The 51,270-nt window shown below is 65.9% G+C and carries 48 protein-coding genes, 1 tRNA gene and 1 pseudogene; 33 read left to right on the top strand and 17 right to left on the bottom strand.

What is annotated here, in order from left to right; all coding sequences use genetic code 11:
• A partial coding sequence (locus G5A07_RS15080) for an MFS transporter (RefSeq protein ID WP_191863532.1) occupies window positions 1–792 on the top strand: 792 nt, incomplete at its 5' end.
• Window positions 793–808: 16 nt separating this feature from the next.
• Here G5A07_RS15080 and G5A07_RS15075 read toward each other — a convergent pair.
• Window positions 809–1,288 (bottom strand): MerR family transcriptional regulator, encoded by a 480-nt coding sequence (locus tag G5A07_RS15075; RefSeq protein WP_191863531.1) that lies wholly within the window; start codon window positions 1,286–1,288, stop codon window positions 809–811.
• 89 nt (window positions 1,289–1,377) lie between these two features.
• On the opposite strand from G5A07_RS15075, the gene G5A07_RS15070 reads away from it, so the two are divergent.
• From G5A07_RS15070 to G5A07_RS15045, 6 genes are all read left to right on the top strand, one after another.
• Entirely contained in the window at window positions 1,378–2,616 is a 1,239-nt protein-coding gene (locus G5A07_RS15070; protein WP_049413021.1) for an NADH:flavin oxidoreductase/NADH oxidase family protein, read from the top strand.
• A 93-nt stretch (window positions 2,617–2,709) separates the two neighbouring features.
• Window positions 2,710–3,186, top strand: a complete 477-nt coding sequence (locus G5A07_RS15065) for a hypothetical protein (protein WP_019338173.1) — start codon at window positions 2,710–2,712, stop codon at window positions 3,184–3,186.
• A gap of 103 nt (window positions 3,187–3,289) precedes the next feature.
• A complete protein-coding gene (locus G5A07_RS15060; protein WP_049413019.1) occupies window positions 3,290–3,559 on the top strand; it encodes a hypothetical protein in 270 nt (89 codons plus the stop codon).
• A gap of 125 nt (window positions 3,560–3,684) precedes the next feature.
• The gene (locus tag G5A07_RS15055; protein WP_049413018.1) at window positions 3,685–3,930 is read left to right on the top strand and encodes a hypothetical protein; all 246 of its coding nucleotides are present in this window, start codon (window positions 3,685–3,687) and stop codon (window positions 3,928–3,930) included.
• 29 nt (window positions 3,931–3,959) lie between these two features.
• Window positions 3,960–4,277, top strand: coding sequence for a hypothetical protein (locus tag G5A07_RS15050; protein ID WP_239683722.1), 318 nt, complete (start codon window positions 3,960–3,962; stop codon window positions 4,275–4,277).
• A 181-nt stretch (window positions 4,278–4,458) separates the two neighbouring features.
• Window positions 4,459–6,162, top strand: a complete 1,704-nt coding sequence (locus G5A07_RS15045; RefSeq protein ID WP_191863530.1) for a PAS domain-containing sensor histidine kinase — start codon at window positions 4,459–4,461, stop codon at window positions 6,160–6,162.
• An 8-nt stretch (window positions 6,163–6,170) separates the two neighbouring features.
• Here G5A07_RS15045 and G5A07_RS15040 read toward each other — a convergent pair whose 3' ends face one another.
• Window positions 6,171–7,694, bottom strand: coding sequence for an FAD-dependent monooxygenase (locus G5A07_RS15040; RefSeq protein ID WP_191863529.1), 1,524 nt, complete (start codon window positions 7,692–7,694; stop codon window positions 6,171–6,173).
• 82 nt (window positions 7,695–7,776) lie between these two features.
• Between G5A07_RS15040 and G5A07_RS15035 the strand changes: the two genes are divergently transcribed.
• Together G5A07_RS15035 and G5A07_RS15030 are read left to right on the top strand one after the other, a co-directional pair.
• Window positions 7,777–8,421 carry a TetR/AcrR family transcriptional regulator gene (locus G5A07_RS15035; protein WP_191863528.1) on the top strand — a complete coding sequence of 215 codons (645 nt, stop codon included), beginning with the start codon at window positions 7,777–7,779 and terminating at the stop codon, window positions 8,419–8,421.
• A gap of 74 nt (window positions 8,422–8,495) precedes the next feature.
• A complete protein-coding gene (locus G5A07_RS15030) occupies window positions 8,496–10,637 on the top strand; it encodes a TonB-dependent receptor (protein ID WP_191863527.1) in 2,142 nt (713 codons plus the stop codon).
• Window positions 10,638–10,695: 58 nt separating this feature from the next.
• Here G5A07_RS15030 and G5A07_RS15025 read toward each other — a convergent pair whose 3' ends face one another.
• Complete coding sequence (locus G5A07_RS15025; protein WP_191863526.1) at window positions 10,696–10,977, bottom strand: hypothetical protein; 282 nt, start codon at window positions 10,975–10,977, stop codon at window positions 10,696–10,698.
• A 211-nt stretch (window positions 10,978–11,188) separates the two neighbouring features.
• Here G5A07_RS15025 and G5A07_RS15020 point away from each other — a divergent pair, with 211 nt between their 5' ends.
• The 8 genes from G5A07_RS15020 to G5A07_RS14985 all read left to right on the top strand — a co-directional run bounded on the left by G5A07_RS15020 (window position 11,189) and on the right by G5A07_RS14985 (window position 18,446).
• Window positions 11,189–11,863 (top strand): response regulator transcription factor, encoded by a 675-nt coding sequence (locus tag G5A07_RS15020; RefSeq protein WP_043398654.1) that lies wholly within the window; start codon window positions 11,189–11,191, stop codon window positions 11,861–11,863.
• Window positions 11,863–13,212: a HAMP domain-containing sensor histidine kinase gene (locus G5A07_RS15015; RefSeq protein WP_191863525.1), complete on the top strand. Its 1,350-nt coding sequence runs from the start codon at window positions 11,863–11,865 to the stop codon at window positions 13,210–13,212. Before G5A07_RS15020 ends, G5A07_RS15015 begins: the two co-directional genes overlap by 1 nt.
• A 323-nt stretch (window positions 13,213–13,535) precedes the next feature.
• Window positions 13,536–13,952, top strand: a complete 417-nt coding sequence (locus tag G5A07_RS15010) for a hypothetical protein (RefSeq protein WP_049436684.1) — start codon at window positions 13,536–13,538, stop codon at window positions 13,950–13,952.
• 135 nt (window positions 13,953–14,087) lie between these two features.
• Entirely contained in the window at window positions 14,088–15,278 is a 1,191-nt protein-coding gene (locus G5A07_RS15005) for an efflux RND transporter periplasmic adaptor subunit (RefSeq protein ID WP_191863524.1), read from the top strand.
• Window positions 15,275–17,239: a MacB family efflux pump subunit gene (locus G5A07_RS15000; RefSeq protein ID WP_191863523.1), complete on the top strand. Its 1,965-nt coding sequence runs from the start codon at window positions 15,275–15,277 to the stop codon at window positions 17,237–17,239. The genes G5A07_RS15005 and G5A07_RS15000 overlap by 4 nt, the downstream gene beginning before the upstream one ends.
• Window positions 17,240–17,329: 90 nt before the next feature.
• Window positions 17,330–17,728 (top strand): hypothetical protein, encoded by a 399-nt coding sequence (locus tag G5A07_RS14995; protein WP_053443254.1) that lies wholly within the window; start codon window positions 17,330–17,332, stop codon window positions 17,726–17,728.
• A 27-nt stretch (window positions 17,729–17,755) separates the two neighbouring features.
• The gene (locus G5A07_RS14990) at window positions 17,756–18,133 is read left to right on the top strand and encodes an EF-hand domain-containing protein (RefSeq protein WP_191863522.1); all 378 of its coding nucleotides are present in this window, start codon (window positions 17,756–17,758) and stop codon (window positions 18,131–18,133) included.
• A 115-nt stretch (window positions 18,134–18,248) separates the two neighbouring features.
• Window positions 18,249–18,446 carry a hypothetical protein gene (locus G5A07_RS14985; protein WP_010484799.1) on the top strand — a complete coding sequence of 66 codons (198 nt, stop codon included), beginning with the start codon at window positions 18,249–18,251 and terminating at the stop codon, window positions 18,444–18,446.
• A 90-nt stretch (window positions 18,447–18,536) separates the two neighbouring features.
• Here the strand turns inward: G5A07_RS14985 and G5A07_RS14980 are convergent, their stop codons facing one another.
• Window positions 18,537–18,875 (bottom strand): winged helix-turn-helix transcriptional regulator, encoded by a 339-nt coding sequence (locus G5A07_RS14980; protein ID WP_099559578.1) that lies wholly within the window; start codon window positions 18,873–18,875, stop codon window positions 18,537–18,539.
• A gap of 102 nt (window positions 18,876–18,977) precedes the next feature.
• Here G5A07_RS14980 and G5A07_RS14975 point away from each other — a divergent pair, with 102 nt between their 5' ends.
• Window positions 18,978–19,967, top strand: coding sequence for an MDR family oxidoreductase (locus tag G5A07_RS14975; protein ID WP_109813642.1), 990 nt, complete (start codon window positions 18,978–18,980; stop codon window positions 19,965–19,967).
• Between the two features lie 68 nt (window positions 19,968–20,035).
• On the opposite strand, the gene G5A07_RS14970 is transcribed toward G5A07_RS14975, so the two are convergent.
• On the bottom strand, window positions 20,036–20,770 hold the full coding sequence (locus G5A07_RS14970; RefSeq protein WP_228354636.1) for a hypothetical protein: 735 nt from the start codon (window positions 20,768–20,770) through the stop codon (window positions 20,036–20,038).
• 179 nt (window positions 20,771–20,949) lie between these two features.
• Here G5A07_RS14970 and G5A07_RS14965 point away from each other — a divergent pair, with 179 nt between their 5' ends.
• Window positions 20,950–23,703: a UvrD-helicase domain-containing protein gene (locus G5A07_RS14965; protein ID WP_191863533.1), complete on the top strand. Its 2,754-nt coding sequence runs from the start codon at window positions 20,950–20,952 to the stop codon at window positions 23,701–23,703.
• A 637-nt stretch (window positions 23,704–24,340) separates the two neighbouring features.
• On the opposite strand, the gene G5A07_RS14960 is transcribed toward G5A07_RS14965, so the two are convergent.
• A tRNA-Ser gene (locus tag G5A07_RS14960) sits at window positions 24,341–24,430 on the bottom strand.
• A gap of 124 nt (window positions 24,431–24,554) precedes the next feature.
• Here G5A07_RS14960 and G5A07_RS14955 point away from each other — a divergent pair.
• Window positions 24,555–25,625 carry a DUF4241 domain-containing protein gene (locus G5A07_RS14955; protein WP_191863521.1) on the top strand — a complete coding sequence of 357 codons (1,071 nt, stop codon included), beginning with the start codon at window positions 24,555–24,557 and terminating at the stop codon, window positions 25,623–25,625.
• Window positions 25,626–25,706: 81 nt separating this feature from the next.
• On the opposite strand, the gene G5A07_RS14950 is transcribed toward G5A07_RS14955, so the two are convergent.
• Complete coding sequence (locus G5A07_RS14950; RefSeq protein WP_005410175.1) at window positions 25,707–26,699, bottom strand: LysR family transcriptional regulator; 993 nt, start codon at window positions 26,697–26,699, stop codon at window positions 25,707–25,709.
• A gap of 127 nt (window positions 26,700–26,826) precedes the next feature.
• On the opposite strand from G5A07_RS14950, the gene G5A07_RS14945 reads away from it, so the two are divergent.
• Both G5A07_RS14945 and G5A07_RS14940 read left to right on the top strand, forming a co-directional pair.
• Window positions 26,827–27,414 carry an NAD(P)H-dependent oxidoreductase gene (locus tag G5A07_RS14945; RefSeq protein ID WP_010480565.1) on the top strand — a complete coding sequence of 196 codons (588 nt, stop codon included), beginning with the start codon at window positions 26,827–26,829 and terminating at the stop codon, window positions 27,412–27,414.
• A gap of 218 nt (window positions 27,415–27,632) precedes the next feature.
• Complete coding sequence (locus G5A07_RS14940; protein ID WP_191863520.1) at window positions 27,633–27,983, top strand: ligand-binding protein SH3; 351 nt, start codon at window positions 27,633–27,635, stop codon at window positions 27,981–27,983.
• Between the two features lie 140 nt (window positions 27,984–28,123).
• Here G5A07_RS14940 and serS read toward each other — a convergent pair whose 3' ends face one another.
• Window positions 28,124–29,404, bottom strand: a complete 1,281-nt coding sequence (gene serS / locus G5A07_RS14935) for a serine--tRNA ligase (protein ID WP_010480564.1) — start codon at window positions 29,402–29,404, stop codon at window positions 28,124–28,126.
• A 113-nt stretch (window positions 29,405–29,517) separates the two neighbouring features.
• Here serS and G5A07_RS14930 point away from each other — a divergent pair, with 113 nt between their 5' ends.
• Together G5A07_RS14930 and G5A07_RS14925 are read left to right on the top strand one after the other, a co-directional pair.
• Complete coding sequence (locus G5A07_RS14930; protein WP_191863519.1) at window positions 29,518–30,156, top strand: energy transducer TonB; 639 nt, start codon at window positions 29,518–29,520, stop codon at window positions 30,154–30,156.
• A gap of 119 nt (window positions 30,157–30,275) precedes the next feature.
• Window positions 30,276–30,848, top strand: coding sequence for an energy transducer TonB (locus tag G5A07_RS14925; protein WP_049482538.1), 573 nt, complete (start codon window positions 30,276–30,278; stop codon window positions 30,846–30,848).
• Between the two features lie 176 nt (window positions 30,849–31,024).
• Here the strand turns inward: G5A07_RS14925 and aroA are convergent, their stop codons facing one another.
• The 4 genes from aroA to G5A07_RS14905 form a co-directional block, all read right to left on the bottom strand.
• Complete coding sequence (gene aroA / locus G5A07_RS14920) at window positions 31,025–32,332, bottom strand: 3-phosphoshikimate 1-carboxyvinyltransferase (protein ID WP_191863518.1); 1,308 nt, start codon at window positions 32,330–32,332, stop codon at window positions 31,025–31,027.
• A gap of 76 nt (window positions 32,333–32,408) precedes the next feature.
• Window positions 32,409–33,614, bottom strand: a complete 1,206-nt coding sequence (gene pheA / locus G5A07_RS14915) for a prephenate dehydratase (protein ID WP_057503311.1) — start codon at window positions 33,612–33,614, stop codon at window positions 32,409–32,411.
• Between the two features lie 51 nt (window positions 33,615–33,665).
• A complete protein-coding gene (gene serC / locus G5A07_RS14910; RefSeq protein ID WP_019337284.1) occupies window positions 33,666–34,751 on the bottom strand; it encodes a 3-phosphoserine/phosphohydroxythreonine transaminase in 1,086 nt (361 codons plus the stop codon).
• Window positions 34,752–35,004: 253 nt separating this feature from the next.
• Entirely contained in the window at window positions 35,005–35,811 is an 807-nt protein-coding gene (locus G5A07_RS14905; RefSeq protein ID WP_010480552.1) for an FHA domain-containing protein, read from the bottom strand.
• Window positions 35,812–35,936: 125 nt separating this feature from the next.
• Between G5A07_RS14905 and G5A07_RS14900 the strand changes: the two genes are divergently transcribed.
• The 3 genes from G5A07_RS14900 to G5A07_RS14890 all read left to right on the top strand — a co-directional run bounded on the left by G5A07_RS14900 (window position 35,937) and on the right by G5A07_RS14890 (window position 38,033).
• On the top strand, window positions 35,937–36,212 hold the full coding sequence (locus G5A07_RS14900) for a polyhydroxyalkanoic acid system family protein (protein WP_049455440.1): 276 nt from the start codon (window positions 35,937–35,939) through the stop codon (window positions 36,210–36,212).
• Window positions 36,213–36,293: 81 nt separating this feature from the next.
• Window positions 36,294–36,785: a phasin family protein gene (locus tag G5A07_RS14895; protein ID WP_010480542.1), complete on the top strand. Its 492-nt coding sequence runs from the start codon at window positions 36,294–36,296 to the stop codon at window positions 36,783–36,785.
• A 237-nt stretch (window positions 36,786–37,022) separates the two neighbouring features.
• Complete coding sequence (locus G5A07_RS14890) at window positions 37,023–38,033, top strand: restriction endonuclease (protein WP_043398570.1); 1,011 nt, start codon at window positions 37,023–37,025, stop codon at window positions 38,031–38,033.
• 101 nt (window positions 38,034–38,134) lie between these two features.
• Here G5A07_RS14890 and hutC read toward each other — a convergent pair whose 3' ends face one another.
• Together hutC and G5A07_RS14880 are read right to left on the bottom strand one after the other, a co-directional pair.
• Window positions 38,135–38,863: a histidine utilization repressor gene (gene hutC, locus G5A07_RS14885; protein WP_049455443.1), complete on the bottom strand. Its 729-nt coding sequence runs from the start codon at window positions 38,861–38,863 to the stop codon at window positions 38,135–38,137.
• Between the two features lie 27 nt (window positions 38,864–38,890).
• The gene (locus G5A07_RS14880) at window positions 38,891–40,261 is read right to left on the bottom strand and encodes a formimidoylglutamate deiminase (protein WP_191863517.1); all 1,371 of its coding nucleotides are present in this window, start codon (window positions 40,259–40,261) and stop codon (window positions 38,891–38,893) included.
• A 67-nt stretch (window positions 40,262–40,328) separates the two neighbouring features.
• Between G5A07_RS14880 and hutI the strand changes: the two genes are divergently transcribed.
• Genes hutI through hutU form a run of 4 tightly spaced genes read left to right on the top strand, consistent with a single transcriptional unit; the run spans window position 40,329 to window position 45,605 of the window.
• Entirely contained in the window at window positions 40,329–41,552 is a 1,224-nt protein-coding gene (hutI, locus tag G5A07_RS14875) for an imidazolonepropionase (protein ID WP_191863516.1), read from the top strand.
• Window positions 41,549–43,090: a histidine ammonia-lyase gene (gene hutH / locus G5A07_RS14870; protein WP_191863515.1), complete on the top strand. Its 1,542-nt coding sequence runs from the start codon at window positions 41,549–41,551 to the stop codon at window positions 43,088–43,090. Before hutI ends, hutH begins: the two co-directional genes overlap by 4 nt.
• On the top strand, window positions 43,087–43,941 hold the full coding sequence (hutG, locus tag G5A07_RS14865) for an N-formylglutamate deformylase (RefSeq protein WP_019337290.1): 855 nt from the start codon (window positions 43,087–43,089) through the stop codon (window positions 43,939–43,941). The genes hutH and hutG overlap by 4 nt, the downstream gene beginning before the upstream one ends.
• A complete protein-coding gene (gene hutU / locus G5A07_RS14860) occupies window positions 43,938–45,605 on the top strand; it encodes a urocanate hydratase (protein WP_010480532.1) in 1,668 nt (555 codons plus the stop codon). Before hutG ends, hutU begins: the two co-directional genes overlap by 4 nt.
• Window positions 45,606–45,751: 146 nt before the next feature.
• Here the strand turns inward: hutU and G5A07_RS14855 are convergent, their stop codons facing one another.
• Complete coding sequence (locus G5A07_RS14855) at window positions 45,752–46,420, bottom strand: GAD-like domain-containing protein (protein WP_049455447.1); 669 nt, start codon at window positions 46,418–46,420, stop codon at window positions 45,752–45,754.
• A gap of 190 nt (window positions 46,421–46,610) precedes the next feature.
• Between G5A07_RS14855 and G5A07_RS14850 the strand changes: the two genes are divergently transcribed.
• Window positions 46,611–48,047 (top strand): serine hydrolase domain-containing protein, encoded by a 1,437-nt coding sequence (locus G5A07_RS14850; RefSeq protein ID WP_191863514.1) that lies wholly within the window; start codon window positions 46,611–46,613, stop codon window positions 48,045–48,047.
• Between the two features lie 192 nt (window positions 48,048–48,239).
• A complete protein-coding gene (locus tag G5A07_RS14845; RefSeq protein ID WP_191863513.1) occupies window positions 48,240–50,351 on the top strand; it encodes a TonB-dependent receptor in 2,112 nt (703 codons plus the stop codon).
• Between the two features lie 46 nt (window positions 50,352–50,397).
• Here G5A07_RS14845 and G5A07_RS14840 read toward each other — a convergent pair whose 3' ends face one another.
• Entirely contained in the window at window positions 50,398–50,916 is a 519-nt protein-coding gene (locus G5A07_RS14840) for a hypothetical protein (RefSeq protein ID WP_191863512.1), read from the bottom strand.
• A 13-nt stretch (window positions 50,917–50,929) separates the two neighbouring features.
• Window positions 50,930–51,270, bottom strand: a pseudogene (locus G5A07_RS22250) (hypothetical protein); the annotation flags it as partial.

Here is a 51,270-nt window from a genome sequence, read left to right as displayed (position 1 = left end):
GGCCAGGCGATGTCGCGCGTGTTGCTGGGCCTGTCGATCGCGATCCTGGTCGGCAATCCGCTGACCACCTGGCTGGGCCAGCAGCTGAGCTGGCGCACCGCCTTTGCCCTGGTCAGCGTGCTGGCCATCGCCACCGTGGCGATGATCGCGCGCTTCCTGCTGCCGGACCCGGACGAGGTTCGTACCTCGCCGATGCGCGAACTGCGCGCCTTCAACACCACCCAGGTGTGGCTGGCGCTGGCGATCGGCGCCGTTGGCTTCGCCGGCATGTTCTGTGTGTTCACTTACCTGGCGCCGACCCTGGTGCAGGTCACCGGCGTGGCCGAATCGTGGATGCCGCTGGCGGTGGGCGTGTTCGGCATCGGCGCGATCATCGGCAACATCGCCGGTGGCTGGCTGGTCGACAAGTTCCACTTCAAGGCCGCCGCCGTGGTGCTGCTGTGGTCGATCGTGATGCTGCTGCTGTATCCGCTGGCCGCGCAGTCGGTGTGGACCATCGGTCCGATGATCATCACCGTCGGCACCATGGGCGCGCTGGCCGCAGTATTGCAGACGCGCCTGATGGACGTGGCCGGCGAAGCACAGACCCTGGCCGCCGCCTCCAACCATGCCGCCTTCAATACCGCCAATGCGCTCGGGCCGTGGCTGGGCGGCATGGCGATCAGTGCCGGCTTCAGCCCGGCCAGCACCGGCTATGTCGGTGCCGCCACTGCCATCGGCGGCCTGCTGCTGTGGTGCGTGGCGGTGATGCTGGACAGGAAGCGCAAGACAGCCGGCGTGGGCAGTCACTGACCTTCGCGCCGGATCGTCAGCTGCTGCCCGCGCGGCGGCGGCGATCCGGCCGCAGCAACGCCGTATCGCCGGCCGCAAGTGTCGGGCGCGCCAGCTCACCGCGCTTGACGCGCTCCAGCACCCGCCGCGAGTTGGCCGCGCAGTCGATGCCCTCCGGCCGCGCCTGGATGTCCTCGATCAGGGCCAGCAGGTGCGCCCGGCTCTGTGCCAGCCGCAACTGCAGCGCCTCGATGTCGGCCACCTTCTGCTGCAGCATCGTGATCAATGCGTCGTGCTGCCACTGGCCCATGTCCGGTGGCAGCAAGGCGCGTATCTCCTCCAGGCTGAAGCCGGCGCGCTGCGCACCGGTAATCAGCTCCAGCAGCAGCACCGCCTGCTCCGGGTAGTCGCGGTAGCCGTTGGCCTGCCGCTGGACCACCAGCAACCCGGCCTCTTCGTAGAAGCGGATGCGCGACGCTGCCAGACCCGTGCGCCGGGCCAGCTCACCGATCTTCATCTGCCTGAATCCTCGACATCGGAACCTGTTGACCTTCAATCAAACTTGAAGGTTAGCGTAGCGCCATTCCCCTGTCCTGGAGCTGTCCGATGTCGCTGTTCTCGCCCCTGGCACTACCCTCCGGTGCCGTCATCCGCAACCGCATCGCCAAGGCGGCGATGGAGGAAAACATGGCCGATGCCGACCACGCCCCCTCCGAAGCGCTGCTGCAGTTGTACCAGCGCTGGGCCGACGGCGGCGCCGGACTGATCATCACCGGCAACGTGATGGTCGATGGGCGCGCCATGACCGGGCCGGGCGGCGTGGTACTGGAAGACGATCGTCACCTCGACCGCTTCACCGCCTGGGCGGACACTGCCCGCTCGCGGGGGGCGCAGATGTGGATGCAGATCAATCACCCGGGGCGGCAGATGCCGGCCGCACTCGGCCAACCCGCGCTCGCGCCGTCAGCCGTTGCTTTGCAGATGGGCGCGCTGTCCAAGCAGTTCGCACCGCCGAAGGCGATGACCGAGGACGACATCGACGCGGTGATCGCGCGCTTCATCCGCAGTGCCGAGCTGGCTGAGCGCGCCGGTTTCAGCGGGGTGGAGATCCATGCTGCGCACGGCTACCTGCTCAGCCAGTTCCTGTCGCCGCTGTCGAACCAACGCAATGACCGCTGGGGCGGCAGCCTGCACAACCGCGCGCGCCTGCTGCTGGAGATCGTGCAGGGGGTGCGCGCGGCCGTGGCGCCCACCTTCGTGGTGGCGGTGAAGCTCAACTCCGCCGACTTCCAGCGGGGCGGCTTCTCGCCCGAGGACGCGCGCGCCGTGGTGGAGATGCTGGCGCCCCTCGGCGTGGATCTGGTCGAACTGTCCGGCGGCAGCTATGAAGCACCGGCCATGACCGGCGCCGCACGCGACGAACGCAGCGTGGCCCGCGAAGCGTACTTCCTCGAATTCGCACGCGAGATCGCCACGGTGGCAACGATGCCGCTGATGGTCACCGGCGGCATCCGCCGCCGCGAAGTGGCAGAACAGGTGTTGGCCAGCGGCGTGGCCATGGTCGGCATCGCCACCGCGCTGGCGATCGAGCCGGATCTGCCGCAGCACTGGCAGCAGGGCCGCGACCCGGTGCCGACACTGCGCAACATCAACTGGCGCAGCAAGCCGCTGGCGGCCAGCGCGCACATGGCCGCAGTGAAGTATCAGCTGGGCCGGTTGAGCCGGCACCGCCCCACCGCGCCCGGTATCTCACCGGCCTGGGCACTGCTGCTGGCACAGGCGGACGTAAAGTGTCGGACCCGCCGCTACCGGCGCTGGATCGGCGCCCGCGTCATCGCACATTGAGCCGCGCGGACTTCTCATCACCGCAGCGATGCTCCACCATCTGCAGGATCGGCGGCACTCCGCCGCCGGTCGCAACTTGGAGATGGAAGCCACGTGGCAGCAGGATCGACCAGGAACCGCGAGAAGCTGCTCGACGACCTGCTCTCGCTGGGCCGCAACTGGGCACTTGCCATCGCCATCGCCGGTGCCGGCGCGGCCGTCCACTACAACGAATCGGTCTACGAGGCCGGGCTCTGGCGTGGCCTGCTGCCCCCCCTCTGCTTCCTGGTCGCGATCATCTGGATCGTGCTCAGCATCATCCGCTTCGACCTGACCCTCCAGCAGCACTTCGAGCGCAAGCGCACGCGCTGGCTCAGCCGCCTGCTCTACGTGGTGCTGCTCGGTACCGGTATCACCGCCGTGTTCTTCGTGACCGAACTGGCGTCCAACAACCACATCGCAAGAATGTGCGACGCCGTGGCCAACGAACCGGCCAGCCGGATCCACAGGTCCGCCGAGTGCCAGCGCCTGTATCAGCATCGGGCGGCCTACCGGCAACGGCTGGAGTCGGCCGAGGGCGAGTTCGACTGAAGCCTGCGCCGGCTTCGCATCGCGTGCGCGAAAAACACATGGCGTGGATATGCCGTCGGGCACAGTGGCTGCGCCTCCCTTGCAGCGAACGAACGCCGCCGACATGCACCACCCACCCGCCCCTGCCCGTCACGATGCCATCGCCCTTCAGGCCGGTGTACTCGGCAGTGTGTTGGGCGTGACGCTGTTCAAGGCGATCGCACTGTCCGCACTGGCGAGTGGATCCTTGATGGTGATCGGGCTGTGGCTGCTGGCCTGCGCGCTGCTGGCTGCCTGGGCACTGGCCGCCTGCCTGGCCTGCCTTGCGCTGAGCCGGCGCGTATTCGTGCTGATGCTGGCGCTGAGCATGGTGCTGATGATCTGCGTCGCCTGACAGCAGCAGGCGCCGGACTATCGCGCATCTGTTATAGAATAACAAGTGCGGTTGGTCGGATTGTGCGTGCCCGGGGTCACGGATTTGAATTCCATGGCCAACCCGGCACCACCCGAGACCTCCCCATGACCCTGCAGCCCCTGCTTCGCGCCTCCCTCACCGCCGTTGCCCTGGCCTCGCTCAGCGCCTGTGCCACCTATGACGACAGCAACATGCATCAGGCCTGCCAGGAATCACCGCATCTGAAGGACCTGCCGCCCGAAGTGGCTGCCCGCGAGAGCCGCTGCAACAAGGGCATGGAAGTGTGGTCGAGCGAGCGCAAGGGCAGTGACAGGCCGATCGACCTGAGCGGCAGGAAGAAGGATCTCTGAGCCGCCTGGCATCTTGATCGTTCCGATGCATGCGGATGACCAGCCCGTCACGATCAGAAGGGCAGGATAAGGCCTCCCCCACCGCGACGACTTTCCCGATGCCGGCCACTGGTCACCCTGTCATCCATGCCTTTGAAGCTGTGTTCGACCTGTCTGGCGGAGTGGAGCGCATTACGGCGCTCACTGTCATCTGCCGGCATTGTTCTGAAACCCGCTCGGCCAGCGAAGACAACTTGGTCCAGCTGCCGGGCGGTGCCTTGTTCCGCTGCGATGGATGCGGCAGTCATCAGGCGGTGAGCCATGCGCGGGTTGCCGATTGGCAGGTGAATTCGCTTCTGGGTGTCTGAGGCTGGAATACGACGGTGCCATGACGCAGGCTGTTGGCGCAGGGATGATGGTGAAGTCAGAGGCCGCCCCGTGAGCCACCTCGTCGGCCCGAAGGGCCGATGACGGCCAGGGCGCAGGACCTGTGCAGAGCGCAATGACATCACCTCGGCTAAGCTGCGGCACCTTTCTTCGCGCACGGCCATGCATCCCTTCCCCCTTCCTGTCTCGGCACCCGATCAACTCGCCTACCGGCTGCTGCAGGACAGCGACTGGGCCCGTTCCGCCGACGCCGCCAACGCTACTCCCGAACTTCGCGCTCTGCTGGCGATGATCCTGGATTGTCCGGAGCCGCTGTGGATCGCATGGGGCCGCGACAACAAGGCGTTCTTCTTCAACGATGCCTACCTGCCGATGCTGGGCGGCAAGCTGCACGGCGCCATGGGCAGCCGATTGGAAGACGTCTGGGCGGACGTCTGGGCCGACGTCGTCGATGCTGTCAACGACGCCTTCGGCGGCACGAGCCGCAGTTTCAAGAACATGCCGTTGATGATGGACCGTGATGGCACGTTGCGCGAGACATTCTGGACGTTCTCCTACTCGCCGCTGCGTGCCGGTTGCGGAGGCGTGGCCGGCATCATCTGCGTCGTCAGCGAGCAGACCGAACGGGTGATCGAGCGCGACCGGCACACGCGCCAGGTAGCGGCCATCACCGAGCAGGCACGCGAGGCCCACCTTGAACTGGTACGCGCCCGCGAACAGCTGCGGCAGTCGCAGAAGCTGGAGGCCATCGGCCAGCTGACCGGCGGCGTTGCACACGACTTCAACAATCTGCTGCAGGTCATCACCGGCTCCGTGGACATGCTGCTGCATACCTGGCCAGCCGGAGATGCGCGCCTGCGCTATGTACAGGCCATCGAAACCGCCGCTGATCGCGCCACTCGCCTGACCGCCCAGCTTCTGGCGTTCTCGCGTAGACAGAGCCTGTCGCCGCAGGTGTTCGACCTTTGCGAGAGCGTGCGCGCGCTTTCAGACATCATCACCACAGTACTGGGTGCGCGCATCTCCGTATCAGTAAACCTGCCCGACGCCCCGTTGCCGGTACTGCTAGACCGGACCCAGCTCGACACCGCACTGATCAACATCGCGGTGAACGCGCGCGACGCCATTGACGGCCACGGCAAGGTGACGATCGATGTGGAACAGCTGACATCGGTGCCTTCCGTGCGGTTCGCGGCGCCGATGAAAGGCAACTTCGCTGCGATCAGCGTCAGCGACACCGGTGCCGGTATCGATCCGTCCGTGGTGGACCGGATCTTCGAGCCATTCTTCACCACCAAGGGAGTGGGCGCGGGCACCGGGCTTGGCCTCAGCCAGGTGTTCGGCTTCGTCAAGCAGTCCGAGGGCGAAGTGGACGTACAGAGCCAGGCCGGTGTCGGTACGCGCTTCACGTTGTATCTGCCGCTGGCGCAGGAAAACGCCACCATCGAGCTGCCGACCACGCAACAGGGGCTGCTGCATGGCCACGGATTGTGCGTACTGGTGGTGGAAGACAACGTGGATGTGGCCGAGTTTGCAGTCGGGGCGCTGCGCGAGCTTGAGTACAACGTCGTACTCGCGCGCAATGCCGACGAGGCACTGGCGGAGCTCGAGCGCGACGCTGCGCGTTTCCACGTGGTGTTCAGCGACGTGGTCATGCCCGGGACCAATGGGCTGGATCTCGCCCGCACCATCCGCAGCCGCCTGCCCGATCTTCCGATCATTCTCACCAGTGGCTACAGCGAACTGCTGGCCCGCGATCCAGGCCACGGTTTCACGCTGCTGCGCAAGCCCTACTCACTGAAGCAGCTGGCCTCCGTGATGACCGAGGCCAGCCGTCGCTCGCAGACGATGGTGACTGCGCTTTAGCCGGCAGATCACCGCGTCGGACCGGTCCAGGAAGCAAGCGCCGAATCAAGGCCGGGCATATCTCCTCCTATGCCGCAGGTCCAGGCAACGACGCCATCCGGGCGCACCAGCACCGCCCCCAGACCCGATGCCACATCTCCAGTATCTGCGGCGCAGGCGATGGAAGGCTGCCAGCGTTGGCCATGCTGCGGCGGCGAAGACGCCGGGTCGAAAACAAGCAGCGCCCCCTGCCCCGCTCTCAGCAGTTCGCCCAGGCGGCGGCCATCGGCCAACCGGAAGTCCGGCGCGCTCCTGCCGACCAGCGGGTGCTCTCCGCCAAGTTCCAGCTGCTGCGAAACACCCCAGATCCGCTCGGCCAGATACGTGGCCCCATCGCGGGTGCAGGCCAGGTCGGCCATGATCGCTGCCAGCGCGCGCGAGCCGGCCCCGGGACGCATCAGCGCAACCTGCGCGCGCGACCAGTCCAGCACCTTGGTGCCCACCGGATGGCGCTCAGACTGATAGCTGTCCAGCAGCGCCTCATCAGCCTTGCCCCCCACTACGGCGGCCAGCTTCCAACCGAGGTTCATCGCATCGCCGATGCCAAGGTTCAGCCCCTGGCCGCCCAACGGTGAATGCATGTGCGCGGCATCACCTGCCAACAGCACACGGCCGCTGCGATAGGCCGTCGCTTGGCGCGCAGCATCGGTCCATGTCGTGGCCAGGTGCAATGCAGTGATCGTTGCCTCGCGGCCAGACACCCGCCGCAGCAACGCTTGCGCGGAGTGCCGGTCCAGTGGCGTGCGATGGCCCGCGCCACCGTCGAAATCGGCCAGCGCCAGCAGGCCTGGCGGGTTGAAATTGCACATCCCGTGATCGGTGAACTGTCGGCCCGGTGTGAGTACACACCCATCTGCCAGTTCGACCAGCAGCGTGTAACCGGTGAACTCCGGCCCGGTTCCAGCAAAGATGAAGCCCGATTGCTTGCGTACCGTGCTGCGGGCCCCATCACAACCGACCAGCCAGCGGCCGTGGACCCTGCCGGAGCCGATGTGCACGGCAACCTGCGCCTCGTGCGCATCCACCGCCTGTACCGCACGCCCGCGTTCGATGCGCACGCCCAGCGCAATCGCACGTTCGGCCAATACCGTTTCCAGGGCCTGCAGCTCCACCGCCATCTGAGTGCCCACTGGCGTCGGCAGGCGCCAGCTCCAGCGCGTGCGGTCGACGTCGTCCAACGCAAACGGAATGCCGGCGAAGTGGCCCCCCAGCGCCCGCGGTTGCGCCAGCCAATGGGCGGCGCCTAGCGGCGGCGCGCCCTTGTCGGGCTTGAGCACCTGAGTCGCGACGACCGCGTCCAACAGGCCACGCCGATCCAGTGCCTCCAGCGTGGGGACGTTCAGGCCGCGCAGCCCGAATGGCAGGCGCTTCAACGGCGAATCAGCAGACCCGGCCTGTTCCAGCACCAGTACCGAACACCCGGCATGGGCCAGTTCGCAGGACAGGAACAAGCCAACCGGGCCAGCACCGGCAATGACGACGTCGTACAGCATGGAGATTCCTTGTGAGCGCCGGGTCGGCGCTGTGGCGGGAAAAATGTTACACTCGGTGTACGTTTTTACACGTGAACCACCCATGACCCCGCTTCCTGGCCGTCGCCAGCAACGCAAAGCCGAGACCCGACAAGCGATTTCCGACGTCGCCACCGAGCTGATCATCCGGCGGGGCTTCGAGGCCGTCTCCATGTCCGAGATCGCCGAAGCCGCGGGCGTCTCACGCAAGACGGTCTTCAACTACTTCGCCAGCAAGGAAGACCTGGTGTTCGATCGCGATGAGGAGGCGCGCACGCTGCTGCGCGAGGGCATGATGGCGCGCAGCGGAATGACCCCGCTGATGGCCTTCCAGTCACTCGTGCGCGAGTTGCTGGAGGCGGGCCATCCACTGCTGCGCATCAATGCCGGTGCTGCCGCCTTCTGGGGCACCGTGGCGGAGAGCCCGGTACTGGTCGCGCACGCGCGACGGCTGCAGGCGCAGTTGACTGACGATCTGGCGCAATTGATGGCCAACGCTGTCGGCCGGCCCGGACATGACGCCGAAGCGCGATTGGGCGCGGCCATGCTGCTGGCGTCGATGGTGGCGGCCTATGAGAAAGGACTGGCAAGCCAACTGCAGGGCGAGGACCCGCGCGAGGCCATGCTGCAGCTGATCGTGCGCGGCGCCACCGGGGTACTGGTGGCCTTGGCGGGCACCCCATATACGGACCCCGGCGCGCGTCCATAGCGCATTCGGGGGATAGGTTTCGACGCGTTGCAAATGCTAATCTTTCTCATTTGCAGACACATAGCCCCTCCCCAATGCCCCTTCGCACACCCCTGCAACGCACCCTGTACCTGGCACTGACCCTGCCCTTGGCACCGCTTGCCCATGCTGCCGAGTCCTCTACTGCCGCGCCCAAGGACCTGGACAAGGTCGAGGTTCGCGGACGTGCACAGGCGCTGTACCGGGTGGACGATGCTGCGGTCGGCACCCGCACGGATACACCGCTGGAGCTGGTCCCACAGTCGATCCAGGTCATCCCGCGTGAACTGATCGACGACCAGGCGGCGCGTCAGGTAACCGATCTCTATCGCAGCATCAGCGGCATCAGCTATTTCAGCTATGCCGGGGTGACCCTGCGCGGCTTCCGCCAGGAGAACGTGCTGTATGACGGTCTGCGCGGCGACCCGTATGCAGGATTCTCGGTGCCGCAGTTGTTCAACATCGAGCGCGTGGAAGTGCTGAAGGGACCGGCAGGCGCGCTTTATGGCGGGGGTGATGCGGGCGGTGTCATCAACTACGTGACCCGCAAGCCCAAAGCCGCTGCCGAGCGCCGCATCGAGGTCCAGCTGGGCGACAAGGACTTCCGTGCCGGATCGATCGAGGGTACCGGGCCGTTGAATGCCGCCGGCAGCGTCCGCTATCGCGCCGGGCTCTATGCCGACAATGAAAAGGGCGTGCGCTGGAACACCGACAGCGAGAGCGTGATCGGCGATGCCTCGCTGGCCTTCGACGTCGGACAGACCGGCGAACTGGTGCTGCAGTTCACCGACATCACCCAGAACCTTGGCGGCAACCGTCTGCGCGGCGTGCCGGTCAACGATGCAGGCACGTTCCTGACCGACCGCCGCTGGAACCACAACGAGGCCAGCGACTTTCTCGACATGCGCGCCAAGGTGGCGCTGGCGCAGTACCGCTTCGCGCCGCTCGACACGCTGGACCTGGACTTCGCCGCCCGCTGGTTCAGCAACAACGAGCACCAGATGTACCACGAGCCGATGGGCCTGCTCGATCGTGACCGCGATGGCGTGGCCGAATGGATGACCCGCCAGCTGCGCAACCAGATCCGCGATAACGACGCATTCACTGCCAACGGCAATGCAGTCTGGCGGGTGACCACCGGCGCGGTGGAGCACAAGGTGCTGTTCGGCGCCGATGTATACCGGCTGGATGCGGACTTCACCGCACAGACCGCGAACAGCGCTGACCTTGCGCGTGGCGCCGGGCCGGTGCGCGGCATCGACCTGTTCAATCCCGTGTACGGCGCCAGTACCTGGCACGACTACAACCTGGCGGCCCTGCCCTGGCGCAGCACGTCCACCCGCAGCAAGCGCTATGGCGGCTACCTGCAGGACGAACTGGCACTGGGCACACGCTGGCATGTGCTGGCCGGACTGCGCTGGGATGGCTTCAAGGATGAGGACCGCATGGGTGGCAGCAGCGTGGATGGCAATGATCTCAGCTGGCGGCTGGGTAGCACGTTCACCGTGCGCGAGGGCCTGAATGTCTACGCCAACGTCGCAAGTGGTTTCGTGCCGCAGAGTGCCGCCAACCAGAACCCGGCCGCTGGCGGACCGTTCGATGCCGAACGCAGCAAACAGTGGGAAGTGGGCATGAAGTCCCTGCTGGCCGACCGTGTGACCTTGAACATGGCGGCCTACCGGATCGACCGCAGCAACATCGTGCAGGCCACCGGCGAGGTGATTGGTGGTGTGAACCAGTTGGCCCCGCTGGGCCTGGTACGCAGTACCGGCATGGAGCTGGACCTTCTGGCCGACCTCACCGAGCGCTGGGTGCTGAACCTGACCTACGCCTACAACGATGCGCGGGTGAAGGACGCCGGGCCGAATGGCATCACCAACGCCTCCGGCGACCGATTCGCCAATGCGCCGCGCAACAAGCTGGGATTGTGGACGCGTTATGACCTGCCGGCGATCAACTCCGCCATCGGCTTTGGCGCCGATCACGTCGGCGAACGCGTCAGCCTGGATGGGCAGACAGTCAAGGCCTACACCGTGTTCGACGTGAGCTGGAAGACCACGTGGAGACAGTGGCAGTTCCAGGCCAACGTCAAGAACCTGTTCGACAAGGTGTACGCGGCCAGTGGCTTCATCGAACGCAACGGGCATTTCCCCGGCGAGCCACGACGGGTGTATGTGCAGGCGGCCTACAGCTTCTGAGGCAGGGCTGCGAACAATGATGACAGGGGGAGGTGGCTACCCACCTCCCCTCCCGGCATCAGTGCGAGCAGGCCACAAGCATCGAGCGGGTGGCCATCTGGGTGGAGGTGAAGCCGTTCTTGTTGCCCACCGCGATGGCATTGCCTTCGTCGCCATCCTTGCTGAAGACCACATAGCCACCTGGGCACATCTGCCCGGCCTTTTCGTAGCAACCACTCCAGGAGCTGGAGCCGCTGCAGTCGATGGAGACACCGCGCCGGCCATCGGGGGTAACGGTCATCCTGGCGGTGGTACAGCCACTCAGCGCGGCCACGAACAACAACGGAACGAACAACTTCATGGGTACTCCAGGGGGCTGGGGATCAGCGGAAGAGCGCCAAGGCTGGAGTGCCCGGATTGCGCGAACCTTGCGCCCATGCGGTCTTTCCCGCGTCATTACAGCCTTGCGGGACATCGGGAAGGCACGCCATGTTCACGCAATGTTCCTGTAATACGGTGCCGGCGCGTGCCGAACCGCCCCGCCACGCCCCCTTCCTGCGCAAGCCCTGCCGATGCACATCCTGCTGATCGAAGACGAAGCCGAACTGGCCGCTACCCTGAAGTCCGCCCTGCAGCGCGAGCGCTACGTGGTGGACCTGGCCAACACGCTGGCGCTGGCCCGCGAAGCGGCCCTGTGCGGATCGCACGACCTGGTATTGCTGGACCGCACCCTGCCCGACGGCGACGGACTGGGATTGATTTCGCTGTTGCGTGAGCGCAACCCCGGGGTGCCGATCATCGTGCTGAGCGCGCTGGGGCAGCTGCCGGACCGCATCGCCGGCCTGGATGAGGGCGCGGACGACTATCTGGCCAAGCCCTTCGCACTCGAAGAGCTGTTCGCCCGCATCCGCGCTGCCGGGCGCCGGCCGAGCGGCATGCAGGTGGAACTGGTGAGCATCGGCCGGTTGGTGTTCGATCCGGCATCGGGCGAGGCCAGCGTGGGCGGGCAACGGCTGGAGCTGCCGCGCCGTGAGATACGTGTATTGGCCACGTTGGCCCGGCGGCTGGGCCGCACCGTACTGCGCGAGTCGATTGAGATGGCAGTGTATGGATTCGATGACGGCATCCATTCCAACACGCTCGATTCGCATGTCTCGCGCCTTCGCCGCAAGCTGGCCGATGCCGATGCAGGAGTAGAGATACACGCCATCCGCGGCGTCGGCTATCTGATGCGGGAAGCCAAGTAATGGCGCGTCGTCCATCGCTGAAGCGCCCGTTGATCGTCAAAACGCTGATCTATCAGCTGCTGGCGTTGCTGGTGGCGTTCTTCGCGCTGCTGATGGTGCTGATACGTGCCGACAGCGGTGGCTACTACACCATCCAGACCTTCGCGCCGGTGGCTGCCGACGCGGTGCACCGCGACCGCAATGGCGAACTGTACGTGCAGAACACGCCGGAACTGGCCGAACTGCTGAAGATCGTTCCCGGTGCATGGTTCATCGCCGAGGATGAGCACGGCCACCACGTAACGTTCGGGCCTGTGCCGCCGGCCTATGCCTCGCTGGTAGGCGCACTGGATGGCATCCCCTTTGGCGACCTGCGCGGACGGGATCGCAGCGATGGCCTGGCCGTCGTGGTCCGCCAGCACAGCGGGCCGGCCGGCAAGCTGACCATCATGGCCCATGGCGAAACCGATACGCTGACCTGGCAGATGGCGCTGGCGGCACACATCATCACCCTGCCGATCTTCCTGCTGCTGGGCCTGGCCACCATCGTCCTGACACCGATCATCGTGAGACGGGCCCTGGCCGGGGTGGAGCGCATCGCCCAGGAAGCCCGCAACATCTCCGCCAGCCGCCGCGGTGTCCGCCTGACAGAAACCGCTGTGCCTGTGGAGATCGCTCCGTTGGTGACGGCGGTGAATGAAGCACTGGAGCGGCTGGACGAGGGGCACGAACGGCAACGCCGCTTCATCGCCGCCGCCGCGCATGAGCTGCGCACGCCCATTGCGATTCTGAGGGTAAAGGTCGATGCGGCCGACGACGCCACCTCGCGCAGCCTGGCCGTGGAAGTGGCGCGGCTGGCGACGCTGGCAGAGCAGCTGCTGGATCTGCACCGCATGGACGAAGACGGGCCTAAGGAAACCATCAACCTGGCGCGGGTGGCCAAACGGGTGGCCGCCGATCTGGCGCCGCTGTTGATCCAGTCGGACAAGACCGTAGCCGTGGCGGTGGAATCACATTTCCCGGTGCTCGGCGAGACCGGCGCAGTGGAGCGGGTAATTTCCAACCTGGTACTGAATGCTGCCGAACATGGTGGACGCCAGATCATCGTGCGCGTTCAAGGCAGCTGCCTGGAGGTCGAGGACGACGGCCCCGGCATACCGGTCGACCAGCGCGAACGGGTTTTCGAACCCTTCCAGCGGTTGCGGCCGCGGCAGACAGGTGCGGGCCTGGGGCTGAACCTGGTGCGCCAGGTGATCGACCGCCACGGCGGCCACGTCACGATTCTGGATGCCCCTGGCGGTGGTGCATTGATCCGTGTCGAGTTTCCATTGCATCCGGGCGTGACCAGCACGCCACCGCTGGAGCACTGAACACATCGCATGCACCTGTGTAACTGGCGCCTGTCCATGCGTGGCCAGGAGCGAGGACAGGCAAGGTTGCGGCAATGTTCGCTGGACAGCATCGGGATGTGGCACCTGCCGTGCCACCGCGTTCCTATCTGACAGGAAACCTGCATGTGACCCAGGGAGCTCCCCCACCGTCCCCTTCCGCACGCACTGTGCCACCGCGGAATTCGCCGGGACTTACGGCTGCCGCATGGAATCGCCGCCCACACAATGCCCGCGCGCCCGGCCTGCAACATTGGCCGCTTTGGCTGCGGACAGTACCCGATATCGAGCGCGCTGGTGTGTTGATGCGACTGTTCGGCGCGTTGTTTCTGCTGCTGCCCGGCCTTGCGCTGGTGGCTTCAACGTATCGGCACGCGAGCACCGCGGCGGCGGCGGCCGTGTTCCTGTTCGTTGCCGTGCATGCCGCGCTGCACGGGCTGGCGGCATGGCGGGCGGCAACCCCGCACCCAACGCCACCGCTGCTGCGCGCCCTGGACGGCCATGCCGCTGGGATAATGATTGCCAGTGCGCTGCTGATCACCATCGGTGCAGGAATGGCGAAGCTGCATGCTTCGACCTTCCTCTGGTTGTTGGCCGGTGCTGCGATTCAACTCTGCACTGCGCGCATCGCAGGTCACCGGCTGCGAAATGCACTGCTGGTTCTCGGTAGCGCCCTGCAGTTCATCGCCGTGGCACTGCTCGCTCTTCATGCCGCGCGCTGACACAACGATCGCCCCGCAAGGTTCGCGCAACCCAGCGCATCGAGACTCGACGGCCAACCACGTCTGCCCCGACAGACGTGTGTCTCTTCTGTCGCAAGGACCCCCGATGACCTGTCTCTTCTGGTTGCTGAGCCGATGAGCACCGTACCCCGCAAGCGCCGCCGTGCGCTCATCGTCGCTGCCGGCCTGCTGTGCTGCGCGCTGACTCTGTTCGCGTGGTTGCGGCCCGCACCACCTCCGCACCCGCAGGTTGCACCGGTCGCTCGCGGCAGCATCGAACAGGTGGTGGAGGCCACTGGCACGCTGAAGCCCTCGCAACTGGTAAGCGTGGGTGCACAGGTCTCCGGACGCATCGATACCCTGCATGTAAAGCTGGGCGACAAAGTGAAAGCCGGCGATCCCATCGCCGACATCGACTCGCGTACTCAACGCAATGCATTGCTCAGCGCGCAGGCCGCACAACGCACCGCGCGTGCCAACCGCGATGCGCTGGCCACCGACCTGCGCCAGTTCGAGCTGACACTGCATCGGCAGCAGCGACTGGCGGCCTCGCAACTGGTGGCCCGCGCCGACTTCGATACAGCCAAGGCCAAGGTCGATGCCACCCGTGAACAGGTCGCTGCGCTGGACGGTGAAGTGGCGCGCCGACAGACCGACGTCGATGTTGCTCAGACCAATCTGGAGTACACCCGCATCACCGCCCCCACCGACGGAACCGTACTGGCCGTGGTCGCGCGCCAGGGGCAGACCGTGAATGCGGTGCAGAGCGCCCCCACCATCGTGATGCTGGGCAACCAGGACGTGATGACGGTGTACGCCGAGATCTCCGAGGCCGACGTCGTACACACGTCTGTTGGCCAGGAAGCATTCTTCACCGTTCTTGGTGATGCCGGCCGCCGCTACAGCAGCACGTTGCGGGATATCGCGCCAGCGCCGGAATCGATCACCAACGAAGACAGCTCCAGCCTTGCTGCACCGGCAGTGTCGGGTGGCAGCCGCACGGCCATGTACTACAACGGCCAGTTCGACGTGGATAACGCCGATGGCCGCCTGCGCAGCTACATGACCGCGCAGGTCCGCATCGTGCTGGGCCGCGCCAACAACGTACTGACCATTCCCTCGGCCGCATTGGGTGCGCGCGCCGCCGATGGCAGTTACAGCGTGCAGGTACGTGGTGCCGACGGCCGCGCCAGCACGCGGCGCGTCACTACCGGGCTGGATGATCAGATCCAGGTGGAAGTACGCACCGGGCTGAAGGAAGGCGAACAGGTCGTGCTGGCGCAGGCCGACGCCGAAGCCACCAGCGCACCCACGCAGTCCAGATGAGCACGACCACGACCGAGCCGCTGCTGCGCGTTCGCGGCGTACGCCGCGAGTTTGCCGCAGGCGAGCAGACATTGGTGGTACTCGACGGCATCGACCTGGATATTCACGCAGGTGAACTGGTGGCCATCGTAGGCCAGTCCGGTTCGGGCAAGTCCACGCTGATGAACATCCTGGGCTGCCTGGATCGCCCTTCCGCCGGTGTCTATCAGATCTGCGGGCGCGAGACCGCGCAGATGTCGCCGGATGAACTGGCCGAACTACGCCGCGAACACTTCGGCTTCATCTTCCAGCGCTACCACCTGCTGACCGATCTGACTGCACTGAGCAATGTGGAAGTGCCTGCGATCTACGCCGGCATGCCTGCCGATGCACGCCATGCGCGTGCGGCCACGCTGTTGTCGCGGCTTGGCCTGGGCGAGCGCATGCAGCATCTTCCTGGTGAGCTGTCGGGTGGCCAGCAGCAACGCGTTTCGATTGCGCGTGCCCTGATGAATGGTGGCGCGGTGATCTTCGCCGACGAACCTACAGGTGCGTTGGACACGCATTCCGGCAAAGAGGTGATGAAGATCCTTGGCGAGCTGCACGCCGAGGTCCATACCGTTGTGCTGGTTACGCATGACATGGCCGTGGCCGAGCATGCGCAGCGCATCATCGAAATCCGCGATGGGCGGATTGTGGATGATCGCGCCACCGGTACTGGTCTGTCAGCGGGCGTGGCGACGCCAGCCGTGACCCAGCCTGTGGGCAACAGCGGCTGGCGGGTCTGGCGGGACCGTTTCGCTGAAGCCTTCCGCATGGCATTGCGCGCGATGAACGCCCACCGCATGCGCACCTTCCTGACCATGCTCGGGATCATCATCGGCATTGCATCGGTCGTAGCGGTGGTGGCACTGGGTACCGGCGCACGGCAGGCCATCCTGTCCAACATCTCCTCGTTGGGTACCAATACCATCGAAATCTATCCCGGATCGGGCTTTGGCGACCTCCATTCCGCGCGGGTGGAAACACTCACTCCCGGCGACAGCGTGGCCCTTGCCCGGCAGCCATTCGTGGACAGCGCTACCCCCGGTGTTGCCACCAGCGGCACTGCACTGCGCGGCAACCGTTCGGCCAGCGTGCAGGTGCAGGGCGTCAGCGAGCAGTATTTCCGCGTGCATGGCCTGAAGCTGGGCGAAGGCGCATTCTTCGGCCCACCGGGTGTGAGCGGCTACCAGCAGGTCGTGGTGATCGACGCCAATACCCGCGCTCGCTTCTTCGCTGCCGCGGACAATCCCATCGGCCAGACCCTGCTGCTGGGCAACGTGCCTGTGCGTATTGTAGCCGTGGTGAAGAAAGATGCCGGTGCTGCCGGCGATGCGTCACTGCTGCGGGTATGGCTGCCTTACACCACCGCCATGGCACGCATGCTGGGGCAGAGCCACGTGTCCAGCATCACCGTACGCGTTTCCGATGCGATCAGCATGGAAGCGGCCGAGCAGGCCATCGGACGATTGCTGACGCGGCGTCATGGCAGCACCGACTTCTACATGAGCAACAACGCGCGGATCCGTGAATCCATCGAACAGACCACCAGCATCCTGACCATGATGATCAGCTCCATCGCAGCCATCGCATTGGTGGTCGGCGGGATCGGCGTAATGAACATCATGCTGGTGTCGGTGACCGAGCGCACCCGCGAGATCGGCGTGCGCATGGCGGTGGGCGCGCGCCGCAGCGACATCCTGCAGCAGTTCCTGATCGAATCGGTGCTGGTCTGCCTGCTCGGTGGTGTACTCGGCATCGGCGTGGCGCTTGCGTTGGGCGCGGCTCTGGAGCTGGCCGATGCGGGCTTCAGCCTGGTGTTCTCCGTCAACTCGATTCTGGCCGCCTTCGCCTGTTCCAGCCTGATCGGCGTTGGCTTCGGATTCCTGCCGGCACAACGTGCCGCACGGCTCGATCCGGTGGAGGCACTGGTCCAATAGCCAATGCATCTAGCTGTATTGACAGCAGGTTCGCGCAATGTCCGCAGTGTGTACTACGGCTACCGAGAATGTCCGCACAGGAGCTGGACGATGTTTCTTAGAACAGGAAAGCCCGCACTGCTGCTGGTAGCTGCCGCGCAGCTACTGGTGTTGATGCCCTACTCCAGCGACGCCCACGCACAGCGTGGCGATCGCTACAGCCCACACTGGAGCCAGGACTACCGTGATCGGGAGCGCGACGCATGGGAGCGGCGCGAACGTGAGCGGAATCGTGAGCGGGAACGCGAGCGCCGGCACGACGCCAAAGCCACCGGCGTGGTAGTGGGCGTGGTGGGTGCAGCGGTGGTGGCCGGCGTGATTGCCGCTGCTGCCAAGCGCGAACGCGAAGTCCGCGAGCGCGCCGACTACTGCATGAACCGCTACGGCAACTACGACCGCCGCAACGATACCTATCGCGGCACCGACGGCTACACCTATCCCTGCCGCTGATTGACCCTCAACAAGGACAAACACCCCATGACCAGAACTGCTCTGTTGATTGCCCTGTACGCTGCCCCATTACTGGCCGAGGCCGCACCGGCCGACCCGAAACAGGCCTACATCGATTCCACGTTCACCGCGATGGATACCAACAAGGATGGACGCGTCGACAAGTCCGAGTACGCAGATTTTCAGCACGGCCGTTTCAACAAGCAGGCCGATTCAATCAACGCCGCATTTACCGCGATGGACAAGAACAAAGATGGAAGGATCAGCAAGGAGGAAGCCGTCGTGGTGCCGGAGATCGCGAAGTACTTTACGGGCCTGGACACCGATGGTGATGGCTATCTGTCACTGAAGGAAATGCAACAAGCCATGGTGGCCGCTCAGACTGCAGACGCGCCAACAAAGTAAATCCAGGGCGGGGCGCTGAAGATGGATGCCCATCCGGACGCGGTGCGGATTGAACACACCCTCTTCCCACGTTAGCCTCCGAGGTGCCCATGGAGGGCTATCAACGGAGTGAAGCATGAAGATTGGATTCAAGCTGTCTGTTGCTATTGCGGCTGCTGCACTGACCCTGGGAATCGGCAGTGCCTCCGCGCAGTCCCGCTGTACCCCGTGCTACACCGCCTACGAGGCTTGTCTGGCGGCGGGCAATGGCGAGAACGTCTGCTACCCGGCGTTTGCCCGTTGCCTGCGGAACAGCGGCTGCACCATCCCGTAAGTCACGCATTGCCGTGATGTGTGCCGCCCCCCCCCTTTTTGGGGGCTGGCACTGGTGCGCGCCACATTCCATGCGCGGCTGACAATCAGCTCAGGGCGAACGCTTGAAACCACGATAGGCTTCACCCCACTCGCGCATGGCCAGCAGCACCGGCACCAGCGTGCGCCCGAACTCGGAAAGCTCGTATTCCACCTTCGGCGGCACTTCCGGGTACACGTGGCGGATCACCACCCCGTCGGCTTCCAGTTCCCGCAGCTGGCTGGTCAGCATGGATTGGGTAGCGTTGGGCACACGCCGCGTGAGCTCCATGAAACGCCGCTTGCCTGTCATCAGGTGGAACAGAATGATCGGCTTCCACACGCCGCCCATGACCGACAGCGTGACTTCCACCGCGCAACCGCTCTTGCCGTCCCAACGCTTGCTACGCATGCATACTCCGGAAAACCATAGTACCTACGGAAAATCATCGTTCTTGTTGCGATAGTGGTGCGAGCCTAGCATGGGTTCATCCATTGAACGTGAGACCGCACCATGAGTTTCAAGGCACTGCTGACCCGCAAGACCAACGACGGCGTTTCCACGGAGCTGGTCGATTTCGATGAAGCCAACCTGATGGATGGCGACGTGCTGGTGCAGGTCGAGTACTCCACGCTGAACTACAAGGACGCGCTGGCCCTCACCGGCGCGCGCCCGGTGATCCGGACGTTCCCGTTGATCCCTGGCATCGACCTGGCTGGCGTGGTGCTGGACTCCAGCAGCGTCGACTTCAAACCCGGCGACCGCGTTGTGCTCAATGGCTGGGATCTCAGCATGGGCCACCACGGCGGCCTCGCCCAGCGCGCCCGTGTTCGCGGCGAATGGCTCAACAGGATTCCCGGCAACCTGAGCACCCGCGACGCCATGGCCATCGGCACCGCCGGCTACACCGCGATGCTGTGCGTGCTGGCACTGGAAGATGCCGGCGTGACGCCCGATAGGGGCGACGTGCTGGTAACGGGGGCCAACGGTGGCGTCGGCTCGATCGCGGTGGCGATCCTTTCAAAGCTGGGCTATCGCGTGGTGGCCGCCACCGGGCGCCCGGAACACGCCGAGTATCTGCACAGCCTGGGCGCCGCCGAGATCATCGACCGCGCGCAGCTTTCAGAACCGCGCGAGCGACCGGTGAGTGCCGAGCGCTGGGCCGGCGTGGTCGATGTGGCAGGCGGCCCTACCCTCGTCAACGCCCTTGCCGAGACGAAGTACCGCGGCGCAGTGGCCGCGTGCGGGCTGGCGCAGAGTGATGAGCTGCATGGCTCGGTGCTGCCCTTCATTCTCCGCAACGTGACGCTTGCCGGCGTGGATTCGGTGAATGCGCCGCAGGCCGTTCGCCAGCGTGCGTGGGACCGGCTTGCCACCGACCTGGACCCGCAGAAGCTCGAAAGCACCGTGCAGCTGATTGGGCTTGCCGAAGTGCTGGACGTCTACGACCAGATCATTCCGGGCAAGGTGCGTGGGCGGATTGTGGTGGATGTGAATGCCTGACGGCAGGCAGTCCCGCGGTGGCACGCTGCCGCCGCGGGGCCGATGCCGTGCTCTGCGTCTATGCAGCGCTATTCTGAAACTTCAATCGGCAGCTTGCATTCGCTGCGGAATTTCCCCGCTTTCCGGTCCAGTTCAGCACGTAGCTTCGGAATCTTCGCCAGCTTGCCGCGCATCGTCGCGATGGGCAGCACGCCCTTGGCGTAACTTTCCGTCACACCCAGAGCGTTAGGCGCACCGCGGATGTGCCACACCAGTTTTTCCAAGCCCGTACCGTAAGCCAGCAGCGTATCCAAAGACAGAAAAGCCCTTCCGCCGAGGTTTCCGTTTCGGAGGCGATTCCAGTCCATACTGCCCGTCAGGCTGGTGGAGTAGACCGAAAACTGCTTGTTCGGATCTTCCGACCGATACAGGTGTATCCAGGTGTGTCCGGGATCCTTCGGCTCCTGGCCGATTTCCTTGGCGTCAAAACGGAAATCCATGACCACTACAACCTCGGCCTCTGGAACAACCTTCTGGCGCGTCGCGTCTTGTGGCCAGTAGTAATTCAGGGTCCAGCTGCTGGCCATGCCAGTGCCGAATGGCGTGCTGTTTGACGTCCATTCGTAGGTGTCGCGCGATGCCGTGGCACCCGTTGCTGCGTCCACCTCTCGGGACACACTCCATGTTCCATCCGCCTCTTCAGTCCAGAAGCCACAGAACAGTGATGGGGTGGGCGATTGCGCCGCCGCAGGCAGTGCTGCCAAAGACAGTACAACAGCCAGAAGGCAGTTGCGGCCAGATGTAGAGAACATTCCTGCAGGCATTGGATTCCTTCCCGGGGCGCCATCCACGCAGTGGTCGCAGCCATCCGCTACGGCATGGCGACAGCCTAACCCACTCCGACCGCACGGCAACAGTCACGCGCCTGATCAAGCCCCCTTATCATGGGGCTGTAAGGGCGCTTTACGCCCAGTGACGTACGCAAGGCAGTATCTTGATGTCTATGGAATGGCGCCCCTCGGGCTGGGGCCAGCGTGTGACCCGCTCGCCGGACTGGCGGCTGCGGCTGGATGGCGAGCATGTCGAGCTTCTGATTGAAGGCCGGCAGTACCGCCAACACGTCGATGATGACCAGCGTGTGCGGGTTCTTCCGGGCCTGTTCTGGGCCAGGGTTGCGCTGCAGAGCGAGGACGGCGAAACGCTGTCCGTGGACGGCCTGCCCAACGGCCAGGCTTCCCGCCTCGCGGGTGCTGTCCAGCAGGTGCTCTTCGCGCGCACCACACGCGGGCGCAAGGCGCTCTTCGAGGACATTCTGGAGCAGATCCAATCGTGGCTGGCCGAGGCCGACGCCCTCACTGACCGGGGCACCGCCGGCCGCCGCTGGATCACCCACGAACAGCAGCATATCCTGCTGGCCGAGCGCCCCACCCTGCCCTTGTCGCCGGCCGAGCTGGAACGGCTGTTCCTCGATGAGGATGTGCACGACGACCTGCACTCCCATAGCCATCGTGCCGCATTGGATGCCCTGCACGACTGGCAGCTGGATTGGCCCGCCGTATGGGGGGACGCCAATGCGACCATGGCGACGCGGGAGCTGGTGCTGGCTAAGGACTTCCTGGACCGGGTCGAGAGCAAGCCGCTGACCGAGGAACAGGCCCGCGCCGTCATCTGCTTCGACAACCGGGTCCAGGTCGTGGCCGCGGCCGGCTCAGGCAAGACCTCCACGATGGTCGCCAAGGCCGCTTATGCCATTGACCGCGGCTTTGTCGAACCCGAACGCATCGTGATGCTCGCCTTCAACAAGGATGCCACCAGAGAGCTTGAAGAGCGCGCACAGCGTTCCTTCAACCGATTAGGCATGGGCGACATCACGATTGAGGTACGGACCTTCCATGCACTCGGCCTGGCCATCATCGCCAAAGCCACGGGGCGCAAGCCCGATATCCCGGAATGGGCCATTGACGCCACGCTGGGCTTCAACAAGCTGGCCGAACTGGTGGACGACCTGAAGGATCGCTCGACCCACTTCCGCACCCAATGGGACATGTTCCGCCTGGTGTTCGGGCGCGACCTGCCACCATTCGGCGCGGAAATGGAGGCCGACGGCTACGACCGCGATGGCATGCCCTACATCCGCACCCTGCAGGGTGAGCGGGTGAAGAGCTTGGAAGAGTGCGTGATCGCCGACTGGCTCTTTTACAACGGCGTGACGTACGACTACGAGCGGCGCTACAAATTCGATACGGCGACCGACACCCATCGCCAGTATCGTCCGGACTTCTATTACCCGGACGCCGGGCTGTATCACGAGCACTTTGCGCTGGATGCCAATGGCCAGCCGCCGACGCACTTCGCCCACTACGCTGAAGGTATGCACTGGAAGCGCCAGCAGCATGCAGCGCGCGGCACCGCGCTGGTCGAGACGACATCGTTCGGCCTGCGCAGTGGACATGCCCTGCAGGATCTTGCGGAGCGACTTGGCGCGTCTGATGTCGAACTCGACCCGAACCCTGACCGCGAGTTGCCCGATCAGGGCGCCAAGCCGATGCCGGATGCAGACCTGATCGGCTTGATGCGCACCTTCATTGCCCACGCCAAGAGCAACTGTCTGACGCTGGACGATATGGCCGCGCGCCTGCGGCAGATGCCCGAAGATCAGTTCAAGGAACGGCATCGACGCTTCCTGGAGATCGCCAGCCCTGTTTTCCAGGCCTGGGACAACGCACTGGCTGACGAGCACGGCATCGATTTCGAAGACATGCTCAACATGGCGGCCGGGCTGCTGGAACAGGGCAGCTACGAATCGCCCTACGAGCTGGTGATGGCCGATGAGTTCCAGGACGCTTCGCGCGCCCGCGCCCGGCTCTGCCGTGCATTGGTCAGCCGCCCCGGCCGCTCTCTGTTTGCGGTGGGCGATGACTGGCAGTCGATCAATCGCTTCGCCGGTGCCGACGTTTCAGTGATGACCGGATTCCGCGAGTGGATGGGCCATGGCCAGGTGCTGAAACTGGAGCAGACGTTCCGCTGCCCTCAGGTGCTGTGTGATGTTTCCAGCCGCTTCATCAGCCGCAACCCCGCGCAGATCGTCAAGCAGGTTCGCTCCGCTGCACCGGCAATGGGCCCGGTGCTGCAGGCGTTCCAGATGAATCGGCGTGAGGAGGTGCAGGATGGCGTTCGCCAGTACCTCACCAAGCTGCATCAGCAATTGTTGTCCGGGGCGGTGCCACAAGGGCGCGATGGACGCGTGACGGTGTTCATCCTGGGGCGCTACCGCGCCGATCGCAGCGCGATGCCTTCGGATTGGAAGACAGCCTTTGGCAGCACGATGGACGTAGAGTTCCTCACGGTCCATCGATCGAAGGGACGCGAGGCGGACTACGTGATTCTGCCGGGCATGATCAACCGCAGCTTCCCGAGCCTGCGCGCCGATGACCCGGTCCTTTCGCTGGCAATGCCGGATGGGGATACCTATCCGCTGAGCGAAGAGCGGCGGTTGTTCTATGTCGCGCTGACGCGTGCGCGACGCTCGGTGGCCATGTTCACCCTACAGGGGAAGCACTCGCCGTTCCTGGATGAGCTGGTGAAGGACGGGGCAGTGGAAGTAACCGCGATTTCAGGCGCGGCCATCAATGAAGAGCGCTGCCCGGTGTGCAAGGTGGGCGTGTTTGTGGACCGCAATGGGCCGCATGGGGCGTTCCGGTCGTGCTCCAGTTACCCGTTGTGCCACAGCAAGCCGAGAGGTGGGCGTCGGGGATGACTGCATCCCGCCCCCTTTCAGCACGCACCCGCCCGCCTGCATCAGAGGGCACTTCTACGCCATGGCGTCTCCGGAAAAGAAAAAGCCCCGGTTGGACCGAGGCTTTCGTCTGGATGGTGGCAAGACTGCGGGCATCGTAAAGGCCCTGCAAATCCCCACGATGTTTTCTTACGGGATAATGCAACCGTTCGCACGCATGCATTGCGTATAGTTTCGGATGCAGATGCTCACGTCTGTGCCTGACGCCTCACACGCCCTGTACTGGACCTCGCAGACGGTACAAGGGCCGGGGGCTTTCGCCGTGGCGCTACTGATTCCAAAGGTCAACGCACAGGCCGCAATAGCAACAGAAAGCTTGAATCCAATCTTCATGCCATAACTCCGTTGATCGCCCTCCTTGGGCATGCGCAGCCTAGTGCGGGTGACTTGTACATTCAAATTGACCGGCAGAAGTCTCTGCGCCTGTGTATCAGAACCGCTTACGGTTCTTGATTTTCCTCTGTCCTATCGGAGTCCCGATCAAAGGAAGGCATCCGTTTGTCCGTTCACTTGCCCTTGTGGGCGGATGGGTGGATGAATGGCAGCCAGGGCCGTAGAAACGAAAAAGCCCCTGTTTCCAGGGGCTCTTTGAAACAACTGGCGGAGAGAGTGGGATTCGAACCCACGGAAGGTTTGACCCTTCGCCGGTTTTCAAGACCGGTGCCTTAAACCGCTCGGCCATCTCTCCAATCGGGTCCCGGTCGCCCGGGCAGCGGCGTATTCTCGCACGTGAAGGGCATTTGCCCAAGACCACCCTTGCTCCCGCCCTTCGCATCCGGCACGGTGGGGCCTTCACTGCAATCGGAGCCCCCATGGCCCACCTCGACCTGGCCAACCTGCGCACTACCCTGCTGGACGACACCCAGCTGGCCGCTGTGGCCCTGCACCGCACCTTCGCCGGGCACCTGCCGGTCAGCAGCGGGCACGTGGTGGTCTGCGATCCGCTGGTGCAGGCCGAGGCGCCGGCGCTGGCCGACTACACCGCCCCGCTGGGGCGGCATCCGGTCGAGATCATCGTGCACAGCGGCCGCCCGGCGCTGGCCGTGGTCTGGTTCAAGCCCCGCGAAGCCCTCACTGCGTCTGCCCTGCACTGGCAGATGGCGCGCTGGACCACGCAGGACCTGACCGGACTGGATGAGGACAGCTTCATCGGCTACCCGGTCGACGCCGGCATCGGCTGCTTCATGGATACCGACACCCAGCAGGCACTGCTGGCCCTGATCGAACGGGCCGATGGCGACGAAGGCGGCGAGTGGTCGGATGCGCTGATCGACCATGATGGCCTGGAAGAAGGCACCGAATACCGCCCCTGGGGCGAGGACTCACCGCATGGCCTGGTCGTATTCACCAGCGGCTGGGGCGACGGCGTTTACCCCAGCTACTGGGCGCTGGATACGTCCGGCATTCCAGTCGCTCTGGTCACCGATTTCCTGTGCATCCAGGGCGGAGACGGGCGCGACGAGCGCGAGATCGCCGACCAGGCCTATCGCGACAGCCTTCCACCCGAAGAGGCTGAAGCGCTGGCACGGCTTGTAGCGGCGGTGGAACGCGATGATGCGAACGCACTGCGCGACCTGCTGAAGGATGCGCCACAGCGCGCCAACCAGATCGAGCCTGGTTGCGGCGGCACCGCCGTGTTCGAGGCGATCCGTCTGGACCGTCCAGAGGCATTGCGGGTACTCCTGCAGGGCGGCGCGTTGCCGGCAATGCCCGAGCGGCTGCACATGAGCAAGGTGACCAGCTACCTGGACTATGCGCGCTTCCTGAAGAAGCCACGCAGCGCGGAGCTGATGGCGGTGCTGGAAGCACCGGTCATGGCCGAGCCCACACCGGCCGCACCGCCCCAGCGCAGCTTCTGGGACCGGTTGTTCGGGCGGAAGTGACCGGGGCCGGAAAGCAGCAACGCCGGGCATGGCCCGGCGCTACCGTTTCACAGATTGGCGGTGCAGTTGCGGGCAGGTGCCTCAGCCCGCATCCACTGCCAACGCGCCCAGCGCACTGGCCTTGATCCGCTCCTTGGCCTTTTCACAGGCGCCACCGCAATCCAGGCGCGAGGCCTCCAGCTGCGGCGGCAGGTGCTCGGCCAGGAAGTCGATGAACACGCGCACTGCCGGCAGCAGGCCGCGACGCGAGGCGAACACGGCATGGCACACGCCCTGCGGCAGCGACCAGTCCGGCAGCACCACTTCCAGTTCGCCGTTACGCACCGCATCGGCGCACACAGTCTCCGGCAGCATGGTGATGCCGAAGCCATCCTTCACCATGCTCTGCAGCAGCGGGAAATCGAAGCCGGCCACGCGTGGCTGCAGGTCGACCCGGCGCACTTCGCCTTCCGGCCCGTGCAGTTCCCAGCGCTGGCGCGCTTCGTCTTCGCTGATGCTGAGGGTGACGTGCTGGGTCAGCTCTTCCGGGTCCTTCGGGCGGCCAGCGCGGTCCAGGTACTTCGGGCTGGCCACCAGCAGTTCCTGCACCTGTCCGAAGCTGCGCATCACCAGGCTGCCGTCGTCGTCCAGGCGCGAACGCACGCGCAGGGCCACGTCATAGCCTTCATTGATGATGTCCACGCGGCGGTTGCTGATGTTCAGCTGCAGGCGCACCTTCGGGTACTGCTCAAGGAACTTGGGCAGCAGCTTGGGCAGCTGCATCTGCGCCAGCGACACCGGCACGCTGGCGCGCACCACGCCGCGCGGTTCCGCACTGAGGCGGTCGACCACTTCGCGGGCGGCCTGCGCCTCGGCCAGCATCGTCTGCGCGTGGCGGTGCACGCTGGTGCCGACGTCGGTCACGGCGAAACGGCGCGTGGAGCGCTGCAGCAGGCGCACGCCCAGGTCGGTCTCCAGCTGGCTGATGCGGCGACTCAGGCGCGACTTGGGGATGCCCAGCGCACGCTCGGCGGCGGCAAATCCGCCGTGGTCGACCACCATCGCGAAGTAGTACAGATCATTCAGGTCATGCATGCCCGAGTTCCATATCTAGAACAATACGTGGCATTCAAACACCTTTATCCCGCCTTTGCAACAACCTATCGTTCTCTCCGTCGGCGGGGCCACCCCGCCCCTCCCTCCCAGAACATAGGTGACTGCCATGAAGCTTCTGCATCTCGACGCCAGCGTGCTTGGCGAGAACTCCGTCTCCCGCCACCTGACCGCCGCCGTGGTGGCCCGCTTCAAGCAGCAGATCGAAGGCCTGCAGATCGATTATCGCGATCTTGACGCCAATCCGGTACCGCATCTTCGCAGCAGCTCGCTGGCCAAGGCGGACGCGGCCGAAGCCGCCGATGCTGAACAGGTGCTCGAGCAGTTCCTTGCTGCGGACATCGTGGTGATCGGCGCGCCGATGTACAACTTCAGCATCCCGTCCACGCTGAAGGCCTGGATCGACCGCGTGGCCGTGGCCGGGCGCACCTTCAAGTACACCGAGAACGGCCCGATCGGCCTGGCCGGCGGCAAGCGCGTGATCGTGGTCAGCAGCCGCGGCGGCATCTACACCGATTCGCCGGCCGACTTCCAGGAACCGTTCCTGCGCCAGACGTTCGCCTTCTGGGGCATCAACGACATCGAGTTCGTACGTGCCGAAGGCATCGCCTACTCGCCGCAGCACCGTGAAGACGCCATCGCTGGCGCGTTGGCGGCCCTGCCGTCGCACGAAGCGGCTGAAGCCGCCGCTGCATAAGCGTTCCAGCGTTCGGTGCCCCTCTCTCCTCGTCTGGGCGCTGAACGCGGGCCGGGATCCCCTCCCCCATCCCGGCCCACCCTGGCGGCCCCGCTTTGCGGGGCCGCTTTTCTGTGTCTGGCCCGAGGGCTCGCCATCCACGCACGGTGTGGATCTACTGCACGTGTGCGTGGATTCGGTGCCATGCGCGGCGCTCACCAGAACGTTAGGCTGGGGCCATGAACTACATCGTGACCACTGCACACCGCAGCGAATTTCCGCACCCGATCACCCTGCGCCGTGGCCAGGCGCTGGTGGTGGGCGAACGCTATGAAGGCCCGGAGGGCTGGGACGACTGGTTCCTGTGCGAAGCCGAAGGGCAGCAGCCCGGTTTCGTGCCGGCGCCCGTGATCGGTCGCACTGCGCAGGGTGAAGCGTTTGCCACAGAGGATTACTGCGCACGGGAGCTGGATGTGGATCCCGGGCAGGTGCTGCGTGGGCAGCGCACGCTCAATGGTTGGGCGTGGTGCGTGCCGGAGACCGGCGAACCGGGATGGGTGCCGCTGGAGAAGCTGCGGGCCATGCGGTAATCGCGGGGTTCATCCACGCATGGCGTGGATCTACTGAGGCATCGGTGAATTCATGCCGGGCGCGTGCAACATCCTCCAGTAGATCCACGCCATGCGTGGATTCGGTGCCATGCATGCATGGTACCCACCCGATCAGAGAATCAGGCGATGGTTTCCAGCCCACCCATGTACGGGCGCAGCGCTTCCGGCACGGTGATGCTGCCGTCGGCGTTCTGGTAGTTCTCCATCACTGCGATCATCGCGCGGCCAACCGCCACGCCCGAGCCGTTCAGCGTGTGCGCCAGTTCCGGCTTGCCGGTGGCCGGGTTGCGCCAGCGCGCCTGCATGCGGCGGGCCTGGAAGTCACCACAGTTCGAGCACGAGGAGATCTCGCGATAGGTTTCCTGCGACGGCAGCCAGACTTCCAAGTCGTAGGTCTTGATGGCCGAGAAGCCCATGTCGCCGGTGCACAGCAGCACCTTGCGGTACGGCAGGCCCAGCTTCTCCAGCACCACTTCGGCGCAGCGCGTCATGCGCTGGTGTTCGGCGTCGCTGTCTTCCGGGCGGCAGATCGAGACCAGCTCGACCTTCTCGAACTGGTGCTGACGGATCATGCCGCGAACGTCGCGGCCACCACTGCCAGCCTCGGCACGGAAGCACATCGAGTGGGCGGTCATGCGCAGCGGCAGGCGCTCGGCCTCGACGATCTCGTCGCGCACGATGTTGGTCAGCGGCACTTCCGAGGTCGGGATCAGGTAACGCGTGGAGTCGCCCACGGCGGTCTTGAACAGGTCGTCCTCGAACTTCGGCAGCTGGCTGGTGCCGCGCAGCGAATCGGCGTTGACCAGCAGCGGCACGTTGGTTTCCTCGTAGCCGTGCTCGCCGGTGTGCAGGTCGACCATGAACTGGGCCAGCGCACGGTGCAGGCGCGCGATCGGGCCGCGCAGCACGGTGAAGCGCGAGCCCGACAACTTGGCCGCGGTCTCGCCGTCCAGCCAGCCGTTGCGGGCGCCCAGTTCGACGTGGTCGAGCACCTTGAAATCGAACTGGCGCGGGGTACCCCAACGTGCCTGCTCGACGTTGTCGTTCTCGTCGGCACCGGCCGGCACGTCATCGGCCGGCAGGTTCGGAATGCCCATCGAGATCGCTTCGATCTTCTCGCGCAGCTCGTCCAGCGCCACTTCCGAGGCCTTCAGCTCGTCGGCGAAGGCAGCGACCTCGGCCATGATGGCCGAAACGTCCTCGCCCTTGGCCTTGGCCTGGCCGATGGCCTTGGAACGGCTGTTGCGCAGGCTCTGCAGCTCCTGGGTCCGCACCTGGATGCGCTTGCGATCGGCCTCCAGGGACTCCAGGGCAGACACGTCGAGCTCGAAGCCGCGGCTGGTGCGCAGGCGTTCGGCGAGGTCGGCGGGCTGGTGGCGGAGCAGGGCTGGATCAAGCATGGCAGGTGTCGTGGTGGGTATCAGGGATGGGATTATCGCTTGTTATACGGATTTCTGCCGCCCGGTTCATTCCCGCCGTGGCAGAATCGGGCCATTCCGTACTGGTCCGGTCCATGTCTGCACCCCGCTCGTCGTCCGCCAAGTCGTTCACTGTGCATATCCCGCGCAACGCCCTGAAGATCGCCGGCATCGCCTTCGGCGTGGGCGTACTGCTGTTCGTGCTGGTCTGGCTGACCGATCGCGACAAGGAGTTCTTCCGCGCCGATCCTGCCGCCCAGACGCCGCAGGAAACCGCCCAGATCGAGCCCCTGCCGGAGCCGTTGGCCGCTGCGGCCGGTTCCAGCGACATGCCCGATGCCAAGCCGGCCCCGATAGAGGAAGAAGCACCAAAGCTGGTCGAAACCGCCCCACCGCCGCCTGCCCCCATCGCTGAAGCAGCCCCGGCCGCACCGGGCCCTGCGCCGGCGGCCACCGGCAACAGCCAGCCGATGCCGATTGCCGGCCAGTCGCCGCCCCCCGCCTACCCGGCTGCCGCGCTGCGCGCTGGCGAGACCGGCACCGTGGTGGTGCGGGTGGACGTGGACGCCACCGGCTATCCCAACAACGCCACGGTGATCCAGCGCAGCGGTTCACGCGACCTCGACCGTGCCGCCACCGACGCCGTACGCCGCTGGCGTTTCACCCCCGCGCAGAGCAACGGCCAGGCCGTCCCCGGCAGCATTGAAGTGCCGTTCGACTTCAAGACCCAGTAACTGAACACTTCCCGGCAGGCAAACTGAACCCTGCCGGTGGCGTTGACGCAACGCTGACACTTCTCGTCCGTGGCTCGCGCAACACTTCCCACGTCGTCCATTGACGGAAGGAGTTAGCGATGACTGCCACCACCCACGAAGACCTTCATTCGCCGCAGCTGCAGGAGGATTCCAGTCTGCAGCACAAACCCACGTCGCCCTGGATGTGGATCGCGCTGATCGTGGCGATGTTTGCTGCCGCCCTGCTCTGGCTGCGTCATTCCAACCAGGAAGACGTGGCACCGGCACCGGTCGGTGAGCGCATGCTTCCAGCCCCCGAGCAGGCAGCGGTGACGGATGCAGCGGCCCCTGCCGCGCGCCAGGCAGCCCCGGCTACTGCTTCGCGGAAGGCCGCGCCGGTAGCGCGCAATCGTGAGGCCCGCCCGCTGGCCAGCAACCGCATGCCCACCTACCCCGCCGCTGCGCTGCGTAGTGGCGTGCAGGGCAGCGTGATCGCCAGCCTGAGTGTCGATACCCACGGCAATGTCGCCAATGCTGCGATCGTTTCGCGCAGCGGCGAGCGCAGTCGTGATCTGGATCGCGCGGTGCTGAACACCGTGCAGAACTGGAAGTTCCAGCCGGCGATGCACGAGGGCCGTGCCGTCGCCAGCGTGGTGCGGGTTCCGGTGGATTTCCGTACCGAGCAGCGTTGATCGCGGACGAGGGGTTCGTGATGTTTAGACGGAGGCTTCGGCCTCCGTCCTTTTATGCGGAAAAGCGTGCCAACCGAGGTTGGCACCTACCGGATGAGGTGAGCGCGCGCCAACCGAGGTTGGCTTCTACCGTGCAATGCGATCTGCCGGGCGTGGCCCGGAGGTTGCTGTGACGATCAGGCCAGGTTGAACCCGGCGCTGCGCGCCAGGCCATCGAAATCCGGGAACGACGTGGCGACATTGGCGATATCGTTGATGCGCACTTCGCCGTCACTGATCTGGCCGGCGATGGCGAACGCCATGGCGATGCGATGGTCACCGTGGCTTTCGATGGTGCCGCTGCCCAGGCGAACGCCACCATGCAGGGTGGCGCCGTCTTCGGTTTCGTCCACCTGCATGCCCAGCGCGCGCAGGCCGGTGGCCATCGCAGCAAGGCGGTCGGATTCCTTCACCCGCAGCTCGGCCGCACCGCTCACCACGGTCTGGCCTTCTGCGGCGGCGGCGGCCACGAACAGCGCCGGGAACTCGTCGATCATGTCCGGCACCAACGTTTCCGGAATGCGCGCGCCCTTGAGCGGCGCATAGCGCACCACCAGGTCCGCCACCGGCTCACCGCCCTGCTCGGCCGGATTCTCTTCGGTGATGTCCGCCCCCATCAGGCGCAGCGCGTGCAGCAGGCCAGTGCGGCGCGGGTTCAGGCCGACCTGCTTCAGGCGCAGCTGTGAACCCGGAATGATGCTGGCGGCCACCAGGTAGAACGCCGCAGACGAGAAGTCGGCCGGCACCACGATGTCCGTGGCGCGCAGGCGCTGGCCGCCACGCAGGCGGGCCTTGCCCGGTGAAAATTCGATGTCCACGCCGAACGCCGACAGCATGCGCTCGGTGTAGTCACGGGTCGGATGCGGTTCCAGCACGCTGGTTTCGCCCTGCGCGTACAGGCCGGCCAGCAGCACTGCGGACTTGATCTGTGCGCTGGCCACCGGCGAGGCGAAGTCGATGCCGTGCAGCGACTGGCCGCCATGCACATGCAACGGCGGCGTGCCGTCATCCTGGGTGTCGATCTTCGCGCCCATCTGCGACAGCGGGCCAGTGACGCGGCGCATCGGGCGGCCCGACAACGATTCATCGCCGATCAGCGTGCAGTCGAATGCCTGGCCTGCCAGCAGGCCTGCCAGCAGGCGCATGCCGGTACCGGCGTTGCCGCAGTCCAGCGGTGCGCTGGGTGCCTGCAGGCCGTCGATGCCGACGCCGTGCACGATGCGCTGCGACGGGCTGGGGGTTTCGATGCGCACGCCGAGCTGGCTGAAGATGCGCGCCGTGGCGCGGGTGTCTTCGCCTTCCAGGAAGCCCTCGATATGCGAGGTGCCATCGGCCAGCGCGGCGAACATCACCGAGCGGTGCGAGACCGACTTGTCGCCGGGAATGGTCAGGCTGCCCTGCAGCGGCTGGCCCTTGCGGGCAATCCAGTGTTGCGCGTTGCTCATCGTTCGATCATTCCGTAAACACCGGCAGCGCCGGCGATGCATCAGGGAGCGGCGGCTGTTGCCGCCGCAGCAGCACTCAGGGCACGGCCACCGGGTAGGAGCCGAGCACCTTGATCTGCGCCGAGTGCGCTTCCAGTTCGGCCAGGGCAGCCTGCATCGGCGCGTCGTCGATGTGGCCCGCCAGGTCGATGAAGAAGCCGTACTCCCACTTGCCGTGGTGCGACGGCCGCGACTCGATGCGGTTCATGCTGATGCCGTGGCGGGCGAACGGGCTGAGCACGTCGAACAGCGCACCGGGCTTGTCATGGATGAACACCAGCACCGAGGTGCGGTCGTGGCCGGAGGTCGGGAAGATGTTGCGACCCACCACCAGGAAGCGGGTGGTGTTGTCGGCATCGTTCTGGATCGGCTTGGTGACCACCTTCTTCAGGCCGTACACGTGGCCGGCGCTCTCGCCACCAATGGCCGCCGCATCATCGGCGTTGCGCGCGCGACGCGCGCCTTCGGCGTTGCTGGATACCGGAATCTTCTCGGCCTTCGGCAGGTTGGCGCGCAGCCACGCCGAGGTCTGCATGAACGACTGCGGGTGTGCGTAGATGCGCTCGATGTCCTCGATGCGGCCGCTGCGCGACATCAGGTACTGCTGCACGCGCAGTTCCACTTCGCCACAGATCTTCAGGTTGGAGGTCAGGAACATGTCCAGAGTGATCTGGATGGTGCCCTGCCCCGAATTCTCCACCGGCACCACGCCGAAATCGGCGTTGCCCGCTTCCACTTCCTGAAACACCTCCTCGATGCTGGCCATCGGCAGGCCCAGCGCGGAGCGGCCGAAGTGCTTGAGCACCGCCTGCTGGCTGAAGGTGCCTTCCGGGCCGAGGTAGCCGATCTTCAGCGGCTCCTGCTGGGCCAGGCAGGCCGACATGATCTCGCGGTAGACGTGCACCAGCAGTTCATCGCTGAGCGGGCCTTCGTTACGGTCCACCACCATGCGCAGCACCTGCGCTTCGCGCTCGGGGCGGTAGTAGTCGACGGCGGCGGCGAGCTTGCCCTTGGCCTTGCCGACCTGATGGGCGAAGCGCGCGCGCTCAGCGATCAGGTTCTGGATGTCACGGTCGATCTGGTCGATCTTCGAGCGCACATCGGCCAGCGCCAGCGGCGCCAGGGTAGGCGCCGGATTCGACGCGGCCTTGGACGTGCTCTTGCCCTTGGCCTTGGTGGAGGCGCTGTCCTTGGCCGGTTCGGCCTTCTTCGGCGCCTTCTTGCTGGATTTGCTGCTTGCCATCGGAGTTCCTTGTTGCGGGGCACGCACCCGACGATGCGCGCCGTTCATTGCTCAACCGTGACGCTGCTGGAAATCAGCCATGAAGGCGACCAGCGCCTCGGCCCCGGCCAGCGGCATGGCGTTGTACAGCGAGGCACGGATGCCCCCGACCACCTTGTGTCCCTTCAGCGCCAGCAGGCCGGCGGCCTTGGCTTCGGCGACGAAGCGGGCATCGAGCTCGGCATCGGGCAGGAAGAACGGGATGTTCATCCGCGAACGGGCCGCATGTGCGACCTCATTGCGGTAGAAGCCGCCGGAGCCGTCGATGGCGCCGTACACCAGCGCGGCCTTGGCGGCGTTGCGCTTGGCGAACTCGGCCACCCCACCTTCTGCCAGCATCCACTTGAACACCAGGCCGGCCAGGTACCAGTTCCAGGTGGGCGGCGTGTTGAGCATCGAATCACGGGCGACGTGCGAGCGGTAATCGAAGATGTCCGCACGTGGCTGGCCACTGCGCTCGAGCAGGTCGCGGCGGATGATCATCACCGCGATGCCGACCGGGCCGAGGTTTTTCTGCGCGCCGGCGTAGATCACGCCATAACGGCGCACATCAAGCGGTTCGCTGGCGATGGACGAGCTGAAGTCCGCGATCAGCGGAACGTTGCCGGTGTCGGGCACATCACGGAACTCGACGCCGTGGATGGTCTCGTTGGCGGTGATGTGCACGTAGGCGGCATCGGGCGACAGCTGCCAGTCGGCACGCGCCGGCAGTTCGCGGTAGCCGTTGGCCTCGCTGCTGGCGGCGATGTTGACGTCGACGTAGACACCGGCCTGCTTGACCGCGGTCTTGCCCCAGTGGCCACTGACCACGTAGTCGGCACGTTGGCCGGGGGCGGCGAAGTTGAGCGGGATCAGCGCCTGCTGGGTGGTCGCACCACCGGACAGGAACAGCACCGCATAGTCGTCGGGGATGTCGAGCAGGCGTCGCAAATCGGCTTCCGCCTCGGCGGCCACGGACATGAATTCCACACCGCGATGGCTCATTTCCACGATCGAGGCACCGGTACCGTGCCAGTCCAGCATTTCCGCCTGCGCCTGGCGCAGGACCGATTCCGGCAAGGTTGCAGGGCCGGCACTGAAGTTGAACGCGCGCGTCATGTCACACCTGTGGGGCAAGACCCCTAGTATGCCGCAGTGCACCAGCCTTGCGGCCTTGTGGCGCAAGGGAAATTTGGTTTCATTGGAATCCATTGGCCACCCGCATGGCGCCGGTAGTCGCCGACCTTGGTCGGCGTACGCCGTCAGGCGTCATTCCCGCCGAAGGAGCGTGCCGACCAAGGTCGGCACCTACCGGAAGCGGGTGGGCACACGCCGGGGGGGGTAGCGTCGGGCCATGCCCGGCGGATTCAGATCAGCGCGCGCCGAACCAGAGCAGCAGGCTGAGCAGCGCGGCCAGCAGCAGCGCACTGACCAGCAGCCACGGCCAGCGCCGGACCTTGCGCGGCACGGCCGGCAGCACCGGCGCCTGCTCGGCGTCCTGGCTGGACTCGTCTTCATCCGGCAGCGGGCGCCGGCGCGGGTCATGCGGCACTTCCAGCACGAACCGGTGCTGGCCATCGAACACGACCTGGTCGCCCGCCTGCAGCCAGCAGTGGCGCACGGCCACACCGTTGACCCGGGTGCCGTCGGCACTGCCCAGGTCACGCAGCAGCACGCGCTCGCCGTGCACTTCCACGCGGGCGTGCTGTTCGGCGAAGGCCGGTTCATTGATCTCGATGTCAGCGTCGCCGCCGCGGCCGATCAGGCGGGACCGCGACAGCGTGAAGCTGCGGCCATGGTGCAGGCCACCGACACCGCGCAGCAGGCGCTGCTGCTCATCGGAGCCGTCGTCGTTCTTCGGCGCAGGCGCCTGCAGCAGGCTCTCGACCTCGCCCTGCAGGACCATTTCCACGCCGTCCACATACACCGCATCGCCGGCACGCAGCAGCGCCATGCGCCGCACCGGGCGACCGTTCACATGAATGCCGCGGATACCGTTGCCGACCTGCAGCCAGAGGCCGCGATCATCCACGCAGAACTGCGCCAGCAGCAGGGCACCGTGGCCGGCATCGCCGAGCCGCACACTGCCGTTGGCCTGGCGCACGATGCGTTGCACCCCGGGCCGCAGCGGCTGGTCGGGCTGTTGTTGCTGACTGAAGTGGACAAGCAGGTTCTGCACGCGGCGCAGCCTAGCAGGTTGGCCGCCAACGAAGAAGAACCCACGATGAGTGCTTGGCGCGGAGGCCCTCGATGCGCACAATGCTCGCCCTCATTGATCATCCCCGCCCTGCGCCAGGAGCCTGAATGTCCACCATCGATGTCCGCCACGCCCACGCCCTGCCCGACGCACAGGCGCGCACCGCGATCGAACAGGTTGCCGCCAAGTTGTCCGAGCGCTTCGGCCTGAAGTCGTCCTGGACTGCCGACGTACTGAATTTCTCCGGCAGCGGCGTGGACGGTGCGATCGAACTGCAGCCGGGCGCCGTGCGCGTGACCGCCAAGCTGGGCTTCCTGCTGTCGGCGATGAAGGGCATGGTCGAAGGCGAGATCCAGCGCGTGCTGAAGGAAAAGCTGGGCTGAACCCCGGCGGCGGCCATCACGGCCGTGCAACGCCAACGCGCGCTACTCTCGGGGGCAGGCCCAACTCCCACGGGAAGTGCGATGAACCAGTACGAAAACGATGACCGCCGCAACGACGACGCCTCGTTCGGTGACCAGGCCGAGCGCTTCTCGCGCAAGCTGAGTGACTCGGCGCAGCAGGTCTGGCTGGCCGGCCTGGGCGCTCTTGGCCGTGCACAGGCCGAAGGCAGCCGCTTCTTCGACGGCCTGGTGAAGGAAGGCGAAGCCTGGGAAGCCCGCCGCCGTGAACGCAACGGCGAACAGGGCCCGGGCTGGCGCGACAACGTTGAAACGTCGCTGGACGAGGCCCGCGAGAAGGCCTCCGGCACCTGGAACAAGGTTGAAAAGGCGTTCGACGATCAGGTGCAGGGCGTACTCAAGCGCCTGCACGTACCCACCGCCGACGAGGTGACTGCGCTGGAGGCTCGCATCGACGCCCTGCAGGCGCGCCTGGCCAAGCTGGAGAATCGCGACGCCTCGGGCACCGATGCACCTGCACCGGGCAGCCATCAGTCACCAGGCAGCGTGCCCTGACCAGCCATTGTTGCAATGCAATAAATTTTGATTGACAATCGCGAGCAACCCGCCAATCGCTTCGGCTGCCGTTTGTTCCCTCCCCTCACGGCTTCAGGATTGGCGGGTTTTTCGTGCCCGCGGTATTCCGAACTGCGCGTTCCATCACGCTTCCTGTCAGGAACCTCCTGACTCAGCGGCACAGTGCGACCTTTACACTGTCGCCTCCCGCATTCGCCCCTTCCGCGCACCTCCTGCATGCTCCCTTGGATCCTGGCCCTGCTGTCGGCCCTGCTTACCTGTTCCCTGGCCGTTGTCTATCTGTGGTGGATCAAACGGCGGCAGAAGGAGATGCAACTCGGCCTGCAGGCCCTGGCTGGCATGCACTGGCGCGAATTCTCGGTACTGGTCAAGCGCATGCTGCGCGAGCAGCGCGGCCTGCGCGAACTGGATGACCCAGGCGAGGAATCCCGTGAGCCCAGCAGCGATTTCCTGCTCAGTGACGGCCCCAACAGCTGGCTGGTGTCGTGCAAGCACGGCCTGGCCTACCGCATCGGCACCGCTGCAGTGAACGAACTGGGTGCAGCCGCGCGCCTGGCCGGCGCCAAGGGCGGCGTGCTGCTGACCGAAGGCCGAATGGAACGCGACGGCCGCAGCGCCGCCGAGAAGCAGGCGGTCGAGGTGCTGGACGGCCCGCGACTGTGGCCGCTGCTGCAACCCTATCTACCGGCGGAAATCGAAACCCGTGTGCGCGCCAGCGCCCGCCATGAAGCCCTGCGCCGGATCGCCATTGCCGCGCTCGGCGCGGTCACGCTGGGCCTGCTGGTGGGATTGAGCCTGCAAGGGCTGCACGTGCAGGACGCCCCGCCCGTTGCCGAGGTGGCGGTCGCCCCCGCGCCGGTTGCGCCTGCGGTTGAAGCGGCGCCCGAACCGGCGCCGGCCCCCGCCACCATGCCGCCGGCCCCTACGCCTGCACCGGCCGCGCCCTCAACCGATGCGCGCAGCAACCCCAACCCGGATGCCGCTACGCTGGAGCGCTTCCAGGCCGATCTGTCCCGTGCCTTGGCCGGCAAGCCCGGCATCGCCAGCGGTGTCTGGTTGACCCGGCAGACGCTGGCGATCAACCGCACCGGCGAGCTGGACGCGGTGTGGCCGCAGGTCTGCGAGGAAGTGCTGCACTACCCCGCCCTGCGCAACGTGCGCATCCAGCTCAATGCCCGACCCGGTGTGGATGAGCCGGTGCGCTGGCGCCAATGCGCCACGTATTGATGGGGCAGCATCCACGCATGGCGTGGATCTACCAGGGATTCACACGCGTCGGATAATCCCAACCGGGATTCAGTAGATCCACGCCATGCGTGGATACGCCTCTAGCGCGCCCCAGGCGCGAAGCGCGCAACCAGGTCCCAGGCATCGCCGAGGAACACCTGGCGCACGCGGGTGATCGGCTGCTCACCGCGCCAGGTCAGGCGCTCGATCACCAGACAGGCGGTACCGGGCTTCACATCGAGCAGCTTGGCGGTGACAGCATCCGCGCCCCAGGCACTGATGCGGTGCTGGGCGCGGGTCCACGACACGTTCTGCAGCAGCCAGCTGCCCGGCGCGGTGGTGCTGAAATCGACCTCCAGCACCTCGGGCACGCCGACGGGGCTGATCAGGCGATGCTCCAGCGCCAGCGGGCGGCCATCGGCCAGGTGCAGGCAACGCATCGCCAACAGCATTTCGCTGCCGGCCAGTTCCACTTCGCCGGCATTGCCCACTTCAGCCAGGCGCATCTCGCGCTGCAGCAGCCGGTAGCCGTACTGATGCCCGCGCGAACCGACCTCCATCGCAATGTCCGGAATTTCCAGCGCCACCTGCTCCAGGTGTGGCGGCTGTCGCGCCACGAACGAACCCGCACGACGGCGACGTTCGATCATGCCGCTCTCGGCCAGCGCGGTCAGCACTTTGTTCACCGTCATCCGCGAGCAGCCGTACTGCTCCATCAGCTCGTGTTCGTATGGAATGCGGAAGCCCGGCGCCCATTCTCCGCTGAGGATGCGGCTTTCCAGATCGCTGCGGATACGCTGGTTGAGCGTGGCGGACTTGCTGGCCTTCACGTAATGGGGTCCCGGTGGCGGAGGCGATCAGCCCAGCACGCCCTTCAGGGCGGCGGCGAAGGCGGTGGTGATCGCCTCGCGCTGCAGGTGGCGGCCCTCGGCCACGCATTGGCGGCCATGGCGCCAGACCGATCGCAGCGCGCCATTACGTGCGGCGAACACCCAGCTGTCAAGCCATGCGTCATCCTGTCGCGCCTGCAGCGCCGGGTGCGCGGCGTCCAGTTCGACCAGATCGGCACTGGCACCGACCTGCAGGCCAGCGGCCACGCCCAGCGCCTGCGACCCACCGTGCAGTGCGCCTTCGAACAGGAAGCGGCCGGTGCTGCGGGTGGCGTCCGGGGCCAGCACATTGCGCCCACGCAGGGTCAGGCGTTGGCCGTATTCGAGCAGGCGCAGTTCTTCGGCGGCATCGATCAGCACGTTGGAATCGGAGCCGACTCCGAAACGGCCACCCTCGCGCGCGAACGCCTGCATCGGGAACAGACCGTCGCCCAGGTTGGCTTCGGTGATCGGGCACAGACCGGCCACGGCGCGGCTGGCCACGATGGCCGCACGTTCGTCGTCAGTGATGTGGGTCGCATGCACCAGGCACCAGCGGTCATCCACCGGCGCGTGGTCGTACAGCCACTGCACCGGGCGCTGGCCGCTCCACGCCAGGCAGGCCTCGACTTCACGCACCTGCTCGGCGATATGGATGTGCACCGGGCCGTCGGTCAGCGGCAGCAGCGCGTTCAGTTCCTCGCCGGTGACCGCGCGCAGGCTGTGCGGTGCGATGCCGAGCACCGCATCGGGCAGCGCGGCCAATGCCGGCTTGGCGGCATCCAGCAACTGCGCGAAGCCGTCCACATCGTGGATCAGGCGACGCTGAGCGGGATTCGGCGCTGCCCCGCCGAAATCGGCATGCGCATAGAACACCGGCAGCAGGGTCAGGCCGATGCCGGTCTGATCGGCCGCCGCCGCGATCCGCGCACTCATCTCGGCGCGGTTGGCATAGGCGCGGCCGTCTGCATCGTGGTGCAGGTAGTGGAATTCGCCGACGCGGGTGAAGCCGCTTTCCAGCATTTCCATGTAGGCGTGGGCGGCGATGGCCTGCACCGCGTCCGGGCGCAGATGGGCCAGGAAGCGGTACATCAGTTCGCGCCAGCTCCAGAAGCTGTCACCGTCACCGCCGCCGATCTCGGTCAGCCCGGCCATGCCGCGCTGGAAGGCGTGGCTGTGCAGGTTGGGCAGGCCCGGCACCAGGATGCCGACGCGGGTGTCACCGTCCTGCGCGCCCTGCCCCGTGCTGATCGCGGTGATGCGGCCGTCCTGAACCTGCAGGCGTACATCACGGGCCCAGCCCTCGGCCAGCAACGCGTGGGCGGCATGGAAACAGTGCGGGGAACGCGAATCGGACATGGCTGGACAACCCGAAATGGACACCTATATTGTATAGACATATAAGCACAGCCGCGTTGTGGATGCCATGCACGTCGATACCCTCTGGTCCAACGTCCACCTGATCACCCTCGACGGCGAGGGGCTGGGTGTCATCCGCGATGGCGTGCTGGCCTGCGCCGACGGCCGCATCGTCCATGTCGGCCCGGCCGGCAGCGACGCCCACCTGCAGCCGACCACCCGCATTGACGGCGAGGGCCGCTGGATATCGCCGGGCCTGATCGACTGCCACACCCACCTGGTCTACGCCGGCAACCGCGCCAACGAATTCGAGCAGCGCCTGCAGGGCGTCAGCTATGCCGACATCGCCCGTGCCGGCGGCGGCATCGTCTCCACCGTGCGTGCCACCCGCGCCGCCACACCCGAGCAACTGGCCAGCGAAAGCCGCCCGCGCCTGCTGGCGATGCGCGCCGAAGGCGTGACCACGATCGAGATCAAGTCCGGCTACGGCCTGACCCTGGCCGACGAACGCAAGCAGTTGCAGGTCGCACGCGCATTGGGCGAGGAATGCCGGGTCAACGTGGTGACCACCTTCCTCGGCGCGCACGCGATTCCGCCAGGCCGCGAGGCGCAGGAGTACACCGACGAGGTGTGTGAGGTGATGATTCCGGCCATTGCCGCCGAAGGCCTGGCCGAAGCGGTGGACGTGTTCTGCGAGAACATCGCCTTCTCGCCCGCGCAGGCGCGCCAGGTCTTCGAAGCGGCGCGTGCGAACGGGCTGGCGGTGAAGATCCATGCCGAACAGCTGAGCAACCAGCACGGCGCCGAACTGGCCGCTGGTTTCGGCGCGCTGTCGGCCGACCATATCGAACATCTGGATGACGCCGGCATCGCCGCGATGGCGGCGGCCGGCACTGTCTCTGTGCTGCTGCCGGGCGCGTTCTATTTCACCCGCGATACCACCCTGCCGCCGATCGCTGCATTGCGCGCGGCGGGCGTGCCGCTGGCGCTGGCCACCGACAGCAACCCCGGCACCTCGCCGCTGACCAGCCCGCTGCTGGCGATGAACATGGGCGCCACCCTGTTCCGCCTGACCGTGGACGAATGCATCGCCGGCTTCACCCGTGAAGCGGCGCGCGCACTGGGCCATGGCGAGCGTATCGGCCGCCTGGCCGTCGGCATGGACTGCGACCTGGCGATCTGGGACATCGACGCCCCCGCCGACCTGGTCTATCGCATTGGATTCAACCCGCTGCACGCGCGCGTGGTGCGCGGGCAGCCCGACCTGCCTGCCTCCTGGAGCAACACATGAGCAACACCCTGGTTCTTCGCCCCGGCCATGTCACTCTCGCCCAGTGGCGGCAGGTCTATCGCGGCGCGCCGCTGGCACTGGATCCGGCCGCGCTGCCGGTAGTGCGCGCCAGTGCTGCTGCAGTCGCCGCCATCGTCGCCAAGGGTGCGCCGGTGTATGGCATCAACACCGGCTTCGGCAAGCTGGCCAGCGTGCGCATCGAGCGCGAGGACCTGGCCACCCTACAGCGGAACATCGTGCTCTCGCACGCTGCTGGCGTGGGCGAACCGATGCCGGCCAGCGTGGTGCGGCTGATGATGGCGCTGAAGCTGGTCAGCCTCGCGCAGGGCGCTTCCGGCGTGCGCGAGGAAACCCTGCGGCTGCTCGAAGCGATGCTGGTCAGGGGCGTGCTGCCGGTAGTGCCGGCGCAGGGTTCGGTCGGCGCCTCGGGCGACCTCGCGCCGCTCTCGCACCTGGCCAGCGTGATGCTGGGCGTGGGCGAAGCTTACATCGGTGACGAACGCCTGCCCGCAACCGACGCACTGGCGCGTGCCGGCCTGCAGCCGATCGAACTGGGCGCAAAGGAAGGTCTGGCCCTGCTCAACGGCACCCAGTTCTCCACCGCCTATGCGCTGGCCGGCCTGTTCGAAATCGAAACCGTGTTCCAGGCGGCACTGGTCACCGGCGCGTTGTCGGTGGAAGCGGCCAAGGGTTCGGACACGCCGTTCGATCCGCGCATCCATGCCATCCGTGGCCAGCGCGGGCAGATCGCCACCGCCGCCACGCTCCGCGCGCTGATGCAGGGCTCAGGCATCCGCGAATCGCACCGTGACAACGACGTGCGCGTGCAGGATCCGTACTGCCTGCGCTGCCAGCCGCAGGTGATGGGTGCGGCGCTGGACATCCTGCGCCAGGCCGCGACCACCCTGGAAATCGAAGCCAACGGCGTGTCCGACAACCCGCTGGTGTTCACCGATACCGGCGAAGCACTGTCTGGCGGCAACTTCCACGCCGAGCCAGTCGCCTTTGCCGCCGACATGCTGGCGATGGCGGTGTGCGAGATCGGTTCGATCAGCGAGCGCCGCCTGGCAATGCTGGTGGACCCGGCGCTGTCGGGCCTGCCGGCGTTCCTGACCCCACGCCCGGGCCTGAATTCCGGCTTCATGATTCCGCAGGTGACTGCCGCTGCGCTGGTCTCGGAAAACAAGCAGCGCGCCTACCCGGCCAGTGTTGATTCGATCCCGACCTCGGCCAACCAGGAAGACCACGTGTCGATGGCCGCACACGGTGCGCGGCGCCTGATGCAGATGGCCGAGAACGCGGCCAACGTGATCGGCATCGAACTGCTGGCCGCGGCGCAGGGCTGCGACTTCCATGCGCCGCTGCGCTCCAGTGCCGCGCTGGAAACCGTGCGCGCCACGCTGCGTGCGCAGGTGCCGACGCTGGAAGAAGACCGCTACTTCCATCCGGACATGGTGACCGCCACGAATCTGGTGCGCAGTGGCGCGCTGGCGCAGGGCCTGACCGACCTGCTGCCAACCGTGGAACCGCAGGCATGAATACCCATCCCGACTGGCTGACGGTGCACGAGGGCGACGCCCCCCTCATCGTCAGCTTCCCGCATACCGGCAGCGAGCTGCCGCACGACCTGATCGGCGACTACCACTCGCCGTGGCTGGCACGCCGCGATGCCGACTGGTGGGTGCATGAGCTGTACGACTTCGTGCGCGGCATGGGCGCGACCACGGTTCGCTCGGCGATCTCACGTTCGGTGATCGACCTCAACCGCGATCCCAGCGGTGTGTCGCTGTACCCGGGCCAGAACACCACCGGCCTGTGCCCGCTGACCACCTTCGACAACCAGCCGCTGTACCACGCGGGCCGCGAGCCGGATGACGCCGAGATCGCGCGGCGCCGCGACACATATTTCCTGCCCTACCACGATGCGCTGGCCGCACAGATCACCCGCCTGCGCGCGCAGCACGGTACGGTGGTGGTGTACGACGCGCATTCGATCCGCTCGCATATTCCGCACCTGTTCGATGGCGAGCTGCCGCAGTTCAACCTCGGTACCGCCGGGCCGTCCGGCGCACCCGACACGTCCTGCGACAACGCCCTGAGCGATGTTGTGGAAAACCTGCTGAAGATCAGTGGCATGAGCCAGGTGCGCAACGGCCGCTTCAAGGGCGGCTGGATCACCCGCCACTACAGCAACATCGCCGGCGGCGTGCACAGCCTGCAGATGGAGCTGGCCTGCCGTGGCTACATGCACGAACCCCTGCCGGACCAGGTGGACGAACACAGCTGGCCCACCCCGCTCGACCCCGACCACGCCGCACCACTGCGCCACACCCTGGCGCAGGTGCTCAATGCCTGCCTTGAATTCGCTACGAACCGGAGCGCCGCATGACCCGCAACGACCCGTCCCGCACCATCGCCGCGCCGACCGGCACCACGCTCAACGCCAAGAGCTGGCTGACCGAAGCGCCGTTGCGCATGCTGATGAACAACCTGCACCCGGACGTGGCCGAGCGGCCGCAGGAGCTGGTGGTGTACGGCGGCATAGGCCGCGCCGCGCGTGACTGGGAGAGCTTCGATGCCATCGTCGAAACGCTCAAGCGCCTGGACGACGACCAGACCCTGCTGGTGCAGTCGGGCAAGCCGGTGGGTGTGTTCCGCACCCATGCCGATGCACCGCGCGTGCTGATCGCCAATTCCAACCTGGTACCGCGCTGGGCCAACTGGGACCACTTCAACGAGCTGGATAGGAAGGGCCTGGCCATGTATGGCCAGATGACCGCCGGCAGCTGGATCTACATCGGCGCGCAGGGCATCGTGCAGGGCACCTACGAGACTTTCGTGGAAATGGGCCGCCAGCACTTCGGTGGCGACCTGACCGGGAAGTGGCTGTTCACCGGCGGCCTCGGCGGCATGGGCGGTGCACAGCCGCTGGCTGCCGTGATGGCCGGCGCCTCCTGCCTGGCCGTCGAGTGCCGCAAGAGCAGCATCGACATGCGCCTGCGCACCGGCTATCTGGATACCTGGACCGACAATCTTGACGAAGCGCTGCGCCTGATCGAGGCGTCGTGCAAGGCCGGAACGCCGAAGTCGGTGGGCCTGCTCGGCAACGTTGCCGACGTGCTGGCCGAACTGCTCAAGCGCGGCGTGAAGCCGGACCTGCTGACCGACCAGACCTCCGCGCACGACCCGGTGAACGGCTACCTGCCGCAGGGCTGGACCGTCGAGCAATGGGACGAGAAGCGTGTCTCTGCACCGAAGGAGGTGGAAAAGGCCGCGCGTGCTTCGATGGCCAATCACATCCGCGCCATGCTCGGCTTCCACGCACTGGGCGTGCCCACCGTGGATTACGGCAACAACCTGCGGCAGATGGCGCTGGAAGAAGGCGTGGCCAATGCCTTCGATTTCCCGGGTTTCGTGCCCGCGTATATCCGCCCGCTGTTCTGCCGTGGCATCGGCCCGTTCCGCTGGGCGGCGCTGAGTGGCGACCCGGAAGACATCGCCAAGACCGATGCCAAGGTGAAGGAGCTGATTCCGGACAACCCACACCTGCACCGCTGGCTGGACATGGCCGCCGAGAAGATCAAGTTCCAGGGCCTGCCGGCGCGCATCTGCTGGGTGGGTCTGGGCGACCGCGATCGTCTGGGCCTGGCGTTCAACGAGATGGTCGCCAACGGTGAACTGAAGGCGCCGGTGGTGATCGGCCGTGACCACCTGGACAGTGGCAGCGTCGCTTCACCGAACCGCGAAACCGAAGCGATGGCAGACGGCTCCGATGCGGTCTCCGACTGGCCGCTGCTGAACGCCCTGCTCAACACCGCCAGCGGCGCGACCTGGGTGTCGCTGCACCACGGCGGTGGCGTGGGCATGGGCTTCTCGCAGCATGCCGGCATGGTGATCGTGTGCGATGGCACCGAGGCAGCGGCGAAGCGGATTGGCCGCGTGTTGTGGAACGACCCGGCGACCGGCGTGATGCGCCATGCCGATGCGGGCTATGAGATCGCGATCGACTGCGCGAAGGAGAAGGGGCTGGATCTGCCGGGGATTCTCGGCTGATCGCAGGGGTGCCGGCCACTGGCCGGCACTACCGCAAGGCACCTGTAGAGCCGAGCCATGCTCGGCTCAGTGCTTCCAGGGTCACGACGCCTGACCGGAAGGCAGCCGAGCATGGGCTCGGCTCTACATGATTCGACTTGATCGGATCACTTCCGGGCCAGCGGTTTAACATCAATCGCATAGCGTGGAAACGCAGGTGTGGCGAACTCCCTGAGCATGTGCAGGTGCGGCTGAATCTTTAGCTTGCGCACATTCTCAATGGTGAATTCTCCGCCGCAAACCAACGCTGGCTCAAAGCCAAACATCTCATCCGCCAGCAAGTTCCCACAAGTGTTCACAGCCCTATCGAAGAGCAGTTCTTCATCCCCATCCATCAGATCAAAATCGTCGAGCTCCGCACAGGCGAAGAAGGCCTTGATGCCACCGTCCTGTCGTGCAAGAGACTTCGGCCTCAAACAGTTCTGAAGAGCAAACACTTCACTGCTGACTGGATCGATGTTCAAGCCCGCACCTGATGCTTCGCCGCACAGGTAGAGGCGTCCAAACCCGCTTCTGGCAAACACATGGTAGGTATCGATCTGTGTAAATGGAGTACCGGCCAACCACGCGCGCATCAGGCCGTCGTAGTCCTCGGGATTCACCGTCCACAGGCGTCCGTTGCCATAGTTCGCCCATCCATCCCGACGCCAATAGCTCAAGAGCGATTCGGGCAAGATGCCCGTCCACTTGGAGAAGCTGGTCTCTGGCACCGGATCGTGTTCAGTTGCCTCTCCGAAGCTCTCGATGAAGAGCGCGAAATCCTCATCCTCCTCCATTAACCCTCCCATGCAAGGCTATCTCGTCGGTTTGGACTGAGGCGTTCTTATATCTGGTGCCTCATCCGTCGCGAAGAGCTGTTTACGACAGGCCATTGGAAATTCACGCATTCACATAGGCGCCCGCCTCCGCTTGACCCGTCGACCGCCGCTGAGCAACATGCGCCATCACCGCTGATGGATCACCGCGATGTACCGCACCTTTGCTGCTGCATTGCTCTGCGCCCTGTTCGCTGCTCCACCCGCTTCTGCGCGTGGGCTCCCCGTCGGCCTCTCTTCACAGCTCGAAGCCCAACTGCAGACCAACCGCAAGCGCTACGGCATCGCCGGGCAAGCGGTGCTGGTCGCCCACAACGGACAGGTGCTGTACCAGGGCGCCAGCGGCGAGCGTGACCCGGCCTCCCACGCACCGGCCACCGTCGATTCCATTTTCGCCGCGCAATCGATGGCCAAGCTGCTGACCAGCACGCTGGTGATGCAATTGGTCGATCAGGGCAAGGTGGATCTGGAGGCGCCGGCAAGCCGCTATGTTCCGGGCCTGCCGACTGCATGGCAGGCAATCCACGTGCGCGACTTCCTCAACCACAGCTCGGGTATCGGCGAGTACTACGACCGGGTGGAGAACCGCTGGGTCAGCAAGGGCTACACCGGTGTGGCGCCTGATCTTGCCGCTGCGCTGAAGGTGGCCGGCGCGGCGCCGATGCAGTTCGCCACCGGCAGCCGCGTGCAGTACACCCAGGCGAACTACCTGGTGCTGACGGCGTTGCTGGAAGCGCACTATCGCAAGCCCTACCCGGCCATCGCACGCGAACGCATCCTGCAGCCTTTGAAGATGGCCAGCACCTCGTGGGGCGTGGCCAGCGTGCCGGCGCAGCGTGCGGCGGTGGCCTACATCGGCAAAGACGGCACCTTGCAACCGGCCAATGAGGATCCCTGGCCGGACTACGGCTGGGGCCATGCCGATCTGCAGACCACCGTAGGCGACATGAACCGTTTCCTGCAGGCGCTGGCGACCGGCAAGCTGCTACGCACGGCGACCCTGGAAAAGCTCTGGCAGCCGCAGAAACTGAGCGGTGGCGGCAGCAGTTTCTTCTCCACCGGCTGGGACACCACCCGCAGCGACGGCTACACCCAGGTCGGTCACGATGGCGGCACCCGTGTACGTGCGCGGCTGGCCTACAAGGGCACGCTGGCCAGCGGCTACTGGGTGTTCGTGTACCTGACCAACGGCAGCGCCCGCAATGTCTGGTCCAGCACGCTAGTGGAGAGCACGATGGCGGTCGCCGCGCCGCAGGAGTTTCCGCATGCGGTGCTGTCCGAGCGGCTGATCGCGTATGCGCTGGATGACAGCACCGATGCGAAAACGCAGATGCGTAGCTGGCTGCGCGACAGTAATGGCGTTCCCACCGGCGAACTGGAGCGCGCGATCAATGCCGATGGCTATGCCATTCGCGAGAGCCTTGGTGCACGTAGAGCGTTGAAGGTGTTCATGCTCAACACCGAGCTGTATCCGGATTCGGCCAACGCGTGGGACAGCCTGGCCGAGTGCCATGCGGCATTGGGCGAAAGGGAAGCGGCTGATCGGCTGTATGCGAAGGCCAAGGCGCTGGCGAAGCCCTCGCCCTAAACCCTGCTGTAGAGCCGAGCCCATGCTTGGCTGCTCTTCGTTGCGATCGCAGGAGACCCGCGCTGCGCGCATAGCCGAGCATGGGCTCGGCTCTACATGGATGTTGCGGGCGGCCATACGCGAGCGACGGGTGACGTGACGGCGCCGACCTGTTAACTTGCGAGCCACTTTCGTGGTTTACAGCATTTCCGCATGTCGCTCTCGCCGTACCGCCCCACCCCATCACTGCTGTTCCTGGCCGTTTCCCTCGGCCTAGCTTCCACCGCCGCTGCGGCCCCGCAGGCCACCACGCTGGATGCCGTGCAGGTCACCGCTGCCGCTGATGCCAGTGCCCAGGCGCGCGAGGCACTGAAGCGTGTACCCGGCGCCAGCAACGTCATCGACGTGGCCAAGGCCGACAGCCGCCTTTCCAGCAGCGCCGATGTGCTGGCCTCCCAGCCCGGCATCAGCGCGCAGTCGCCGGGCAACGAGGGCACCAAGATCTCGATCCGCGGTTCGGGCATCAACCGTGGCCCGGGTGCCCATGCGTCTGGTATTGCAGTTTCGATCGACGGGCTGCCGCTGACCGGACCGGGCGGCACGCCCTACGAGCTGCTCGAACCGCTGTGGCTGTCACGCGTGGAAGTGCTGCGGGGCGCCAATGGTTTCGAGCGCGGCGCGCTGGCGCTGGGCGGTGCCATCGACTATGTAAGCCGCAGCGGCCGTGATTCGGCCGGCGTGCAGCTGCACTACGAAGCGGGTAGCCGTGGCTACCAGAAGCACGGCATCAGCTGGGGCGGCGTCAGTGGCGATGTCGATTACTTCCTGGCCTATACCGATACCGAGTTCGATGGTTATCAGCGCCATGCGCGCGGCGACGGCAAGGGCGCGATGGCCAACATCGGCTGGCAGATCACCCCCGATCTGCAGACGCGCTTTTTCGTGCGCTACCGCGAAACCAATCATGAAACGCCCGGCCGCCTGACCCGCGATCAGATCCGCAACGATCCGCATGCGGCAAACGCGGCCAACCTGGCCATCGATGCGCGCCGCCCGCAGCCGGGCAGTACCTGGGTGGGCAATGTCACCACGCTGCAGATCGACGAGGATTCTTCGCTGCAGGCCGGGCTGGTCTACCACACGTATCCGATGGACTTGAACGAGAGCCTGTACCGCCAGCAGCTGGACTACGCCAACCTCAACGCCACGCTGGACTACCACCACCGCCACCGGCTGTTCGGCCTGGACAGCCAAACCACGATCGGTCTGCGCGTCACCCACGATCTGGACGCCGATGTGCGCGAGTCGCTGCGCTTTGCCAGCAACGGCTATGCCGCCGGTACGCGCACGCGTGACTTCCGCCACCACGGCACCGACAGCACGCTGCACGTCGGCAATACCCTCACCTTCAACGACCGCCTGCGCATGCAGACCGGGCTGGCACTGATCAGCACCCGCCGCGACGTGCAGGTGACCTGGCCGAGCAGCGGCGGCCGCCTGCGCGACCACGACTGGGACTACGCGCCGCGACTGGGCTTCACCTGGCAGCACAGCGCGCAGACGCAGTGGTTCGGCAACCTCAGCCGTTCGGTGGAGGCGCCGCACCCGTGGTCGATGATCTGGGGCTCGAACCAGTACTTCGGGCCGGGCAATGGCCCGTCTACCGGCCGCCAGCGCGCGCCGGTGCCGATGCAGAACCAGACCGTCACCACGCTGGAACTGGGCGCGCGCGGTGACGCGGCGCTGGGTCGCTGGGAACTGACCGGCTACTACGCCCACGTGAACCATGAATTGTTGAGCGTGGAGCTGCAGCCGGTACCGAACCTGTTCATCGCAGAGAACAACGCCAGCCCCACCGTGCACCGTGGCATCGAAGCCGGATTGGACAGCACACTGTGGCAGGCCGCGCCGGGGCGCCTGTCGTTGCGCCAGGCGTACACCTTCAGTGATTTCGGTTACCGCCACGATGCGCGCTTCGGCAGCAACCGCCTGCCGGGCCTGCCGCGCCACAGCTACCAGGCCGAGCTGCGCTTCGATCATGCCTCCGGCCTGTACGCCGCGCTGAACACCGAATACGCCTCGCGCATCGCGGTGGACTACGCCAACAGCTACTGGGCCGACAGCCACGTGATCTTCGGCAGCCGCATCGGCTACGAGGCACCCGGTGGTCGCTGGCAGGCCTGGGCGGAGATGCGCAACATCGGCAACCGCCACTACGCCGCCACGGTCACGCCGGGCTACGACGACGCCGGCAAGGATGTCGCGCGCTCGACGCCAGGCGAAGGCCGTGGCGTCTATGCGGGCGTGCGCTGGCGCTTTGACTGATGGCCGCAGGCGGCGCCGGGTCTGACCCGGCGCCGTCGTTCCAGGGTCAGCCGATGCGCCAGGCCGGCAGGCGTTCGCTGCGCTTCCAGATGGAAGGCGCGAAACCAATCAACACCAGCGCCGCCAGCCACTTCGGTGAGGTGTTGAGCAGTGTCGAGGTAAGCGAACCATCGCCGGGGGGGGCCATGTCCTGCCACGGGTTGTAGCCCAGGTAGACGACGCTGCCAGCCCACCACAGCAACGCCAGGCCGATGCCCACCAGCAGCAGAGCCAGCGTGCGGCAGGTCCAGCGCTGCGACGTGGTGCCCCATTCCCGCGACGCTGCGATCAGCAGACCCACCACCAGCAGCGATACCAGTGCAACCAGTCCGATATCGACCTTGGGCCCGATACGCTCATAGCTGCAGGCGCGGCATTGGGCCTCTTCCGCGGCAGTGGCGGCTTCGGCGCCATCGGCCTGCCCGGCTGCGGGCTGCGCCAGCGCTGCAAACGGCAACAACACCGCCAGCAGCGTCACCATGATCCAACGAAACAACGTCCTGTTCTTGCGTGCAGCGACATCCATGCGCTCTTCCTCGTCAGTGGTTGTACGTCCAGGGCCGCAGTATGCGGCCGTCCCATACGCCGCCCAGACCCCGTTCCGGGGGTTCGGCCATCCAGCGTCCTTGTTCCCGATGCAGCACGACAAGCTCCCGGTAGACGAAATCGTCGGAACACGAATCCCAGGCGACCGCAATCATAGCCCACTGCCCATCGACGCTGAAAACAGGCCGGGTCAGATAGGCGACGTGGTCGTATGTCCGAGTCGGCCCATGCACCGTTGCCCCGCACCCCTGCTCCCGCAGCGCTCGAAGCCCCGCGCCGTCCATCCGCTGCGCACCGGCCAATGCGGCCGCGGGCACTGGCGGGGGTGGAGGGG

The sequence above is a fragment of the Stenotrophomonas sp. AS012628 genome (genome assembly GCF_010608305.1).
Classification (GTDB): domain Bacteria; phylum Pseudomonadota; class Gammaproteobacteria; order Xanthomonadales; family Xanthomonadaceae; genus Stenotrophomonas; species Stenotrophomonas geniculata.
The sequence above is the reverse complement of the archived record's forward strand: the minus strand, read 5'-3'. Positions and strand labels throughout refer to the sequence as shown.

What these genes read in the sequence shown, in the direction of transcription:
- G5A07_RS15075 (WP_191863531.1), bottom strand. Translation starts at nt 1,288, where the DNA reads ATGAAGATCGGTGAGCTGGCCCGGCGCACGGGTCTGGCAGCGTCGCGC.
- G5A07_RS15070 (WP_049413021.1), top strand. Translation starts at nt 1,378, where the DNA reads ATGTCGCTGTTCTCGCCCCTGGCACTACCCTCCGGTGCCGTCATCCGC.
- G5A07_RS15060 (WP_049413019.1), top strand. Translation starts at nt 3,290, where the DNA reads ATGCACCACCCACCCGCCCCTGCCCGTCACGATGCCATCGCCCTTCAG.
- G5A07_RS15055 (WP_049413018.1), top strand. Translation starts at nt 3,685, where the DNA reads ATGACCCTGCAGCCCCTGCTTCGCGCCTCCCTCACCGCCGTTGCCCTG.
- G5A07_RS15050 (WP_239683722.1), top strand. Translation starts at nt 3,960, where the DNA reads ATGCGGATGACCAGCCCGTCACGATCAGAAGGGCAGGATAAGGCCTCC.
- G5A07_RS15045 (WP_191863530.1), top strand. Translation starts at nt 4,459, where the DNA reads ATGCATCCCTTCCCCCTTCCTGTCTCGGCACCCGATCAACTCGCCTAC.
- G5A07_RS15040 (WP_191863529.1), bottom strand. Translation starts at nt 7,694, where the DNA reads ATGCTGTACGACGTCGTCATTGCCGGTGCTGGCCCGGTTGGCTTGTTC.
- G5A07_RS15035 (WP_191863528.1), top strand. Translation starts at nt 7,777, where the DNA reads ATGACCCCGCTTCCTGGCCGTCGCCAGCAACGCAAAGCCGAGACCCGA.
- G5A07_RS15030 (WP_191863527.1), top strand. Translation starts at nt 8,496, where the DNA reads ATGCCCCTTCGCACACCCCTGCAACGCACCCTGTACCTGGCACTGACC.
- G5A07_RS15025 (WP_191863526.1), bottom strand. Translation starts at nt 10,977, where the DNA reads ATGAAGTTGTTCGTTCCGTTGTTGTTCGTGGCCGCGCTGAGTGGCTGT.
- G5A07_RS15020 (WP_043398654.1), top strand. Translation starts at nt 11,189, where the DNA reads ATGCACATCCTGCTGATCGAAGACGAAGCCGAACTGGCCGCTACCCTG.
- G5A07_RS15015 (WP_191863525.1), top strand. Translation starts at nt 11,863, where the DNA reads ATGGCGCGTCGTCCATCGCTGAAGCGCCCGTTGATCGTCAAAACGCTG.
- G5A07_RS15010 (WP_049436684.1), top strand. Translation starts at nt 13,536, where the DNA reads ATGCGACTGTTCGGCGCGTTGTTTCTGCTGCTGCCCGGCCTTGCGCTG.
- G5A07_RS15005 (WP_191863524.1), top strand. Translation starts at nt 14,088, where the DNA reads ATGAGCACCGTACCCCGCAAGCGCCGCCGTGCGCTCATCGTCGCTGCC.
- G5A07_RS15000 (WP_191863523.1), top strand. Translation starts at nt 15,275, where the DNA reads ATGAGCACGACCACGACCGAGCCGCTGCTGCGCGTTCGCGGCGTACGC.
- G5A07_RS14995 (WP_053443254.1), top strand. Translation starts at nt 17,330, where the DNA reads ATGTTTCTTAGAACAGGAAAGCCCGCACTGCTGCTGGTAGCTGCCGCG.
- G5A07_RS14990 (WP_191863522.1), top strand. Translation starts at nt 17,756, where the DNA reads ATGACCAGAACTGCTCTGTTGATTGCCCTGTACGCTGCCCCATTACTG.
- G5A07_RS14985 (WP_010484799.1), top strand. Translation starts at nt 18,249, where the DNA reads ATGAAGATTGGATTCAAGCTGTCTGTTGCTATTGCGGCTGCTGCACTG.
- G5A07_RS14980 (WP_099559578.1), bottom strand. Translation starts at nt 18,875, where the DNA reads ATGCGTAGCAAGCGTTGGGACGGCAAGAGCGGTTGCGCGGTGGAAGTC.
- G5A07_RS14975 (WP_109813642.1), top strand. Translation starts at nt 18,978, where the DNA reads ATGAGTTTCAAGGCACTGCTGACCCGCAAGACCAACGACGGCGTTTCC.
- G5A07_RS14970 (WP_228354636.1), bottom strand. Translation starts at nt 20,770, where the DNA reads ATGCCTGCAGGAATGTTCTCTACATCTGGCCGCAACTGCCTTCTGGCT.
- G5A07_RS14965 (WP_191863533.1), top strand. Translation starts at nt 20,950, where the DNA reads ATGGAATGGCGCCCCTCGGGCTGGGGCCAGCGTGTGACCCGCTCGCCG.
- G5A07_RS14955 (WP_191863521.1), top strand. Translation starts at nt 24,555, where the DNA reads ATGGCCCACCTCGACCTGGCCAACCTGCGCACTACCCTGCTGGACGAC.
- G5A07_RS14950 (WP_005410175.1), bottom strand. Translation starts at nt 26,699, where the DNA reads ATGCATGACCTGAATGATCTGTACTACTTCGCGATGGTGGTCGACCAC.
- G5A07_RS14945 (WP_010480565.1), top strand. Translation starts at nt 26,827, where the DNA reads ATGAAGCTTCTGCATCTCGACGCCAGCGTGCTTGGCGAGAACTCCGTC.
- G5A07_RS14940 (WP_191863520.1), top strand. Translation starts at nt 27,633, where the DNA reads ATGAACTACATCGTGACCACTGCACACCGCAGCGAATTTCCGCACCCG.
- serS (WP_010480564.1), bottom strand. Translation starts at nt 29,404, where the DNA reads ATGCTTGATCCAGCCCTGCTCCGCCACCAGCCCGCCGACCTCGCCGAA.
- G5A07_RS14930 (WP_191863519.1), top strand. Translation starts at nt 29,518, where the DNA reads ATGTCTGCACCCCGCTCGTCGTCCGCCAAGTCGTTCACTGTGCATATC.
- G5A07_RS14925 (WP_049482538.1), top strand. Translation starts at nt 30,276, where the DNA reads ATGACTGCCACCACCCACGAAGACCTTCATTCGCCGCAGCTGCAGGAG.
- aroA (WP_191863518.1), bottom strand. Translation starts at nt 32,332, where the DNA reads ATGAGCAACGCGCAACACTGGATTGCCCGCAAGGGCCAGCCGCTGCAG.
- pheA (WP_057503311.1), bottom strand. Translation starts at nt 33,614, where the DNA reads ATGGCAAGCAGCAAATCCAGCAAGAAGGCGCCGAAGAAGGCCGAACCG.
- serC (WP_019337284.1), bottom strand. Translation starts at nt 34,751, where the DNA reads ATGACGCGCGCGTTCAACTTCAGTGCCGGCCCTGCAACCTTGCCGGAA.
- G5A07_RS14900 (WP_049455440.1), top strand. Translation starts at nt 35,937, where the DNA reads ATGTCCACCATCGATGTCCGCCACGCCCACGCCCTGCCCGACGCACAG.
- G5A07_RS14895 (WP_010480542.1), top strand. Translation starts at nt 36,294, where the DNA reads ATGAACCAGTACGAAAACGATGACCGCCGCAACGACGACGCCTCGTTC.
- G5A07_RS14890 (WP_043398570.1), top strand. Translation starts at nt 37,023, where the DNA reads ATGCTCCCTTGGATCCTGGCCCTGCTGTCGGCCCTGCTTACCTGTTCC.
- G5A07_RS14880 (WP_191863517.1), bottom strand. Translation starts at nt 40,261, where the DNA reads ATGTCCGATTCGCGTTCCCCGCACTGTTTCCATGCCGCCCACGCGTTG.
- hutI (WP_191863516.1), top strand. Translation starts at nt 40,329, where the DNA reads ATGCACGTCGATACCCTCTGGTCCAACGTCCACCTGATCACCCTCGAC.
- hutH (WP_191863515.1), top strand. Translation starts at nt 41,549, where the DNA reads ATGAGCAACACCCTGGTTCTTCGCCCCGGCCATGTCACTCTCGCCCAG.
- hutG (WP_019337290.1), top strand. Translation starts at nt 43,087, where the DNA reads ATGAATACCCATCCCGACTGGCTGACGGTGCACGAGGGCGACGCCCCC.
- hutU (WP_010480532.1), top strand. Translation starts at nt 43,938, where the DNA reads ATGACCCGCAACGACCCGTCCCGCACCATCGCCGCGCCGACCGGCACC.
- G5A07_RS14855 (WP_049455447.1), bottom strand. Translation starts at nt 46,420, where the DNA reads ATGGAGGAGGATGAGGATTTCGCGCTCTTCATCGAGAGCTTCGGAGAG.
- G5A07_RS14850 (WP_191863514.1), top strand. Translation starts at nt 46,611, where the DNA reads ATGTACCGCACCTTTGCTGCTGCATTGCTCTGCGCCCTGTTCGCTGCT.
- G5A07_RS14845 (WP_191863513.1), top strand. Translation starts at nt 48,240, where the DNA reads ATGTCGCTCTCGCCGTACCGCCCCACCCCATCACTGCTGTTCCTGGCC.
- G5A07_RS14840 (WP_191863512.1), bottom strand. Translation starts at nt 50,916, where the DNA reads ATGGATGTCGCTGCACGCAAGAACAGGACGTTGTTTCGTTGGATCATG.